Source organism: Erwinia sp. CGal63 (genome assembly GCF_037026505.1).
GTDB lineage: Bacteria > Pseudomonadota > Gammaproteobacteria > Enterobacterales > Enterobacteriaceae > Erwinia.
Genome location: NZ_JAKUMN010000001.1, coordinates 1,244,656 through 1,301,314 on the forward strand (window position 1 = coordinate 1,244,656; position 56,659 = coordinate 1,301,314).

General features: G+C 57.9%; 51 protein-coding genes and 2 pseudogenes (2 of these 53 running past the window's edge). 16 read left to right on the top strand and 37 right to left on the bottom strand.

Annotation, left to right across the window (positions count from 1 at the left end; all coding sequences use genetic code 11):
* Positions 1 to 860, top strand: the 3' portion of a protein-coding gene (locus tag MKZ79_RS05620; protein ID WP_336140646.1) for a substrate-binding domain-containing protein. The gene continues 145 nt to the left of window position 1, outside the view; 860 of the gene's 1,005 nt are visible here — the last part of the coding sequence; its start codon lies off the left edge, out of view; its stop codon occupies positions 858 to 860.
* 2 nt (positions 861 to 862) lie between these two features.
* Here MKZ79_RS05620 and MKZ79_RS05625 read toward each other — a convergent pair whose 3' ends face one another.
* Complete coding sequence (locus MKZ79_RS05625; RefSeq protein WP_336140647.1) at positions 863 to 1,642, bottom strand: DeoR/GlpR family DNA-binding transcription regulator; 780 nt, start codon at positions 1,640 to 1,642, stop codon at positions 863 to 865.
* Positions 1,643 to 1,741: 99 nt separating this feature from the next.
* Between MKZ79_RS05625 and hisN the strand changes: the two genes are divergently transcribed.
* Positions 1,742 to 2,533, top strand: a complete 792-nt coding sequence (gene hisN, locus MKZ79_RS05630; RefSeq protein WP_336140648.1) for a histidinol-phosphatase — start codon at positions 1,742 to 1,744, stop codon at positions 2,531 to 2,533.
* 27 nt (positions 2,534 to 2,560) lie between these two features.
* Entirely contained in the window at positions 2,561 to 3,724 is a 1,164-nt protein-coding gene (locus MKZ79_RS05635; protein WP_336140649.1) for an MFS transporter, read from the top strand.
* A gap of 51 nt (positions 3,725 to 3,775) precedes the next feature.
* Here MKZ79_RS05635 and MKZ79_RS05640 read toward each other — a convergent pair whose 3' ends face one another.
* The 12 genes from MKZ79_RS05640 to ssuD form a co-directional block, all read right to left on the bottom strand.
* Positions 3,776 to 4,426: a methionine ABC transporter permease gene (locus MKZ79_RS05640; RefSeq protein ID WP_336140650.1), complete on the bottom strand. Its 651-nt coding sequence runs from the start codon at positions 4,424 to 4,426 to the stop codon at positions 3,776 to 3,778.
* A complete protein-coding gene (locus MKZ79_RS05645; RefSeq protein ID WP_336140651.1) occupies positions 4,410 to 5,483 on the bottom strand; it encodes a methionine ABC transporter ATP-binding protein in 1,074 nt (357 codons plus the stop codon). Before MKZ79_RS05645 ends, MKZ79_RS05640 begins: the two co-directional genes overlap by 17 nt.
* A complete protein-coding gene (locus MKZ79_RS05650; protein WP_336140652.1) occupies positions 5,483 to 6,277 on the bottom strand; it encodes a MetQ/NlpA family ABC transporter substrate-binding protein in 795 nt (264 codons plus the stop codon). Before MKZ79_RS05650 ends, MKZ79_RS05645 begins: the two co-directional genes overlap by 1 nt.
* Entirely contained in the window at positions 6,274 to 7,650 is a 1,377-nt protein-coding gene (locus tag MKZ79_RS05655; protein WP_336140653.1) for an LLM class flavin-dependent oxidoreductase, read from the bottom strand. The genes MKZ79_RS05650 and MKZ79_RS05655 overlap by 4 nt, the downstream gene beginning before the upstream one ends.
* Positions 7,647 to 8,849: an SfnB family sulfur acquisition oxidoreductase gene (locus MKZ79_RS05660; protein WP_336140654.1), complete on the bottom strand. Its 1,203-nt coding sequence runs from the start codon at positions 8,847 to 8,849 to the stop codon at positions 7,647 to 7,649. Before MKZ79_RS05660 ends, MKZ79_RS05655 begins: the two co-directional genes overlap by 4 nt.
* 10 nt (positions 8,850 to 8,859) lie before the next feature.
* The gene (locus MKZ79_RS05665) at positions 8,860 to 10,059 is read right to left on the bottom strand and encodes an SfnB family sulfur acquisition oxidoreductase (protein ID WP_336140655.1); all 1,200 of its coding nucleotides are present in this window, start codon (positions 10,057 to 10,059) and stop codon (positions 8,860 to 8,862) included.
* 22 nt (positions 10,060 to 10,081) lie between these two features.
* Complete coding sequence (locus MKZ79_RS05670) at positions 10,082 to 11,293, bottom strand: acyl-CoA dehydrogenase family protein (protein WP_336140656.1); 1,212 nt, start codon at positions 11,291 to 11,293, stop codon at positions 10,082 to 10,084.
* Positions 11,286 to 12,719 (bottom strand): MFS transporter, encoded by a 1,434-nt coding sequence (locus tag MKZ79_RS05675; protein WP_336140657.1) that lies wholly within the window; start codon positions 12,717 to 12,719, stop codon positions 11,286 to 11,288. The genes MKZ79_RS05670 and MKZ79_RS05675 overlap by 8 nt, the downstream gene beginning before the upstream one ends.
* 195 nt (positions 12,720 to 12,914) lie before the next feature.
* On the bottom strand, positions 12,915 to 14,321 hold the full coding sequence (locus tag MKZ79_RS05680; protein ID WP_336140658.1) for an LLM class flavin-dependent oxidoreductase: 1,407 nt from the start codon (positions 14,319 to 14,321) through the stop codon (positions 12,915 to 12,917).
* A gap of 76 nt (positions 14,322 to 14,397) precedes the next feature.
* Positions 14,398 to 15,801 (bottom strand): FAD/NAD(P)-binding protein, encoded by a 1,404-nt coding sequence (locus MKZ79_RS05685; protein ID WP_336140659.1) that lies wholly within the window; start codon positions 15,799 to 15,801, stop codon positions 14,398 to 14,400.
* Entirely contained in the window at positions 15,794 to 16,876 is a 1,083-nt protein-coding gene (gene sfnG, locus MKZ79_RS05690; protein WP_336140660.1) for a dimethylsulfone monooxygenase SfnG, read from the bottom strand. Before sfnG ends, MKZ79_RS05685 begins: the two co-directional genes overlap by 8 nt.
* Positions 16,877 to 16,886: 10 nt before the next feature.
* Positions 16,887 to 18,041 (bottom strand): FMNH2-dependent alkanesulfonate monooxygenase, encoded by a 1,155-nt coding sequence (gene ssuD, locus MKZ79_RS05695; RefSeq protein WP_336140661.1) that lies wholly within the window; start codon positions 18,039 to 18,041, stop codon positions 16,887 to 16,889.
* 273 nt (positions 18,042 to 18,314) lie between these two features.
* Between ssuD and MKZ79_RS05700 the strand changes: the two genes are divergently transcribed.
* Positions 18,315 to 20,222, top strand: a complete 1,908-nt coding sequence (locus MKZ79_RS05700) for a sigma-54-dependent Fis family transcriptional regulator (protein ID WP_336140662.1) — start codon at positions 18,315 to 18,317, stop codon at positions 20,220 to 20,222.
* A gap of 74 nt (positions 20,223 to 20,296) precedes the next feature.
* Here the strand turns inward: MKZ79_RS05700 and MKZ79_RS05705 are convergent, their stop codons facing one another.
* The gene (locus MKZ79_RS05705) at positions 20,297 to 21,730 is read right to left on the bottom strand and encodes an MFS transporter (RefSeq protein ID WP_336140663.1); all 1,434 of its coding nucleotides are present in this window, start codon (positions 21,728 to 21,730) and stop codon (positions 20,297 to 20,299) included.
* A gap of 136 nt (positions 21,731 to 21,866) precedes the next feature.
* Between MKZ79_RS05705 and MKZ79_RS05710 the strand changes: the two genes are divergently transcribed.
* A complete protein-coding gene (locus MKZ79_RS05710; RefSeq protein ID WP_336141358.1) occupies positions 21,867 to 22,223 on the top strand; it encodes an ArsR/SmtB family transcription factor in 357 nt (118 codons plus the stop codon).
* Positions 22,224 to 22,444: 221 nt separating this feature from the next.
* On the opposite strand, the gene MKZ79_RS05715 is transcribed toward MKZ79_RS05710, so the two are convergent.
* Positions 22,445 to 23,557 carry an FAD-dependent monooxygenase gene (locus MKZ79_RS05715; RefSeq protein WP_336140664.1) on the bottom strand — a complete coding sequence of 371 codons (1,113 nt, stop codon included), beginning with the start codon at positions 23,555 to 23,557 and terminating at the stop codon, positions 22,445 to 22,447.
* A gap of 103 nt (positions 23,558 to 23,660) precedes the next feature.
* On the opposite strand from MKZ79_RS05715, the gene MKZ79_RS05720 reads away from it, so the two are divergent.
* A complete protein-coding gene (locus MKZ79_RS05720; protein ID WP_336140665.1) occupies positions 23,661 to 24,569 on the top strand; it encodes a LysR family transcriptional regulator in 909 nt (302 codons plus the stop codon).
* Positions 24,570 to 24,696: 127 nt separating this feature from the next.
* On the opposite strand, the gene MKZ79_RS05725 is transcribed toward MKZ79_RS05720, so the two are convergent.
* From MKZ79_RS05725 to MKZ79_RS05765, 8 genes and pseudogenes are all read right to left on the bottom strand, one after another.
* Positions 24,697 to 26,223, bottom strand: coding sequence for a sensor domain-containing diguanylate cyclase (locus MKZ79_RS05725; protein WP_336141359.1), 1,527 nt, complete (start codon positions 26,221 to 26,223; stop codon positions 24,697 to 24,699).
* A 118-nt stretch (positions 26,224 to 26,341) separates the two neighbouring features.
* On the bottom strand, positions 26,342 to 27,886 hold the full coding sequence (locus tag MKZ79_RS05730; RefSeq protein WP_336140666.1) for a methyl-accepting chemotaxis protein: 1,545 nt from the start codon (positions 27,884 to 27,886) through the stop codon (positions 26,342 to 26,344).
* Positions 27,887 to 28,157: 271 nt separating this feature from the next.
* Entirely contained in the window at positions 28,158 to 28,505 is a 348-nt protein-coding gene (gene yajD, locus MKZ79_RS05735) for an HNH nuclease YajD (protein WP_336140667.1), read from the bottom strand.
* Positions 28,506 to 28,643: 138 nt separating this feature from the next.
* A pseudogene (locus MKZ79_RS05740) lies at positions 28,644 to 28,978 on the bottom strand (cupin domain-containing protein).
* A gap of 186 nt (positions 28,979 to 29,164) precedes the next feature.
* On the bottom strand, positions 29,165 to 30,364 hold the full coding sequence (locus MKZ79_RS05745; RefSeq protein ID WP_336140668.1) for a macrolide family glycosyltransferase: 1,200 nt from the start codon (positions 30,362 to 30,364) through the stop codon (positions 29,165 to 29,167).
* Between the two features lie 253 nt (positions 30,365 to 30,617).
* Positions 30,618 to 30,926, bottom strand: coding sequence for a hypothetical protein (locus tag MKZ79_RS05750; RefSeq protein ID WP_336140669.1), 309 nt, complete (start codon positions 30,924 to 30,926; stop codon positions 30,618 to 30,620).
* 858 nt (positions 30,927 to 31,784) lie between these two features.
* The gene (locus tag MKZ79_RS05760) at positions 31,785 to 32,816 is read right to left on the bottom strand and encodes a methionine synthase (protein WP_336140670.1); all 1,032 of its coding nucleotides are present in this window, start codon (positions 32,814 to 32,816) and stop codon (positions 31,785 to 31,787) included.
* A 27-nt stretch (positions 32,817 to 32,843) separates the two neighbouring features.
* Entirely contained in the window at positions 32,844 to 33,827 is a 984-nt protein-coding gene (locus tag MKZ79_RS05765) for a DUF1852 domain-containing protein (RefSeq protein ID WP_336140671.1), read from the bottom strand.
* A gap of 426 nt (positions 33,828 to 34,253) precedes the next feature.
* Here MKZ79_RS05765 and MKZ79_RS05770 point away from each other — a divergent pair, with 426 nt between their 5' ends.
* The gene (locus tag MKZ79_RS05770; RefSeq protein ID WP_336140672.1) at positions 34,254 to 34,478 is read left to right on the top strand and encodes a hypothetical protein; all 225 of its coding nucleotides are present in this window, start codon (positions 34,254 to 34,256) and stop codon (positions 34,476 to 34,478) included.
* A 73-nt stretch (positions 34,479 to 34,551) separates the two neighbouring features.
* Here MKZ79_RS05770 and betA read toward each other — a convergent pair whose 3' ends face one another.
* The 4 genes from betA to MKZ79_RS05790 form a co-directional block, all read right to left on the bottom strand.
* On the bottom strand, positions 34,552 to 36,240 hold the full coding sequence (betA, locus tag MKZ79_RS05775; RefSeq protein ID WP_336140673.1) for a choline dehydrogenase: 1,689 nt from the start codon (positions 36,238 to 36,240) through the stop codon (positions 34,552 to 34,554).
* A gap of 60 nt (positions 36,241 to 36,300) precedes the next feature.
* The gene (gene betB, locus MKZ79_RS05780; protein WP_336141360.1) at positions 36,301 to 37,758 is read right to left on the bottom strand and encodes a betaine-aldehyde dehydrogenase; all 1,458 of its coding nucleotides are present in this window, start codon (positions 37,756 to 37,758) and stop codon (positions 36,301 to 36,303) included.
* Between the two features lie 26 nt (positions 37,759 to 37,784).
* Entirely contained in the window at positions 37,785 to 38,381 is a 597-nt protein-coding gene (gene betI, locus MKZ79_RS05785) for a transcriptional regulator BetI (protein ID WP_336140674.1), read from the bottom strand.
* A gap of 280 nt (positions 38,382 to 38,661) precedes the next feature.
* Positions 38,662 to 40,110: a flagellin N-terminal helical domain-containing protein gene (locus MKZ79_RS05790; protein ID WP_336140675.1), complete on the bottom strand. Its 1,449-nt coding sequence runs from the start codon at positions 40,108 to 40,110 to the stop codon at positions 38,662 to 38,664.
* A 646-nt stretch (positions 40,111 to 40,756) separates the two neighbouring features.
* On the opposite strand from MKZ79_RS05790, the gene dtpA reads away from it, so the two are divergent.
* Positions 40,757 to 42,220, top strand: a complete 1,464-nt coding sequence (gene dtpA, locus MKZ79_RS05795) for a dipeptide/tripeptide permease DtpA (protein WP_336140676.1) — start codon at positions 40,757 to 40,759, stop codon at positions 42,218 to 42,220.
* Positions 42,221 to 42,383: 163 nt separating this feature from the next.
* On the opposite strand, the gene MKZ79_RS05800 is transcribed toward dtpA, so the two are convergent.
* The gene (locus MKZ79_RS05800; RefSeq protein WP_336140677.1) at positions 42,384 to 42,632 is read right to left on the bottom strand and encodes a hypothetical protein; all 249 of its coding nucleotides are present in this window, start codon (positions 42,630 to 42,632) and stop codon (positions 42,384 to 42,386) included.
* Positions 42,633 to 42,634: 2 nt separating this feature from the next.
* Positions 42,635 to 43,252, bottom strand: a pseudogene (locus tag MKZ79_RS05805) (glutathione S-transferase family protein).
* Between the two features lie 214 nt (positions 43,253 to 43,466).
* Between MKZ79_RS05805 and gstA the strand changes: the two are divergent.
* Together gstA and MKZ79_RS05815 are read left to right on the top strand one after the other, a co-directional pair.
* Positions 43,467 to 44,072 carry a glutathione transferase GstA gene (gstA, locus tag MKZ79_RS05810; RefSeq protein WP_336140678.1) on the top strand — a complete coding sequence of 202 codons (606 nt, stop codon included), beginning with the start codon at positions 43,467 to 43,469 and terminating at the stop codon, positions 44,070 to 44,072.
* 92 nt (positions 44,073 to 44,164) lie between these two features.
* Positions 44,165 to 44,905 carry a nitroreductase family protein gene (locus tag MKZ79_RS05815; RefSeq protein ID WP_336140679.1) on the top strand — a complete coding sequence of 247 codons (741 nt, stop codon included), beginning with the start codon at positions 44,165 to 44,167 and terminating at the stop codon, positions 44,903 to 44,905.
* Between the two features lie 37 nt (positions 44,906 to 44,942).
* Here the strand turns inward: MKZ79_RS05815 and pdxY are convergent, their stop codons facing one another.
* From pdxY to anmK, 5 genes are all read right to left on the bottom strand, one after another.
* Positions 44,943 to 45,803, bottom strand: a complete 861-nt coding sequence (pdxY, locus tag MKZ79_RS05820) for a pyridoxal kinase PdxY (protein ID WP_336140680.1) — start codon at positions 45,801 to 45,803, stop codon at positions 44,943 to 44,945.
* 85 nt (positions 45,804 to 45,888) lie between these two features.
* A complete protein-coding gene (gene tyrS, locus MKZ79_RS05825) occupies positions 45,889 to 47,163 on the bottom strand; it encodes a tyrosine--tRNA ligase (RefSeq protein WP_336140681.1) in 1,275 nt (424 codons plus the stop codon).
* Between the two features lie 135 nt (positions 47,164 to 47,298).
* Positions 47,299 to 47,952 carry a pyridoxamine 5'-phosphate oxidase gene (gene pdxH / locus MKZ79_RS05830; protein ID WP_442897128.1) on the bottom strand — a complete coding sequence of 218 codons (654 nt, stop codon included), beginning with the start codon at positions 47,950 to 47,952 and terminating at the stop codon, positions 47,299 to 47,301.
* Positions 47,953 to 48,014: 62 nt separating this feature from the next.
* Positions 48,015 to 48,323, bottom strand: coding sequence for an MliC family protein (locus MKZ79_RS05835; protein WP_336140682.1), 309 nt, complete (start codon positions 48,321 to 48,323; stop codon positions 48,015 to 48,017).
* 20 nt (positions 48,324 to 48,343) lie between these two features.
* Entirely contained in the window at positions 48,344 to 49,465 is a 1,122-nt protein-coding gene (gene anmK, locus MKZ79_RS05840) for an anhydro-N-acetylmuramic acid kinase (RefSeq protein ID WP_336140683.1), read from the bottom strand.
* A gap of 273 nt (positions 49,466 to 49,738) precedes the next feature.
* On the opposite strand from anmK, the gene MKZ79_RS05845 reads away from it, so the two are divergent.
* Positions 49,739 to 50,206 (top strand): glycine zipper 2TM domain-containing protein, encoded by a 468-nt coding sequence (locus MKZ79_RS05845; protein ID WP_336140684.1) that lies wholly within the window; start codon positions 49,739 to 49,741, stop codon positions 50,204 to 50,206.
* Between the two features lie 27 nt (positions 50,207 to 50,233).
* On the opposite strand, the gene slyA is transcribed toward MKZ79_RS05845, so the two are convergent.
* Entirely contained in the window at positions 50,234 to 50,671 is a 438-nt protein-coding gene (gene slyA, locus MKZ79_RS05850) for a transcriptional regulator SlyA (RefSeq protein WP_336140685.1), read from the bottom strand.
* Positions 50,672 to 50,821: 150 nt separating this feature from the next.
* On the opposite strand from slyA, the gene MKZ79_RS05855 reads away from it, so the two are divergent.
* The 4 genes from MKZ79_RS05855 (at position 50,822) to MKZ79_RS05870 (ending at position 54,318) form a co-directional block, all read left to right on the top strand.
* Positions 50,822 to 51,061 carry a DUF1656 domain-containing protein gene (locus MKZ79_RS05855; RefSeq protein WP_442897129.1) on the top strand — a complete coding sequence of 80 codons (240 nt, stop codon included), beginning with the start codon at positions 50,822 to 50,824 and terminating at the stop codon, positions 51,059 to 51,061.
* Entirely contained in the window at positions 51,058 to 51,915 is an 858-nt protein-coding gene (locus MKZ79_RS05860) for an HlyD family secretion protein (RefSeq protein WP_336140687.1), read from the top strand. The genes MKZ79_RS05855 and MKZ79_RS05860 overlap by 4 nt, the downstream gene beginning before the upstream one ends.
* Positions 51,912 to 53,915 (top strand): FUSC family protein, encoded by a 2,004-nt coding sequence (locus MKZ79_RS05865; RefSeq protein WP_336140688.1) that lies wholly within the window; start codon positions 51,912 to 51,914, stop codon positions 53,913 to 53,915. Before MKZ79_RS05860 ends, MKZ79_RS05865 begins: the two co-directional genes overlap by 4 nt.
* Positions 53,916 to 53,985: 70 nt before the next feature.
* Positions 53,986 to 54,318 (top strand): NirD/YgiW/YdeI family stress tolerance protein, encoded by a 333-nt coding sequence (locus MKZ79_RS05870; RefSeq protein WP_336140689.1) that lies wholly within the window; start codon positions 53,986 to 53,988, stop codon positions 54,316 to 54,318.
* A 34-nt stretch (positions 54,319 to 54,352) separates the two neighbouring features.
* Here MKZ79_RS05870 and sodC read toward each other — a convergent pair whose 3' ends face one another.
* Positions 54,353 to 54,871 (bottom strand): superoxide dismutase [Cu-Zn] SodC, encoded by a 519-nt coding sequence (sodC, locus tag MKZ79_RS05875; protein WP_336140690.1) that lies wholly within the window; start codon positions 54,869 to 54,871, stop codon positions 54,353 to 54,355.
* A 77-nt stretch (positions 54,872 to 54,948) separates the two neighbouring features.
* Positions 54,949 to 55,188 carry a DUF1289 domain-containing protein gene (locus MKZ79_RS05880; RefSeq protein ID WP_336140691.1) on the bottom strand — a complete coding sequence of 80 codons (240 nt, stop codon included), beginning with the start codon at positions 55,186 to 55,188 and terminating at the stop codon, positions 54,949 to 54,951.
* A 134-nt stretch (positions 55,189 to 55,322) separates the two neighbouring features.
* Here MKZ79_RS05880 and eptA point away from each other — a divergent pair, with 134 nt between their 5' ends.
* A protein-coding gene (gene eptA / locus MKZ79_RS05885) for a phosphoethanolamine transferase EptA (RefSeq protein WP_336140692.1) crosses the window boundary here: on the top strand, positions 55,323 to 56,659 show its 5' portion. It continues 334 nt past the right edge of the window; the window shows 1,337 of its 1,671 coding nt (coding positions 1-1,337); it begins with the start codon at positions 55,323 to 55,325; the stop codon falls past the right edge of the window.

Consider the following 56,659-nt stretch of genomic DNA (forward strand, 5'->3'; position numbering starts at 1 on the left):
GGATGGCGCACTATCAGCCCAGCATCCACGCGCGGGCGCTGAATGCTACGCGCAGCCATACTATCGGGCTGGTGGTGCCGGAGATGACTAACCACGGCTTTGCGACTTTTTCTCACGCGCTGGAGACGCTGTGCCGCGACGCCGGTTTGCAGCTGCTGATCGCCTGTACCGACGAAAACAGCAGTCAGGAGACGCTGGCGGTTAATAACCTGATCCAGCGCCAGGTCGACGGCCTGATCGTCGCCTCCAGCCAGCTTAACGACAGCGAGTATCAGCAGCTCAGCCGCCAGCTGCCGGTGCTGTTGTTCGACCGCCATCTGGGCGAATCGACGCTGCCGCTGGTGATTTCGGAATCGACAGATTCCACGGCGGAGCTGGTGGCGCCGATAGCCAGCGAAGTCGCAGAGTTCTATTTCTTTGGCGGCCAGCCACGCATCTCGCCGACGCGCGATCGCCTGACGGGCTTTCGCAAAGGACTGGAACGCGCGGGTCTGGAGGTAAAACCGGAGTGGATCGTGCACGGCCACTACAATGCCAGTTCGGGCTACGAGATGTTTGCCGAGCTGGTGATGCGCCTGGGCCGCGTGCCGCAGGCGCTCTACTGCGCCGCCTGTGGTTTGCAGGAAGGCGTGCTGCGCTACCTCAGCCAGCATAACTTGCTGTCGGAAGCGATGCGGCTGTGCAGCTTCGACGACCATTACCTTTACGACGCGCTGTCGGTAAAAATCGATACCGTGATGCAGGACAATCGCCAGCTGGCCTGGCACTGTTTCGAAACGCTCACCGGGCTGATTGACGGCAAAGTCACGGAGGCGCCGCAAATCTACCTGCCCGCGCTGGTAAAAAGGCGCGCTAAGTAGGCTCAGGCGGAGTCGGGATGCGTCAGCCGGAGATGTTTTTCCCGAAATGCCGCCAGCAGCTCCGCCGACAGGGTCTTCTCCACCACCAGCTGGGTAAGCTCCTCGCAGGCTGCCACGGTATAACGTGCCACGCCGGGGATTTTTTCTCTGGTCATCGCCACGATGATCTCGTCGCTGCGGCTTATTAAGGCTTTTTTAAACTCCACGTCCTCGTAATCAAAGCCGGTCAAGCCCGCTTCGCTGTCCAGCGCACAGCCGCCAAGAAAAAGCTGATCGAAGCGGATATCGCGGATCTGCGAAAAAGCGGTGATGCCCAGACTGCCGCCCGATGATTTATGCAGCCGGCCACCGATCATAATCACCTCGCAGCGCGGCAGCCGCATCAGCTCGGCAGCAATCACGGGCGAATGCGTTACCGCCGTCAGCGCCGTTTCCCTGGACAGCGCGCTGGCGAAGGCCAGATTAGTGGAGCCGGCATCAATAAAGATGACGCTCTCCGCTTTGACCAGATGGGCGCAGGCCAGCCCCAGCCGCGCTTTCTCCTCGCTGTTTTGCGCGGTGCGGGCCAGTAAATCGCCCTGAGAAACCAGCACGCTAACCGCGCCGCCGTAAACTTTTTTGCAGACGCCTTCGCGCGCCAGCTCCTGCAGATCCCGCCGCACGGTATGTTCGGATACGCCCAGCTCTGCCGCCAGAACAGCGCAGATCACTCTGCCCTTAAGCTGTAGCTGCTGGCGGATAAAAGCCTGACGCTGCTGCGGAAAAGCTGCATAATCGAGCATGAATTACCTTAAATTATCTTGAAATGTACAATACAGAGCATACACTATCAGCAGATTAACGGTTGTCAACTTTCGTCCCTGCGCTAAGGAACCAATCTGATGAATCATCCCGAACTCGCTTTTCTGCATCAGCTGGCTGACGTCGCCGACCAGCAAACGCTGCCGCGCTTTCGTAGCGACGAGGATCTGGCCATTGGCAGCAAGCCAAAAGAGGGTTTTCGTTTCGATCCGGTCACTCAGGCCGATCGAGAGGCGGAAAAAGCGATGCGGGCGCTAATCGATCGGGACTATCCCGACCACGCAATAATGGGCGAGGAATATGGCATTAAGCCCGGCACGGGCGGCAACGCCTTTCGCTGGGTGCTGGACCCCGTTGACGGTACGCGTCCTTTTCTCTGCGGCCTGCCGGTTTGGGGCACGCTGATCGGCCTGCTGCATCACGATCGCGCGGTAATGGGTATGATGAGTCAGCCGTTCACCGGCGAGCGTTTTTATGCCGACGGCTCGCAGGCCTGGGCGGAAGGCGCTTACGGCAAGGTGCGCCTGCAAACCCGCCAGGCTATCCCGCTGGAACAGGCTATTCTGCATACCACCTCGCCGGAATCTCTGCGGCAAACGTCGCTGAATTTCGCCGCGCTGGGCGAGGCCGTGCTAATGACGCGCTACGGCGGCGAATGCTACGCGATGGCGATGCTGGCCGCCGGGAAAATCGATATTTGCGTGGAGTTCGCCCTGCAGCCCTACGATATCGTGGCGCTAATCCCGCTGATTGAGCAGGCTGGCGGCGTCGTGACCACGCCGGATGGCGGTCGCGCGGAAGCGGGCGGCGCGGTCATCGCCAGCGGCTGCCCTCACCTGCACCAGCAAATTTTGTCTATCTTAAACTCATAATTCATCGCTACCGGAGTCTACCTGCCCATGCCCGATCACGCCGAAACGCTGCAACAAACGGCCACAGAAACGCCTGCCAGACGCGAACAGCACGCCACGCGGGCGATGTTTTTCGTCGCGGGTTTCGCCACCGCTGGCTGGTCAGCGCTGGTGCCTTTCGCCAAAATGAACACCGGCGTCAACGACGGCACGCTGGGCATGCTGCTGCTCTGCCTGGGCGTCGGCGCGCTGGTGGCGATGCCGCTGACCGGCCATCTCACCACGCGCTTCGGCTGCCGCGCAGTCATGACTGTCGCCACGCTCGCCTTCTGTCTGATGCTGCCGTTGCTCTCGGTGATCCCGAGCCCTGTGCTGCTGGCGCTGGCGCTGCTGATCTTCGGCATGGGCGTCGGCACCACCGACTGCGCGATGAACGTGCAGGCGATCCTGGTGGAGAAAGCCGCGCCTAAGCCGATGATGTCCGGCTTTCACGGCTTCTACAGCCTGGGCGGCATCGCGGGCGCGGGTGCGGTCAGCGGTATGATGGCGGGCGGCCTGTCGCCCTTCGCCGCCAGCCTGGTTGCCGCCGTGTTTTCGCTGCTGCTGCTGATCTACAGCTATCGCGGCCTGCTGCCCTGGGCCAACCCGCCGGAAGGCCCGGCCTTCGCCCTGCCGCACGGCGCAGTGCTGACCATCGGCGCCATCTGTTTCGCCTCCTTTCTGGCGGAAGGCACGGTGCTGGACTGGAGCGCGGTGTTCCTGACTGAGCATCGCGCCATGCCGGAAACCCTGGGCGGTTTGGGCTTTGCCTGTTTCGCTACGGCTATGACCATCGGCAGGCTGACCGGCGACCGCATCGTGGCGCGCTTTGGCCGTGAAAAAGTGGTGATCCTGGGCGCGTTGACCGCCGCCGCAGGCCTGGCGCTGCCGGTGATTATTCCTTCCTGGCACGTGGCGCTGGCGGGCTATCTGCTGATCGGTATCGGCTGCGCCAATATCGTGCCGGTGATGTTTACCGCCATCGGCAGGCAAACCAGCATGCCGCAGGCCGCCGCCGTTCCTGCCGTCACCACGCTGGGCTATATCGGCGTGCTGGCCGGGCCAGCCAGCATCGGCTTTGTCGCCCATCTCAGCTCGCTGCCGCTGGCCTTTATTATGGTCACGGCGCTCATGCTGGCGGTGGTCGCGCTTTCCCGTAAGGTAAAAATGTAGCGCCGATCCGCCGCTGGCGAGATTAATCGCCCGCGGCGTTATCGCTTGCTTTTAACGGCGATTCAGCCTTCGCGAGAGGCGATCGCCGAAAAATTGCAGCAGCGTCACCAGCGCCACCAGTACGACTATCACCGTCAGCATCACCTGAGTATCAAACCGCTGATAGCCGTAGCGATAGGCCAGATCCCCCAGCCCGCCCGCGCCGATAGCGCCCGCCATCGCCGAGGCGTTAATCATCGTTACCAGCGTAATGGTAAAGCCGCTAACGATGCCCGGCCGGGCCTCCGGCAGCAGCACGTGCCAGACGATATGCCAGCGGTGGAAGCCCATCGCCTGCGCCGCCTCCACCAGCCCTTTATCCACCTCGCGCAGGCTGACCTCCGCGATGCGGGCAAAAAACGGCGTCGCCGCCAGCGTCAACGGCACCACGGCGGCCCAGACGCCGTAGCTGGTACCGACGATCAGCCGGGTAAACGGAATGAGCGCCACCATCAGGATCAGAAAAGGCACCGAGCGAAACAGGTTAACCAGCCAGCCCAGCAGACGATTCAGCAACGGGCTGGCGAACAGGCTTTTGCGATCGGTAATCACCAGCACTATTGCCAGCGGCAGCCCCAGCAGCAGCGCCGCCAGCGACGAAATGCCGACCATGGTCAGCGTTTCCTGCACGCCCTGCCACAGGCGCTCAATTTGCAGCGACATAGCCCAGCACCTCCACGCGATCGGCCAGCTGCGCCGGGATAGTCTCTGCGCGGAATGCGCCGCGCCCGGCCGCCGTCAGCAGCAGCAGGCGCCCGATTTGCCGCCCCTGAATCCACTCAAGCGCGCTCTCCAGCAGCAGCAGATCTTCACCCAGCAGCGCGCTCAGCCTCGCCAGCTGTGGCGTTGCGCCCTGGCCGCTGTAGCGCAGGCGGAGCAGCGTGCGACACAGGCCGGAAAGCGGCCGCTCGCTCAGCTTTCCGGGCAGCACGGCCGTTTCTCCGGCGGGAGCGAGCAGCTGGCGCGTGGTGGCGTGCTGCGGATCGCCATAGACTTGCCACACCGGCCCCTGCTCCACGATTTCGCCGCGATCCAGCACTGCTACCTGATGGCAGAGGTCGTGGATCACTTCCATCTCATGCGTAATCAGCACTATGGTGATCCCCTTGCGCTGGTTAATATCCCGCAGCAGCGCCAGCACCGAGCGGGTCGTTTCCGGGTCGAGCGCCGAGGTCGCCTCGTCGCACAGCAGCAGCTCAGGATCGTGCACCAGCGCGCGGGCGATGCCGACGCGCTGCTTTTGTCCGCCGGAGAGCTGCGCCGGATAGACCTCCGCCTTGTCGCTCAGGCCCACCAGCGCCAGCAGCTCCTCCGCCTTTTGCCGCCGTGCCGCTTTGGACACGCCCGCCACGCGCATCGGCAGCTCGACGTTTTCGCGCACCGTTTTCGCCGACATCAGATTAAAGTGCTGGAAAATCATGCCGGTGCCACGCCGCCACTGCACCAGTTCGCGCGCCGTCAGCTCGCCAATCGCCACGCCGTTGATGGTGATGCGCCCCGCGCTGGGTTCTTCCAGCCGGTTCAGGCAGCGGATCAGCGAGGATTTTCCCGCGCCGCTGCGCCCAATCACGCCGAAGATCGCGCCGCGTTCAATCTCAAGCGTCACCTCGCGCAGCGCATCGCCCGGCTGGCCCGGATAGCGTTTGCTCAGCGCCTCGATCTGAATATGCGGATCGGCGGGCTGAGGTTCCGGCAGCGTCGGCCAGTTCAGCATCGCCATCACTGCGTCCAGCCTGGCTGATAAAGCTTGCCGTAAAATTGATCCAGGCTGGCGCGCACCGCAGGCGAATGCTGATAGATAGCGACAAATTTCTTTAGCCGCGGATCGGCCTGATGCCCGTCGCGAATGACAAACTGAATGACATATTCCGGATGCTCAAGACCGTCGAACAGCAGCGCGTTATTGGGATCGATAACGCCCGATGCGCGCAGATAGTGCGGATAGCCCTGCGCCAGGTCGACTTCTTCCAGCGAGCGCGCCAGCTGCACAGCTTCTACCTCGATGATTTTCAGGTGTTTCGGGTTAGCCGTAATATCATCCACCGTGGACTTCAGGCCCGCGCCGGGCTTCAGCGTTATCAGCTTCGCCTTTTGCAGCAGCAGCAGGCCGCGCCCGCCGTTGATCGGATCGTTGGCGATCGCCACCGTGCCGCCGTCCGGGATCTGCGCCAGGCTGGCGTGCTTCAGCGAATAGAGGCCGACATTATTGATAATGGCGGGCGCGTACTTCACCAGGTGAAAGCCGCCCTGCTGGTTAGCGTTGTCGAGAAAAGGCTGATGCTGGAACAGATTGACGTCGATATCGCCGTTTTCCAGACTGACATTGGGCGCAGTCCAGTCGCTAAACTCCACCAGCTCTACCGCCAGCCCCTGTTTTTTCGCTTCCGCCACGGCAGTTTCCAGCGGCGGCGCAAAGGCTGAAGTGGTGCCCACCTTCAGCGGGCCGCTGTAGTCGGCCGCCGTGGCGGTTAATGCGGTCATGCCGAACAACGCGGCCAGAATCAGTGTCTTCATAAATTATCCTTAAGGTCAGAGGATGCGCCCACGCGCCAGCGCGCCGCCGGATGACGCGGCGACAGTCGGGCGTGGCCGAACAGTTTCTGGCGAAGCGGGCCAGGCTGATAGGCCGTTTTATAGCGGCCGCGCTGCTGCAGCTCCGGCACCACCAGATCGATAAAGTCGCTATAGCTTTGCGGATTCAGGATGCGGGTAAGATTGAAGCCGTCGATGCCCGCCTCGTCCACCCAGCGAATCAGCTCATCCGCCACCTGGGACGGGCTGCCGATAATTACCGCATAGCGACCGCCCAGCGCGTGCTGCTCCAGGAGCTGGCGCCGCGTCCAGCCCGCATACGCTTTGCTGACCGATTCGATGGCGCGAGTCGGGCCGCCGCCGATCGGCTCGTCCAGGCCGAACTGCGCCAGATCGACGCCGATCGAACTCGAAAAATGGGCGATGCCCGCTTCAGGACTGGCGTAGCGCAGATAGTCACGATATTTCTCCTGCGCCTCCTGCTCCGTCGGCGCGACGATGACCGAAATGCCCATAAATATCTTCAGATCGTCCACTGCCCGACCCGCCTCAATGGCCGCCAGCCGCAGCCGATCCGACTGCGCCCGCATCGCCTGCGGCGTGCTGCCGTTGACGAAGGTGCACTCCGCGTGACGGGCCGCAAAGCGCAAGCCGCGATCGGAGCTGCCCGCCTGAAACAGCAGCGGCGTGCGCTGGGGCGAAGGCTGCGACAGATGGTAGCCGTCCAGCTGATAGAATTCGCCGCGATGGCGGATCGGGTGAATGCGCGCCGCGTCCGCATAAATGCGCCGCTCGCGGTCGGCCAGCACCGCCTGCTCTTCCCAGCTCCCTTCCCACAGCTGATAGCTGACGTCGAGAAACTCGTCCGCCTGGTCGTAGCGGCGATCGTGGCCGCCCAGCTCGCGCTGGCCCATCGCTCTGGCGGCGCTGTCGAGATAGCCGGTGACGATATTCCAGCCGAGGCGGCCTTTAGTCAGATGATCCAGCGTGGAGAAGCGGCGCGCGAAAGCGTAAGGCGTCTCGTAGCTGAGGTTGGCGGTCACGCCGAAGCCAAGGTGTTCCGTGACGCTGGCCATCCCCGACACCAGCATCAGCGGATCGTTGACCGGCAGCTGGATAGCCTCGCTGGCAGTCAGCGCGATACCCTGCCGATAGACGTCGTAAACGCCGAGAATATCGGCGATAAACAGCCCGTCGAACAGCCCTTTTTCCAGCGTTTTCGCCAGTTCCAGCCAGTAGCTCAGGTCGTTGAACTCGGTAGAACGATCGGCAGGATGCGTCCACATGCCGTGATGAATATGGCCGACGCAGTTCATATTGAAAGCGTTCAGCAGGATCTCTTTTGCGGCGCTCATAGCGTGCCTCTGCGCGGCGGTAGCGTGCCGTTTAGCACGTAATCGCCGATAATCGGGTATTTCCAGCGCACCGGATCGTGCAGCGTATGGGTGCGCGCGTTGCGCCAGTGGCGGTCAAGGTTGTGTTCGCTCAGGGCTGCGCGGGTGCCGGAAAGCTCAAACAGCAGGTTAGCGGCCGCCAGCGAGCTTTCGGTGGTCCAGCCCCGGGCGGCGGCAACCTGAATGGACGCTTCGGCGACGCTCTGCGCATCGGGCTGCCGCTGCGCCATGTCCACCGCCTCGCTCGCCGCTTCCAGCAGCGCGTCGCCCGCTTCCAGACGCACGGCCATCTGCCCAACGCGATCGATCAGCAGCGGATCTTCATGAGCGTTCTCCACGCCGGAGTCGGGCCAGGGCCTGGCCAGCCGCTTGATAAAATCGAGCATGTCGCCAAACGCCGCGCGCGCAATGCCCTGATCGATAGCGGCGTGCATGATCTGCGCGAAAGGCCCGACGGCGGTCGGCCGCTCAAAGGCGCTCTGGAAGGCAACGATATCCTCTTCCTGTACCGCGACCTCCTCGAATATCACCGTGCCGCTGCCGGTGGTGCGCTGGCCAAAGCCCGACCAGTCGTCGATAACCGTCACGCCAGGCTGATGGCGCGGCACGAATACCAGCTGCTCTTTGCCTTCGGCGTCGCGGGCGGCGGTGGGAATGCGGTCGGCATAGAGCGCGCCGGTGGCGTAAAATTTCCTGCCGTTCAGCCGCCAGCCCTGTTTATCGGGCAAAACGGTGGTGTTGCGCTGATGGGCGGCCTGCGAGCCGAACTCCGCCAGCGCGTTGCCCAGATGGACGCCGCTCAGCGCTTCCCGATACAGGCGCTGCTGCTGGGGTTCCGAGCCGTTAACGCGCAGCACCTCCAGCGCGTAAAAGTGATTTTGCGGCACCTGGCCGAGAGCCGCGTCCGCCTCGCTGAGAATAGCGATGACCTGCGTCAGCGCCCACGTCGACAGTCCGGCGCCGCCAAAGCGGGCGGGCACGGTCATCGCGCCCAGGCCGGAGGCGAACAGCATGGCAAGCTCCGCATGCGGCAGCTCGCGGTCACGGTCTCGTCGTGAGGCATACTGGCGAAAGCCTGCGGCCAGCTCGCGGGCGACGGCCAGCGCCTGCGCCTCGGAAGCGATAAAAGCGGCGGGCCGTTTTGGGTGTACCTGACTCATTCTCTGTTCCTTAAATCCAGGCATGCCGCGCCGGAAAAACGGCGTTCAGGGCGTAGTTGCCGATGGCGTGATATTTCCAGCGCACCGGATCGTGCAGCGTATGGGTGCGGGCGTTGCGCCAGTGGCGATCGAGATTGTGCTCGCCCAGCGTGGCGCGGCTGCCGCCCCACTCCAGCAGCTTTTCGCTCACCTTCAGCGCCGCTTCCGTGGTCAGCGCTTTCGCTTTCGCCACCGCGATAGAGGCGCGCGCGGCGGCCTCGGCATCCAGCGGCCGGGACGCTGTGTCGTCCAGCGTACTGGCGGCGCGGCGCAGCAGCGCTTCCGCCGCCGTCAGCTCTGTCCAGACACGTCCCACATCCGCCAGCAGCTGCGCGTCTTCGGCATTGCGCGCCACGCCAGCGTCGATCCACGGACGGGAATGGTCGCGGATAAAGCCGCAGGCCTGCTCAAATGCGCCCCGGGCGATTCCGGCGTCAATTGCGGCCTGAAGCAGCTGCGATACCGGGCCGCGCAGCGAAGGTTTGTTCGCTGAAGGCAGCGGCACCACCAGTGCGGGATCGACGGGCACTTTGGTTAAGCGCACCGTGCCGCTGGCCGTGGTGCGCTGGCCCATTCCCGACCAGTCGTCGACAATCGTCAGGCCGGACGCCTCGCGCGGCATGAAGGCCATCACCGCTTCGCCGCGATCGTTGAGCGCGGTGGTGACCACAATGTCGGCGAAAAGCGCGCCGGTGGAGTAGAACTTCTCACCGGTTAACCGTAGCCCGTCCGGCTGTTGCGTCAGACGAGCCTGCACGTCGCGAGTGTGGCGCGTGTTTTTTTCCGGGCCGCCGTTACCCAGCCGCTGGCCCGCCACAATCAGCGGAAACAGCGCCCGATGCTGCGCGGGCGTGCCCTCTTCGCGCAGAAACTGGATTAGCCCAAAATGGTTCTGCGGAATCTGCCCCAGCGAGGGATCGGCCGCCGAGATCAGGCGGAATACCTCCGCCACGGTGCGGTAAGGCAGACCGCCGCCGCCGTACTCTTTTGGCACGGAGAGGCTTCCCAGGCCGCTGCGGCTGAACAGCGAGAGCGCCTCTAAGGGATAAATCCGCTCGCTATCGCGCCAGGCGGCATCGGTTATCGCCAGTTCGGCTAAGCGTTTCGCCGCCGCTATCGCCTGCCGCTCGTCGATGATGACTTCCGCGCCGTCGCTGCCGGAAACGTTCATATTTCACTCCTTAAGGCCGGCTTTAGCCGCCGTTGCCGATTTGCCAGATAAAGGTCGGTTCGCTGCCGTTGACTTCCCAGTCGCCAACGTTGCGCGCTTTGTAAATCACGGGATTGTGCGAAGCGACGGTGCGCGCGTTGCGCCAGTGGCGATCCAGCGCTTTGCTGACGCGGGTATCCGAAGCGCCCAGCGCGTTGAACAGCTCGGTAGCGGCGCGCGGGATCAGATCGCTGGCGACAACCTGCGCCCTCGCCGCTTCCAGCTCCGCCTGGATATTGACCTTGCGCAACGCCGCTTCGCTATCGCCGCGCTGCTGCGCCTCGAAGGCCAGCTGTAAAGCCGTGCTGGCGCGCTGCGCCATCGCCTCTACCGCCCAGCTCCGGCTCGCTATCTCGCCGACGACCTGCAATACCTGCACGTCCTGCTTTACCAGCGGCGCGTTGCCGTGGCTATAGATTCTTTTGCGCTGCGCCACGCCTTGCGCCACATCCCGTACTACCGCGCGGCCAATGCCTGCCAGCACCGACAGCAATACATGCTGATAGAAAGCGGTCTGATAGCGGAAGCGCTCGCTGAAGTCGTAAACGTGCGCCTGCTCGACCTTCGCGTGACGGAAGCGCGTAGTGCCGCTGCCGGTCAGGCGCTGGCCGAAGCCGTCCCAGTCGTCGTCGCGTTCCACGCCCGGCTGATGGGTGTTGACCAGCGCAATCACATCGCGACCGTTGTCGGTGCGCTGTGCGTAGACGTCGATCCAGTCCGCATAAAGCGTGCCGGTGCTATAGAACTTCTCGCCCTCCAGCCGCCAGCCTTCTCCCTCCGGCGTCACCTTAGTCAGCACTTCGCCCAGCTTCAGGTTGCCGATTTCGCTCCAGCCGCTGCCTACCAGCTCGCCATCCGCAAAGCGACGGAACCAGCGACGGCGTAGCTCGCTCTCCGGCTGATTAAGCCGATCTTCTACAAAAGCGAAGTGCGCGCGCAGCGCCTGCGGCAAATTCGAGTCCGCTTCCGCCAGCTCGGTCAGCAGCTGAAACAGCTGCGGCAGCGAAGCGCCCAGTCCGCCATCTTCGCGCGGAATACGCAGCGTGCCGAAGCCGGCTTCCCTCAGCCAACGGATGGGTTCATGCGCCAACTGGCGCTGCTGTTCACGCTCGACCGCGCCTTCGGCGATGCGGGCAAATATCGGGCGGAAAGGCGCCGCCAGCGCTTCGTAATCGGGATGGGCAATATCAGTCATGCTGCTCTCCGGGTTGAGTAAAATCGTCGATATCCTGACGCGTCGGTTCAAATTTCACGACAAGCAGGAAGAAAATCGGGATCAGCGCCGCCAGCGAGACGATCCAGAACATATTGGTGCCGAAAGCGGCCTGGATAATCGGCAAAATAAATAGCGCCAGCGCGCTGCCAATGCCGGATAGCGAGCGGCCAAAGCCGACGCCGGTAGCGCGAATATGAGTGGGATAAGAGAGCGCCGGATAGATCATCATCTGCGCGCCCGGCCCGAAGCCTTCGGCAAACAGCCACAGGCCCAGCATCAAAACAGCGAAGAGTACGCCCAAAGCCGCCTGCGGATGGCCGATTAACGCCAGCGAGATTAGCGCGATAAACTGCAGCGCAAACCCGGCGATGGCCACGTGGCGCGACGGAAATTTCCACGCCAGCCGCATACCCAGCAGGCCGCCGGTAAAGGCAAACAGCGCGTTCAACCCCAGCGAGGCGGAGATGGTTTCAAAGACGCCCGCGCCCAGGAACTGCGCCAGTATGGATGGCAGGAAAAAGGCGATGGCGGTGTACTCAAAAGAGATACAGATATTCATTACCACCGTGACCAGCGTGCGCTCGCGATAAGGCTTTTGGAACAGCACGCGAAAGCTCACTTTCGGCGGCGCTGGCGGTTTTTCGGCGACTGGCGCTTCATGGGCGTTAATGCCATACGAGTCGCGCAGAATTCTCACCGCGCCGCTGAGATCGCCCTGATTGGCCGCCCAGAGCGGCGATTCGTTCATAAACCGGCTGCGTACCGCGATAATCAGCAGCGCAGGCACCGCGCCGAACAGCAGCGAAGCGCGCCACAGCCAGTCGCCGTGCTCTTTCGGCAGCAGAAAATAGAGCGCAAAGATAATAAAGAAGCAGGCGGAAGAGGCGGCGTACCACATCGGACACCAGGCAGCGAGCCGCGAAGCTTTATTGCCCTTGCCGCTGAATTTTGAAAATTCCGCCAGATAGGCCATCGCGACCGGCAGATCGATGCCGACGCCGATGCCCATCAAAAAGCGCGCGCCAATCAGCACCCAGACGTTGGGCGCCAGGCCCGCCGCGATTGCCGACACCACAAAGAAGAGCATATCGGCCATAAACACCGAGTAGCGGCCATATTTATCGGTAAGCCAGCCGCCGAGCAGGTTGCCCACGATGGTGCCAATCATGATCGACGAGGTGACCAGCCCGGTCAGCGTCGGCGTCAGGCCGAACTCTCTCACCACGTCATCAATGCCGTAAGAGAGCGTGGTGAGATCGTAAGCGTCGAGAAAGACGCCGCCCAGCGCCAGAAAAACTATCCAGCGTGCATAGCTGTTGTTGTTGCCACGGCTGTTGATCAGCTGCGCAACATCACTAACCGAGCCTACCGGTGCCGAAGGCGCGTCCAGGTTGATTGTGCTCATGGTTGCCTCACTATTTTTGCAGGTGAAGCTGTTATAAGCGTAAAAACAGCGGCGGCATAACAACAAAATATCAGCGATAAATGCGTTTTTATTCAATAGATTATACAAATTTCGGGCAAGCGAAATCACCGTAAAGGCAGCGACCTTTCCGGTGATTTAACGCACAGGGAAATCGTTACGGCTTTCGTGACGCTGTCACATAACCAGGCGGTTTTTTTCCGTTTCAGCAGGCTGCTTCTGCCAGCGGTAACCGGCGCCCGGATGCGGTTCGCTCAGGCGCGGCCCTTTGCCGAACAGCTTGTCGCGCAGCGTGCCGGGCTGATAGTCCTGCTTATAAACGCCGCGTTTTTGCAGCTCCGGGATCAACAGCTCTACTACATCGGTAAACGTCTCGTGTGTCACCGCATAGGCCAGGTTAAAACCGTCCACGTCTGTTTCCTCGACCCAGCTTTGCAGTTCGTCCGCTACCGTAGCGGCGCTGCCCACCAGCAGCGGCCCAAAGCCGCCAATGCCGACCCAGTCCGCCAGCGCCTGCACCGTCCACTGCTTATGGGGATCCGCCGTCGAGAAGGTTTCCACCGCCGACTGAATCGCATTGGTATGCAGATGCTTCAGCACCTGTTCCGGCTGATACTGGCCGAAGTCGATGCCCGTCCAGCCGGAGATTAGCGCCAGCGCGCCTTCATAGCTGACGTAGCTTTTGTACTCCCGCCATTTCTCCTGCGCGGCCTTGTCCGTTTCACCGACAATCACCGTTTGCAGATTAAAGATCAGCACGCTGCGCGGATCCCTGCCCGCTTCCGCCGCCCGACGGCGAATATCCGCGACCGTTTTCTTCAGCAGCACTTTCGATGGCGACGCGACAAAGACGCATTCCGCATGTTCTGCAGCGAACTGCTTGCCACGGCTGGAGGCTCCAGCCTGATAGAGCACCGGCGTGCGCTGTGGCGACGGCTCGCACAGATGGATGCCCGGTACCTGAAAGAAGGTTCCCTGATGATTGATGGGATGGATTTTGTGCGGTTCGCTGAAAATACGCCGCTCGCGATCGCGCACTACCGCGCCCTCTTCCCAGCTGCCTTCCAGCAGCTTATAAACCACCTGCAAATACTCATCGGCGTAGTCGTAGCGGGCATCGTGATCGGTTTGCGCCTGACCAATATTGCGCGCGCCGCTCTCCAGGTATGAAGTTACGATATTCCAGCCGACGCGCCCTTTGGTCAGATGATCCAGCGTGGAAAGCCGCCGGGCGAAAGGATAAGGATGCTCGAAAGACAGTGAAGCGGTCAGGCCGAAGCCTAAATGTTCGGTGACCAGCGCCATTGGGGTAATCAGCGCCAGCGGATCGTTGACCGGCACCTGAGCGGCATGGCGGATAGCGGCCTCGTTGCTACCGTTCAGCACATCGTAGACGCCCAGCACATCGGCGATAAACAACCCGTCGAATTTGCCACGTTCAAGGAGCCGCGCCAGATCCGTCCAGTAAGCGAGATCTTTATACTCCCGGGAACGGTCGCGTGGATGCGCCCACAGCCCCGGCGACTGATGACCGACACAGTTCATATCAAAAGCGTTCAGGCGGATTTCACGTTGCGATGACATAAGTTTGCTCCAGACGGATACGCGCAGGCCGCAGCCTGCCGGATCGGCAAAGTTAAAAGGTCAGACGAAGGTTAAGTCAGGAGAAGATTGAGACGGGACATCGCCGGGCTAAAGCATCTGGCATCAGCAGCTGTCGGGCAAGCTGCTCCGCATGTTCCGCCACCTGCGGCAGGCCCATCAACTCGCCAAAGCGACCGCGTGCCGCCGGCCCGACGACATGCAAATGGGAATTGGCCGCTCCGCTGCGGTTGATTGTGCGCGACTGCGCGTCCACAAGGATGCCCAGCGCCAGTGGATCGGCCTGGATAATCCCTTCATCGGCCAGCTGGCTGAGCAATAAATCACTGGCCAGCAGCGCATCATGCGCCGGACCGGTAGTCACGATCAGCTTATCGACGCTCAATGCCGTTTCGCCGCCCGCACGCGACTGAAGCGTCAGCGCTATGTCCTGGTCTTCGCCATGCGCGGCGCTAAGCCTGGCCGCCAGCACCTTTAGCTGACCGCTGCTCTGCCCGTTTTTCAGCGCCTGGCTGACCTGCGGCGCGATGCGGTAGCGGTGCGCATCCCACCAGGGACGCAGATGGCGTAGAAAACGCTGCTGCTCTCTCAGCGGCAGCCGCTGCCAGATCTGCTGGCCGTGAAAGCGGATATCGTCCAGCACCAGCTGCCACGGCTGCCCTTCTCTTGCCGCCTGCGCCACTTCCTGCCGGACGCGATGCAGCCAGCCGCGAAGCGTTTGCGGCGGTTGCCGATAGTCCAGCTCACGGCTTACGTAATCGCCGCTGAGGTTGTCGCGCGGCAGCTGGCCGCGCCGCGAAAAGGCGACGATCGGGCCGCGATGGCCCTGACGCTGCAGCGAAGCCACCACGTCGGACATTGTCAGCCCCGTACCGATAATCGCTACCCGATCCTCTGCCGTTACGGCCGCCAGCGCCCCGGGCCGCCACGGATTGGCAATCAGGCCGGAATGTTCGCTCAGCGGCTGCAGCAGGCGCGGCAGGCCTGGCGGAGGATGGCTGATCGCCAGCACAATCTCGTCCGCCTGAAAAGCTTTGCCGGCGGCGGTCAAAATCTTTCCGCTTTGCAACGCAATGGCGCGATCCCGTACGTGCGTCAGCGTCACTTTGCCGAGACAGGCAGCCTGGGTAAACTGCTCCGCGACATAGGCGCCAAACTGCGCGCGCTGCGGGTAAAGCTTGCCGTCATGCCAGCGGCTGGCGGGATCCTGTTTGTAACCCTGCGACTGGCGATACCAGCGCTCGAAATCGCCTTCCTCTGCGGCGGAAAGCTGCATACGGGAAGCGGGCACGTTGAGGCGGTGTGCCGGATCGCAGGTGCCGTAAGCCACGCCCTGCCCGAGCTGCTCGCGAGGTTCGATAACCGTCACTTTCAGTCCCGCTTCGCCCTGACGCGCCAGATGGATCGCCAGCGCCGTGCCGGTAAAACCGCCGCCCACAATCACGATATGCCGTTCAGCCATGATGCAGCTCCGGTTCGCTCTGCCGCTCCAGCTCTCGCACCAGCGGCATCACTTTGCGGCCAAAATAGTCCACCTCTTCCTGAAAGTGCAGAAAGCCCAGCAGCAGCAAATCGACGCCCGTTCGCTTCAGCGCCACGATCCTCTCCGCTATCTGCTGCGGCGTGCCAATCAGGTTGGTTTTAAAACCATCGTTGTACTGCACCAGATCCTCCAGTGTGGATTTCGCCCAGTTGCCTTCCCCTTCCGGCGAGGCGCTGCCGGCGTTTTTTACCTCGTGCTGAAAACCTTTTACCGCCGCCGGATTGGCATGGTCGAGGATATCCCGCAGCACCTGCTGCGCTTCCTCTTCCGTATCACGGGCAATCACAAAAGCGTTGACGCCGATTTTAATGCGGCGCGCGGCGGCTTTCTGCCGGATATCCTCCACCTGCTGGCGAATGCCCTCAGCGCTGTTGCCGTTGGTGAAATACCAGTCGGAGACGCGCGCGGCCATATCCCTTGCGGCGCGAGAGCTGCCGCCCTGAAAGATTTCCGGCAGCGGCGCCAGCGGCTTCGGCTTCAGCGCATAGTCGCGGTAGCGGTAGAAGTCGCCGGAGAAGCTGAAGCTTTCCTCGCGCCAGATGCCCTGCAGGCAGCGAATAAACTCTTCCGAGCGCAGATAGCGCTCTTCGTGATCCAGCCACGGCTCGCCTATCGCCTTGAACTCGCCGCGAAACCAGCCGCTGACGATATTGACCGCGATACGAGCATTGCTGAGATGGCTGACGGTGGCGATCTGTTTGGCGGCCAGCGTCGGGTTCCACGGGCCGGGAAGAATAGCGGCGATCACCTTAAGCTTTTCGGTCGCGCCCAGCAGCGCCTGGGAGAAGGTCACCGACTCGTGCTGGTTGTCCGCGCCATAGCCTGCGGTAAAGCGGATTTGCGTCAGCGCGTACTCAAAACCGGCTCGCTCGGCTATCTGCGCCAGTTTGCGGTTGTAGTCAAAATCCCAGCCGGTGCGCTGCGGGATCTGGCTGATCACCAGGCCGCCCGACACGTTGGGCACCCAATAGGCAAACTTAATCTGTTCCGCCATGCTGCGCTCCTTAGCTTTCGCGTTTGGTCGGACGACGATCGCCGCCGATGGTTTCGCCGAACGGCCCGGTATTGATGGTTTGCTGGCGCTTGCCGCCGGTTTGCAGCAGCGGCATCACCAGCTCAGCGAAGCGGTGCGCCTCTTCCAGATGGGGATAGCCGGAGAAGATAAAGTTCTCAATGCCCAGCGCCTGGTATTCACGGATCCGCTCTGCCACCTGCTGCGGACTGCCCACCAGCGCCGTGCCGGCTCCGCCGCGTACCAGCCCAACGCCTGCCCATAAGTTTGGCGCAATGCGCAATCCTTCGCGAGAACCGCCGTGCAGCGCGCTCATACGAGCCTGGCCTGCGGAATCCATGCGCGCAAAGATTTTCTGCGCGCTGGCGATGGTTTCGTCATCCAGATGGGCAATCAGCCGGTCGGCCGCCGCCCAGGCTTCCTCTTCCGTTTCGCGTACGATTACGTGCAGGCGAATGCCGTAGCTCAGCTTGCGGCCCTGCTCTTCCGCACGTTGGCGCACCACGGCTAATTTTTCCGCTACCTGCTCCACGGGTTCGCCCCAGGTGAGATAGCTATCGATCTGGCTGGCCGCCACATCGATCGCCTCTGGCGAAGAGCCGCCGAAGTAGAGCGGCGGGCCGTTTTCCTGTACTGGCGGAAACAGCACTTCCGCGCCCTCGACGTGAATATGCTCGCCGTTGAAATCGACTTTTTCGCCTTTCAGCAGGCGGGAATAAACTTCTAAAAACTCGCGCGTGACCTGATAGCGCTGCGCATGGCTGAGAAAAATGCCGTCGCCTTTGTTCTCAACCGGATCGCCGCCCGTTACCACGTTGATCAGCAACCGTCCTTCGGAAAGTCTGTCCAGCGTGGCGGCCATGCGCGCGGCCAGCGTCGGCGGCTGTAAGCCGGGACGCACCGCCACCAGATAGCGCAGCCGTTTGGTAATGGGCGCCAGCGCCGAAGCCACCAGCCAGGAATCCTCGCAGCTTTTGCCCGTCGGGATCAGCACGCCGTAGTAGCCAAGATTATCTGCGGCCAGCGCCACCTGTTGTAAATAAGGCAGATCGACCGCGCGACCGCCCTCCGCCGTTCCCAGATAACGCCCGTCGCCGTGGGTAGGTAAAAACCAGAACAGCTTTAGATTATCCTGCGATGCGCTCATTATCTTTTATCCTTATAACGATATATGAATTAATTCAATAGATTGATTCGCTTTGGTTATATCTGCCGTTGCAGGAAGCGTGCCAGCACGCCTTTATTTTTATTTACTTTATATTCAGTAACTTAATCTTTTCATCGCGGCGGCTTTTCTGCTGCAAATGCAACAACGGCTGTTTCCCTGCTGCTGCATTTGCAGCAAACCCGCTTTTTGCCCTGTCGCCAGCTTCCGCCGCTGAAGGTATGGTGTCGGCTTGTCGCTAATAAGGAGCTCGCCATGCCTAATCCGGTTGCTGATTTGATCGATCCCGCCTCGGTGGCGTTTAAAAACGTGTTGGATCGCCTTGCGCCAGGCGACGCCACGGTGCTGATCGTCGGCGAAACCGGCACAGGTAAAGAGGTGGTGGCGCGCTATCTCCACCAGCACAGCCCGCGTCGCGATCGTCCTTTTCTGGCGGTTAACTGCGGCGCGCTGACAGAGAGCCTGGCGGAGTCGGAGCTGTTCGGCCATGAGAAAGGCGCCTTTACCGGCGCGAACGAGCGGCATCAGGGCTGGTTCGAGGCGGCCGAGGGCGGCACGCTGCTGCTGGATGAGATTGGCGAGCTGAGCCTGCCGCTTCAGGTTAAGCTGCTGCGGGTGCTGCAGGAGCGCGAGATTACCCGCGTCGGCTCCCGCCGTCCCGTCAGCGTCGATGTGCGGGTTATCGCCGCGACGCACGTTAATCTTGCCAGCGCGATGCGTGAGAAGCGTTTCCGCGAAGATCTCTACTACCGCCTGAACGTCGCCGAAGTGACGCTGCCGCCGCTGCGTCAGCGCAGCCAGGATATTCCGCTGCTGGCAGAGCATTTTCTGGCGCTGTACGCCCGTCGTTTGGGTCGCCCGCAGCTGCGCCTGAGTAAAGAGGCAATGCAGGCGCTGGTGGATTACAGCTGGCCGGGCAATATCCGCGAGCTGGAAAACACGCTGCACAATGCGGTGCTGCTGAGCAAAGAGCCGCTGATTATGCCGCAGCAGCTGCGCATCCGTTCAGTCGTCGATCCGCTGGCGCCGCAGGAAAACTCGCTGGACAGTTTTCTGCGCCAGCAGTTAACTCAGGCCGACGGCCCGGTTTATCAGCGCGTGATGGAGTCCCTGGTGCGCAACGCCTTTGAGCTGAGCCAGAACAATCAGCTGCAGGCGGCGGCGCTGCTCGGCGTCAGCCGCAATACGTTGCGCACGCACCTTAGCCATCTGGGCCTGATTAAGCCGCGCCGCGAGGCAAAAAAAGCGCAGCCTGAACGCTCGGTAATACCGTTTCGGGAACGTGAACTGAAGATCGGTTATCAAAAGTTCGGCAATCTGGGCGTGTTGAAAGCGCGACAGACGCTGGAAACGCAGTTTGCCCGGCTGGGCGTCAGCGTAGTGTGGAGCGAGTTCCCCGCCGGGCCGCAGCTGCTGCACGCGCTGGGTAATCACGAAATCGATTTTGGCACCACTGGCGAAGTGCCGCCGCTGTTTGCCCAGGCGACCCATTCGCCGCTGCGCTACGTCGCATTTGAACCCGCCGCGCCGCAAAGCGTGGCGCTGGTGGTCACGCAGGAGAGCGATATCCACAGCCTGGCGGATTTGCGCGGCAGGCGTATCGCGGTAAATAAAGGCTCCAACGTACATTATCTGCTGTTGCAGCTGCTGGACGAGGCGGGTTTAACGCTGGACGATGTGCGCATTGTCTATGCACCGCCAAAATATCCGTTAACGCCGAGCGATCGCCAGGCTGTTGATGCCTGGATGATGTGGGATCCGCTGCTTAGCGAGGCGGAACAGCACGGACTGCGCCTGGTGGCGAACGGCGCGGGCCGCGTTAACAACCATCAGTTCTATCTGGCCCATCGTGATTTCGCCGATCGCAACGGCGATCTGTTGCAGATTTTGCTGACTTCGCTGGAACAGACCGGTCGCTATATCGACGCGCATCGCGAAGAAGCGGCGACGCTGCTAGCTGCCGAGCTTGGCCTTACGCCTGTTTCACTAACGCTTGCTCTGAAAAGGCGCAGCCATCAGACCCGGAGAATGGATTTAGCGATTATCCGCCAGCAGCAGGCTATCGCCGATCGCTTTTACGCGCTGGGGCTGCTGCCGCGTGCGATAAAGGTGCGGGAAGCGGTCTGGGGGGATGAGATTAAAATCGGGGCCTTTGCGGGTTAAAAGAGGTGCTTATTTACATAAAAATTAGCCCGGTTGACCGGGCTTTAGGTTGACGGGAAACCTCGTGGTCACGGTTACGTTGTTTTTGCTGATACAACAGTCGCAGCTTTAAAGGGCACCAGACGGGAAACAACCAGTCCCACTATCTGTCCGGCCGCAGCGAGATAAAAAGCGAGTTGTAGGGCATTTTCAAAACTGCTCACGGACGTTTCCCGCTGCAGATTTTCAACCCCGCTTCCGGAGAAAGCTATCAGCAAAGCGATACCAATAGCGTTACCCACGTTCAGCGTTGTAGAAGCCATACCTGAAGCGATTCCCTGTTCGGTATGACCGATGCCAGAACCGGAAGCTATCCACATTGCCGTCCACACAATTCCCTGCCCTGCACCTGAAACGATCAGACCAGGCAGTATTTCCACATAATACGCGCCTGAAAAGGCTGCCGGCACCAGCGCCAGCGTTCCCGCAATCCCGGTTAAAAAACCGATCGGTAATATTGTGCGCACCGGCAGCCAGTTTGTCAGTCGGGCTCCGAGCTGCGTTCCGGCAAAAATGGCCAGCGAAGGGATAATAAATGCCAGACCAGTTTGCAGGGCGCTGTATCCCATAACGTTTTGAAACAGAATCGTCAGAAAGTAAGGCAGAGCACCAAAGGTTCCCATATAAATAAATGTAATCACCATACCTGTGACCAGACTGCGGTTTTTGAATAAACGAACCGGCATCAGTGGATCGTGGCTGCGCGACTCAATGGCGGCAAACAGCAACAGAGCTATAGCTGCCAGAATCAGTGATAAAAGAATGTGTGCTGAAAACCAGCCGTCTTCCGGTCCCTGAACCAGGGCATAAACCAGCAGAGTTGCCCCCATGGTTACTGTCAAAGCACCCGGAAAATCGAAATTACGACTTTCGTTGCGGAAACTGTCTTTCGGTAAGACGTAATAAGCAGCAGCAACCGCGATTGCTGCCAGTACCACGTTGACGAAAAATACTGCTGGCCAGCCATAAAAACTGGTAAGTATACCTCCAGCCAGCGATCCCAGCGTCAGGCCGCTTGCTCCGGCGCCGCCCCAAATAGCCAGTGCTCTGTTGCGTGAAGGGCCTTCCTGAAAAATTCTGTTTATCAGCGAAAGCGTGGATGGAAACAGCATTGCAGCGCCTATGCCCTGTACGGCCCGCGCAATTATGATGACAGCCGGACTCCACGCTAATCCTCCGGCAAGCGAAGAGAGCGCATACAACCATAAAGCACCAATAAATACGCGGCGCTGTCCCAGAAGATCCGCAGCCCGGCCACCGAGCAGTAAACATCCTCCGCAGCATACTGTGTAAGCACTGACCACCCACTGAAGCGCATGCTCTGAAAATCCCAGCCCTGCGCCAATTTCTGGCAAAGCCACAAACACAATATTGATATCCAAAGAGTAGATAAGCTGGGCGAACGCAAGCAGCGCAAGGCTCCAGTGCTGTAAACGAGGGCTGTCTGAAACCGATGAGGCAATAGTCATTAAGCAATCTCCATGCAAGGAAAAACCAATGTACGAGTACATACGTACAATTAATGTATGTATGTACTCGTACATTAGTCAACTGATAAAAATTCAGTTAAAATGTCGCTACATGGATAACCTGATGAGAAACCAGATGATTGCTAATCATCCTGACACAGAAGAAATACGTCTTGAAAACGTGCTGACCGCGTTGGGAAATCCGCTACGTCTGACTGTGGTACGTGTCCTGGCTAGCGGAGGTGAGCACGCCTGCAGCGCCGTGCTGAGCGGTATCCCTAAATCAACGCTGACCCATCACTGGCGTGTATTGCGGGACAGCGGCATCATCCGCCAGCGTCCCTTTGGGCGCGAAAATTTACTGTCGCTGCGTCGGGAAGACCTGGATACCCGCTTTCCCGGCCTTCTCGATGCCCTGCTGGGCGCGGTAGAAAACGATGCTTTAACTCAGGAGTCGACAACAAGGAATCTGCCGCCTCTTCCTCCGGAATAGCAGGCACAGGAAAAATGAACTGCACGTAAAAGTCCGCTTTTCGCTTATAGCGTACACAGGCCTACGTGTCAGTCCGCTCCGTGCAAGAAGCGGACATGGCCAGATCTGCACTACATCATTACCGGTAAACAAGGCTGTACTTATCAAAGAACATCGCACCGATTACTATTCATCTGACATACAGGCACACCGAATCAAGATGATTTGGTTTAAAAGGCTAACTACGTTAAACCTTGCATCCAAAACCGACTGAGTTCTGCAGCGGAAATAGTGGATGCAGGCAGCAGTGGCTCAGCCCGTTCAGAAAAAATTTTCTTAGCGAATTGTCTTCCAACCATCTGTGCTGCTGAGGTCTTGATATGCCTCTGTTGGTAAAATTCTTGCAGAACAATCTCAAGATTATCGTTCTCCTTCAGTAAGCGAGTAAGGTGCCATGCATCTTCCAGCGCCTGACAGGCTCCTTGTCCAGATGTCGGCAAGGAAGCATGAGCCGCATCTCCGATCATTAAGACATTATCGTGATGCCAAAAAGGAAGAGGATCAATGTCATGAACAAAAATGCCATTTACTGACGTACTATCACATGACAGCAGCATATCCTGCACAGGGTCAGGCCAGTCCCGAAAACGCCGGTGCAACTCTTCGTACCAATGCGCCTGATGATGTTCATTGTCAGCAGGAGCGTTCCACGCTCCTGCCCAATAGCACCACCCATTATTCACTGGAACGATTCCAAAACGCTCACCCTGGCCGCGAAAGTCATCAATAGCGTTATTCAGGATGCCCTTTCGCTGTCTCCCTACACCTATTACGTTCACAAAACCATGATAATGGGGAGTGACTTTCTCTTTATATAATGCGTGGCGGACGACTGAATTCATACGCCCGTCAGCTCCGACTACCAGATCAAACTCCTGGCTCAACTTCTTCACGTTCGTTGCAGTGATTTCACAATTGAACGAGATCTCCCTACCCAGTCTCTTTAACGCACCGGCCAGTAAGCTCATCAGCTCACGCCGTAAAACTGTCACACTGGGAAAACCGCAAAGTGAATTTACCGTTAAAATATTGAACTCAGTCTGAAGAAGACCATGCTGATCAAACTGGCGCATCATGCATGGTGCACCACCTGCTTGCATGACCTTTTTATCCAGCCCCATCTTCTGCATGACGAACATGGCATTGGGCCATAATGTTACACCCGCTCCCATAGAAAATACGTTGCTGCCACGCTCAAACAGGCTGACCTGATGGCCCTGTCTGGCTGCGAGTATGGCCAGTGCCATTCCAGCGACCCCGGCACCTACAATGGCAATTGTTTTAGTTCTGGTCATCACTTCCTTCCTGTTACGAAATTTAATGGAAATTGTAATGGCCGCCCGATTAGTGATAAATATGGAGTTATAGTTTTGTTAATCTCATTTTTTGGGATAATTCATGCTCGAAAAACTCGAAATGCAGTGGCTGATCTGTTTTCAGGCTGTCTATGAAAAGTTGAGCTTTAAGCTCGCGGCAGAGCAGCTGCAGTTGCCATCCTCCAATGTCAGTCGGCATGTCGCTTTACTTGAACAACAACTTCATGTGCGGCTGCTGGAGCGTACGACGCGTAAGATAATTCCAACTGCAGCCGGTAAACTGCTGTATCAATCCATTACGCCGCTCACGCATGCTTTGGATCATGCCCTGGAAAAAGTCTCACTGTTTGGTGATTCATTATCAGGCCATCTGAAGATCATTACTCCAGACCTTCCCTTCATGGCAGACATTCTGGCTGACTTCTGCATTCGGCATCCACAAATACAGCTAAGTTGTGACACACAGCTGGACCCAACAGAGGGACTACTGGATGGATTCGATCTGGTATTACGCTTTGGGCGTGGGCCACTGGAGGATTCTTGCTGGGTCGCCAGGGAAATTCTCCGCTGGCCGAGCTGTATAGTAGCCGCACCAGCACTTCTGGAACGTCACCCACCACCACAATCGGTTGATGAACTAACCAAAACCCCCTGCATTACCAGCATGTCGGTATTGCAGGGAATGCCGTGGAGGTTTAAACAAAATCAAACCGTTCAGGTACAGTCCAGCTATAAAGTGAACAGTGGACAGATGGCCAGAGCCGCTGCACTTAAAGGACTGGGTTTCGCCATTTTGCCTCTGCATGCCTGTGAATCAGAATTGAACAGCGGCTCCCTTGTGAAAATTAACTGTAACCGCGAACCAGAAGATCTGGTGCTATACGCGCTCTATTCCGGCAGCAAATACCTACAGGTCAAAGTGAAGGCATTTCTGGAACACCTGCAATCGGCTATTGCCCATTTAGGTTTACACGGTAAGGAAGGAACATGATTGACCGGGCAATCCAGTAACCAGGGCCACATGAAAAGAAAGATTGATCCTGGTTACTGCGATGACGTGTCAGGTGAAGATAAAAGCGTCAAAAGGAGGTGTTCGCTTCTTATCTATCGGGTCAGCGTTATTCAGGCTGACTGCCGCCGCTAACAGCACGGTTCCTTCCGTTTCGCTTGGCGTGATAAAGTGCGTTATCCGCCAGCTCTTTAAGCTCTTCCGCCTCACTGGCATCGCCTTTGGCGACGAGCGTGCCGCAGCCTGCGCTGATGGTCACTACCTCACCTGCTACAGACGTTGCCTTATGTGCCAGCCCGGCATTCAACACGGCCTGCACCGCTCGTTGCGCCACTTTTAATGCGTCGGTCGGGCCGGTGTTTGGCAGGATGATAGCGAACTCTTCTCCACCGTAACGAGCCACGATATCGTCGCTGCGATGGATAACATTCTTCAGAACAGCCCCTACATTTTTCAGGCACTGATCGCCTGCCACATGGCCATAGGTATCGTTGTAGCGCTTAAAGTAGTCGATATCGACCATAATCAGCGACAGCGGTTCACCAGACTTAGCTGAGCGCTCCAGGTTTTTTTCCAGCAGCACGTCAAACTGTCTGCGGTTGGCGAGTCCGGTCAGACCATCCACCAGAGCCAGTGACTGCAGCGTATGGTTGATGCTGGTAAGCTCATCCCTGACCAGCGTCAGCTCCAGCTGGTTTCTTACGTTGACCTTGACCTGCCTCAACATAAAGCAGCCCATCCCGGTGATGATAAACAGCAGCACGACATTGAGTGCCAGATCCACCAGGTTTTCAGACACCCATTCGGCACGGGCTGCGTCCCGGTCATAGCCTGCTGTCACAATCAGCGGATACCGCTCCAGCCGGGCGTAACCGAAAACCCGATCCACGCCGTCAAGTGCCGAGCGCCACGTCGCGCTGCCGCTGTCAGAGACTTTGAGCACGCTTTTGAACAGCGGGCTGGAAGAGAGGCTGCGGTTAATATAGGAGTCCGGCAAAGGACGAATGTAGAGTACGGAGGTGTCGGCAAGAATAAGTGCCAGCATATCCCGCTCGCCCAGACTGTAATAGCTGTAAAACTGCCGGAAATAGTCCACCTTAACCGTCGCCAGCGCGACGCCGGCAAAGTTGCCGAAGGCATCGTTGAGCCGCATTGATACAGGTATGACCAGGTCGCCCGTCGAGCGGCTTCGTATCACGCGACCGATATGGACGTTCATATCATCATGCGTGCGGTGCCAGATAAAATAGTCCCGGTCAGCGTTGCTGGCCTTTGCCGGCACGTAGTTGCCTGAGGTGGCGACCCAGTTACCCTGTTTGTCATAGATAAACAGGCCATGCAGTTGAGGAAGCTTTCCCTGCTGCTCAAGAATTTGCGTTTTGAAGGCTGTCGTTGAGGCATACGTCGGCCCGTTCTGCTTAAGCTGCCTGACCTCATCGGTAAGAATGATATCCACCTGCAGAAAGGCATCCTCCGCCTGTTTAGCAAGGGATACGGAAAGATTCCGCGCTTCTCTCTCCCGCTCGCTAAGCTTGAGATGCCAGTCATTCCAGAGTGACCAGGCGTTAATACCGACAACCGCCAGTGCGATGACAAACAAAAATGCCGCCAGGCTCCGACCCAGTGATGTCCGCATCAGCGGTGACGAGAAGTTATCTGATGATGAATTCAAGAAGCCGTCACTCCGGATCGTAAGGGTTAAGTCAAAATATAGCAGACGGCAGGTTTTCCCCGTCATCCTGACGGGGCGACCATCAAACCTTAAAGGTTTCTACCATGCCACGCAGCGCATGTACCTGCTCAGCCAGTGATTGCGAGGCCGTGGAGGATTCTTCCACCAGCGCGGCGTTGCTCTGCGTCACGCCATCCATCTGGCCGACGGCTACGGTCACCTGAGAAATACCCTGCATCTGCTCATTTGAAGCCAGCGCGATTTCGTCCATAGCGCCCGCCAGCTCGCTGACACGGGCGTTAACGCTCATAATATTTTCCGCCGTTCCATCGGCTACCGTTACGCCGTTTTTGACCAGCGCTGAAGCGTTTTCGATCAGGCTTTTGATATCCCGGGCAGCCGTCGCGCTGCGCTGTGCCAGCGTGCGTACTTCGCTGGCGACTACGGCAAAGCCACGACCATGCTCGCCGGCGCGTGCGGCCTCAACAGCCGCGTTGAGGGCCAGGATGTTGGTCTGGAAAGCAATGCCTTCGATGGTGGCGGTAATTTCCCCGACCCTGGCCGCGCTGGCGGAGATGTCAGCCATGGTTTTGGTCATCGTCCGGACGTTCTCTTCACCGCTCTTAACCAGACGAACGGTTTCTCGCGCCGCACCCGCCGTATGCGTCGCGCCCGCCGTGTTGCTGCGTACCGTGGCCGTCAGCTGTTCCATACTGGCTGCGGTTTCCTGCAGAGCCGCCGCCTGCTGCTCGGTTCGTGCGGAAAGTTCGGTGTTTCCGCGGGCAATTTCATCAGATGCCAGCGCCACCGAAGCCGACGCATCTTTAATCTGTGAAACCATCTCACCCAGCCCTTTCTGCATCCGCACAAGCGACGCCAGCATGCTGGAACTGTCGCCCTGGCGAAGCGTAACCCGAGAGGTGAGATCGCCGCCCGCGATGGCGGCCGCCAGCGCCTGCGCCTCAGCAGGCTCGCCGCCCAGCTGACGCATCAGCACCCGCACCGTCAGATAACCGGTAGCTGCGGCCAGCAGGATGGAAACAGCCAGAAGGATAAAGAGCGTTACTGACGCTCTCTGGCTTTCATCGCTGCTCTCCGCCATAGCACTGCTGGCATTACGCATCTGAATATCCGTCATGGTACCCAGCGCATCCAGCAACGCGCGCTGCGCCGGGCGCGTCACGTTCATCAGATAAGGAACGGCTTCATTCTGAATATTCTGCATACCAAGCTGAGCAGCCTTATCAAACTTAGGCATCGCCTCTTTCTCGCGCTCAAGGATCAGCTTCATGGCTTCACGTCCGGCCGGGGTAGAATTCACCTGCATAAGCTGTAACAGCTCATCGCGACTGTTAGCAAACTGCGCCTTCTGCTTCTGCACGCGCTCCCATTCCGGCTGCATCTCTTTAGGATCGGTCAGCAACGCAAGGTTACGTACCGCAATGGCCAGGTCGCGAACGTTACCGCGCATATCAAGCGCAAGCTTATACTTCTTCATCTTGATGTTAACGACTTCGTTCATCCCTTCCCGGGCATGCCCTAACGCGTTAATCGCAACACCGGTACAGATAGAGAGTAACAGCACCATCAGGCTGAAGCCGATAGCAAGGCGGACGGAAACTTTCATAACAATTAACCCATGAGGTAGAGGAATATACCTACTATCGGCATTTTGAAAGTTTCATTTAGAATACGTTTATTGATTTTTTTTAGGACACATGCAATGGAAGCTATTGCCACTGAGGCTTTTAAGAAGCCAACGGGTCAGAAAGGCAGCTTTGTAGCGTGACGGGAAGAGGAAGAAGTGCCGCTTGCAGACGGGCCCAAGTCTGTTTGTTGCTCACAGCGGGCTTTCCATTTCACCAGTCAGCCCGCCCTGCTGCAAAATTTTCCGCAGCCTACTTCTTCTTGTTCAGCATCGCCTGCAAATCAGCAAAAGGATTATAGGTAGCCGCAGCGACATCTTTCTGTGCATCCTCACCCGCCACCACGCTGGTGCCGTACTGGTCGGCCTCGGTGTATTTGGAATGTTCGTGATCGTGGCAGTAGAGGCACAATAGCTCCCAGTTGCTGCCATCTTCCGGGTTATTAGTGTGATCGTGATCGATATGATGCACGGTTAACTCACGCAAGTTTGAGTAAACAAACTCGCGCGCGCAGCGTCCGCATACCCAGGGATAGATTTTCAGTGCTTTTTCACGGTAGCCGCTTTCCAGCCGCGCATAGTTTTTTGGGATCAAAGCCATTATTGCCGTTACCTTAAAAAGTTTAGCCTTACTGGCGCAGGCCAGTTTGCCCAATAAGATAAAGGAAGTTGCCTGCTGCGTCAGCTTTTCCTCATCGCGCCGTCCAGCCTTTGTTTTATAGCCAGCGCTGGCAATACCTTAAAGATCGGTACGATCTCCGCGAGTCGTTGGATGTGAAATGACAATAAACTCTACGGGCGACGCAGTATCGTTGCTGGCCTGGTGTTTTGCTTCGGGAGGAATTTCCAGCCCCTGCTGGCTGCTGAGGGTATGGACTTCACCTTCCAGCTCCATAGTAAGCACGCCCTCCAGCACAAAGAAAAACTGCCGGGCAGCGGAGTGAAAGTGACGGGTTTCAGCAGTGCAGGCGGCATTTTCTCGTGTATCACCAGCATATCTTTGCGATTTACCAGGTACCAGCCGTCACACTTATCGCCCCAGAAGTAATGGTCAGCATTCTCTTTTGAAATCATCAGTGCTTTCCCGTTCGTTTATCTCTGCCTTGCAGAACGCCCGGCTGCGCAGCCTACTCAAGCTGGCTGGCAATCCGCCGCAGCTGTTCAGCAAGCTTTTTTAAATCCTGTTGCTGGCCAGCTAGTGGGAGCCATTTTATAGCGCGCAGCGCGGTTAGCCTGCCGCTAGTTTTTTATTTGACCCTGTTATACTGCCTGGTCGCGAAGCCGGGTGCCGCTCAAAACGCGATCGAACAGATCGGCTGCCGCGTCGGCACCGCCAGCCGCTTTCAGCTGCTGCTGAAATTTTGCAATCTGCGCCCGGCAAATTTCGCTGCCATGAAGCGCGCGTGCGGCGGCGAGCAACCCTTCCGCATCGACCGTTTCCCGGGGTAAATAAAGGCCCAGCCCCAGTTGCTGAAGACGTCTGGCATTAAGCCGCTGTTCCGCCTGCTGAGGAACGGCAATAACCGGAACGCCAAAATGCGCGGCTTCCATCAGGCTATTCATGCCAGCGTGCGTGATAAACAGGCTGGCAGTTTGCAGCACTTCAAGCTGAGGGATCTGCGCGTGAACTTCGATATTGGCCGTTATCGGCAGCAGTTCCTCAGGCGTTACGTAGTGGCCAATGGACAAAATCAGATGAAATTCAGTGTCAGCGAACGCCGCGATACAGGCGTTGAAAAAATCGCGCTGGTTAGTATAAACAGAGCCTAAAGACGCCACTACCACAGGACGCGGCTGTCGTGTCGCCACCCATTTGTTCTCCGTGGGCCGCTCGACAATTTCAGGCCCGACGAAGATCACGCTGGGATCGACCGTCTCCGCCTTCTCCTGAAAGCCGCGTGGAATAAAGGCAACGACGTTATCATGACGGGACAACAGAGCAGGAAGATCGAGCATTACCCCTTTTTTATGCAACAGGGAATTGAGGATCGGCAAACAGGGCCACGCGTTTCCCGTTATTCCCAGCCACTCTTCAGACTGTCCCTGATAGCTTACATGAGTAGGATTAAGCGCGATGGAAGGGATTTGCCACAGGCTGGCGAATATTTTCCCCAGCCAGCTTAACGGCCCGTAAGCGATAATATCCGGGCGATCGTTAACAAAGGCGTTAAACAGCGTGTCATAGGTTAGCGTCGCCTCTGTCGCCAGCTCGACCACTACGTGACCCATATCTTCCGGGCGAGGTTTCTCTTTGCTAAACGTAGGCTGATAGAGTATCGGCGTTGCGCCGCAGGCAGTCAGTAAAGGCGCAAATTCGGCCGATGTGGTATAGCTGACCCGGTATCCCCGCGCCACCAGCTCTTTGACCAGGCCCAGCGTGGGATTGACATGACCATGTTCGGCGCAATTAAAAATCGCCACGTGCGGCCTGCTGCTTTTTACCTCAACACGTAATTCCATACTCGCTCCGATAACATGCCTGACAGGCAGGGACAATCCCTGCCAGCCGTTATAAGCAGCATGCCATCATTCCTTTAAAGGCGTATTACAGCAATAAAGGAAAGCAGATATCGGATTAATTGGATAATGCCCTATCGTTATTTTTCCCCGGCGTTAGTTTAATCGCGCGTCAGTCTGAGCTTTTACAGCAAATAAACCGTATAAAACAGGTGAGACTGCTGTTACAGAAACAAAGAGAACGATTCGGGACGGATCAGAGGTTCTCGGGTAAATGCTTTCTGGGCACGCGATTGACATAGCCTTTTGCTTTCGGCACCGGCGCTGGCGTAAGGCATTCCCCGCTTTTCTGACGCTTTTTTGCCGTTCCGGCGCTGGCTTTAGCGGGCAGCGCCGCACAGGCTCGCGGCCTGGCGCTGGCGGCTTTTGGCTTCACAGCTTTAGCGCTGGCCTCCTGCCGGAAGCCGCTTTGCTGTGCGCCAGAGCAGAGCTGGCACGGTTTAATAGCGGCGTAACGGCCTTTAGCCACGGTCATCGCCTGATGATAATAATAAAACGAACCCAAAAAGGCCTGTCCTTCCTGCTGCAGCCTGCGGCAATTTTTGCCATGCAAGGTTATCTCTGAGTCGGGATGAGCACAAACATAGTAATAAGAGGAATTTAACACTGTGACTTCCTTGAAATGCTGTGTATAGCCTTAAATTTTCAAAGGCTAAATTAAGTAACCCCTGAACCCAGGGATAAAATAAAATTTTTTATTTTGAGTTGGCCGATGCAGCGCCCGGGCTGTAACGTCCCCGTTCAGCGACGTTACGGCATAAAGTAAGCGGCTCAGCGCAGCCCATTATTAACGCCGTTCGAATCAATAAATTATAGAATTTTTGATTATTTTATCGGCCAACTTACGCCTGAATAACACTGGCGCCGATTGAATGTAGTTCACTTTCAGCAGAATGCAAGGAAGCGTGGCAAAAAAATTATGCGCTGATTCTGATCTTTTCCGACAGGCTCACCCCGGAAAGCTTTATAAAGGAAAATGCCCCCACCTGCTTAAGCAGCAACTGGCAGGAACTTATTGCAGGCGTCGCGGTATGGGGCGTTCACAGGGGCATGACACAGGGGCTTCTTGATGCCATGATCGCCCGTCCGGCGCCAGTCGATCTGGGCGGCACGGCGTTTGGCTTTTTAGCTTGCTGAGCGGAGCGGGTTTGCTCCGCGATATTTGAGGGGCGGCATCAACTTTCTTCGTTGATGCGGCGATTTGCGTGTTAACGCAGCTGCTCACCCGTTTTGCGCCGGATAAAGCACCGCCACTACGGCCATGGTGAATTTAAACGCCAGGCGTCAGGTCGCGCTATGGTATCCGCTTTTTACTCAGCCCGGTGATTAACCGCATCCTTAACCCGGACTGAGTAGTCAGGCTTTATTTTGCCAGCAGCTCTCTGCGCACGATTTCGGCGCCTGCGCTCAGCGCATTCAGCTTGCCGTTGGCCACGCGACGAGAAAGCGGCGTCATCCCGCAGTTGGTGCAGGGATAGAGTTTATCCGCATCCACAAACTGCAGCGCTTTGCGCAGCGTTTCGGCCACTTCTTCCGGCGTCTCGATAGTGTTGGTCGCCACATCGATAGCGCCGACCATCACTTTTTTGCCACGGATCAGTTCAATCAATTCCATTGGCACGTGAGAGTTCTGGCACTCCAGCGAAACGATGTCGATGCTGGATTTCTGCAGCTTCGGGAAAACCTCTTCATACTGACGCCATTCGGTACCCAGCGTTTTTTTCCAGTCCGTATTGGCTTTGATGCCGTAGCCATAGCAGATATGCACGGCGGTTTCGCATTTCAGCCCTTCCGCCGCCCTTTCCAGCGCGGCGATGCCCCAGTCATTGACCTCATCAAAAAAGACGTTAAAAGCTGGCTCGTCGAACTGGATAATATCCACGCCCGCCGCTTCTAGCTCTTTCGCTTCCTGATTCAGGATTTTGGCGAATTCCCAGGCCAGTTTCTCACGGCTTTTATAGTGGCCGTCATACAGCGTATCGATCATGGTCATCGGGCCAGGCAGCGCCCATTTGATCGGCTGGCTGGTTTGCTGACGCAGGAATTTGGCATCATCAACAAACACCGGTTTGCGGCGGGCAACTTCGCCTACCACCGACGGCACGCTCGCCTCATAGCGGTTACGAATTTTCATGATTTCGCGCTTCGCAAAATCAACGCCGTCGAGATGCTCGATAAAGGTGGTAACAAAATGCTGGCGCGTCTGTTCGCCGTCGCTGACGATATCAATGCCCGCTTTTAGCTGGTCGTCCAGGCACAAACGCAGCGCGTCCAGTTTACCGTCGACGAGATCCTGACCCTCTGGTTTCCAGGGCGACCAGAGCGTTTCCGGCTGCGCAAGCCATGAAGGTTTCGGCAGGCTGCCGGCGGTAGAAGTCGGTAATAATTTTTTCATCACAGGTGACCTTATAATTTTAATGAATCAAAGCGCGAAACCAGCAGACCATTGCTCAAGCACCGTTTGGTAAGGCTTGATGAAGTGCTCTTCCGTAAATTTACCTTGCTCAATAGCCAGTCGGCTGCGCTCTTCGCGATCGTAAACAATTTGCGTTAAAGAGTAGTCCTGATAGTTCAGGCTGGGCTGATAGCAACTTCCTGCCGGAGAGTTGGCGTTATAGATCTCCGGGCGATAAATCTTCTGGAAAGTCTCCATGGTACTGATGGTGGCAATCAGCTCCAGGTTGCTGTAGTCGTTAACCAAATCACCAACAAAATAGAAGGCCAAAGGCGCGACGCTGTTTGGCGGCATAAAGTAGCGAGCCTTCAGCCCCATTTTTGCAAAGTAGTCATCGGTCAGCGAAGACTCATGCTGCTCGTATTCAATGCCCAGTACGGGATGCTGATTGCCGGTACGATGGTAAGTATTTTTGCTGGAAACGCTTAAGCAGATGACCGGCGGCTTGCTAAAGTTCTCTTTATAAGTTTCTGAGTTAATAAAAGCCTTGAAGATGTTGCCGTGCAGATCGCCAAAGTTAGCTGGCGTACTGAAGCTTTTTTTCTCTTTGTTATGGTCTAACAGCACTACGCTGAAATCATAATCGCGTACGTAAGATGAGAAGTTATTGCCGACAATACCTTCAATGCGCTGATTGGTTTTTTTATCAACAATATTGGTTTTCAATATTTCAATCACCGGAAAGGTTTTGCCTTCGCCAGCCGCATCCACATTCATCCCAACGGAAATAATATCCAGCTCCACGGCGTAGCGATCGCTTTTTGGGTTGTCCCAGTGCGCCAGAGAATTAAAACGGTTGTCGATCATCACCAGCGCGTTATGCAGGTTTTCCTGGCGCTTGTGGCCTCTGGCCAGGTTAGCGAAGTTGGTGGTGATACGCGTATTCTCGGAAGGATTATAATTTTCGTCAAAACGCAGGCTTTTTACGGTAAAGGCAAACTCGTTATTCATCTTTCTGTCCCGATTTTATTTCCGACCTATGAGGGTTTTGTAATTTTGCTGTTTCATTTAAGGCCCTCATATCAGCGATGGTTATAAGCAATGTCTACTTTATGCCTTAGTCGCTGGTTGAAGAAAAGTGATATGTTTTCAACGAACATGAAGGAATTTCATGATCATTCGGGCTTTCTCAATGCGCTTTGAGGCTCTGAAACCAAATGGCCGTACAGGATATGACGGAATTCACCACGCCAGGCCGCTTATGCCTGCGCTGTAGCGCAAGTTTGCTTAACGAATTCCGCCAGACGTTAGCGCATTTAAAGCGTAACGGCAGGTAAACAAGTTTTAAATTTATAACGGCTGGAAAGTTAACTGGCGCAGCCAGGCTATAGTGACTAAGGATGATCTGATACTTATTAAAATTAAGGAAGCAAGACTATGAAAAACCTGCCAATTATCGCTCTTACCGCCGGACTGCTGCTGGCAATGAGTTCTCAGGCCGAAGCAAAAGGCTGCCTTAAAGGCGCGGCCGTAGGCGGCGTGGCGGGCCATGTCGTTCATCACGGCGTGGCCGGAGCGGCCGCCGGCTGCGCGGTAGGCCATCACAAGGCCAATAAGAAAGAGAAGGAAAAAGAAGCCGACAAGCAGCAGGAGCAGAAATAAAACGAAAATCGCCCGCAGAGCGCGGGCGACTTTGTTTCTATGTCCGGCTGCTTTCAGCAAGCCGGATTGGCTATCAGGCCAGGCCTTCTTCCTGCACCCGCTCCGCTTCCGCTTTTTCACGCTGCAGCTTGTAATAGTCTGCTTTCGAAGCGGACAGCGGCGTACGGCCGCGAATGACATCCGCCATTTTCTCGGCAATCATCACCGTAGGGGCGTTCAGGTTGCCGGTCGTGATCTGCGGCATGATAGACGCATCCACTACGCGCAGACGCTGCATACCATGCACGCGCCCTTCCGCATCCACTACTGCCATTTCGTCGTTGCCCATCGCGCAGCTACCGCAAGGATGGTAGGCCGTTTCCGCATGGTCGCGAATAAAGGCGTCGATCTGCTCGTCGGTCTGTACCGACGCGCCTGGCTGGATCTCTTCACCGCAGTACTCCGCCAGAGCGGGCTGGCGCATGATTTCACGCGTGTGGCGCACTGCGCTACGGAACTCTTCCCAGTCGCGTTGTTCCGACATGTAGTTAAAGAAGATCGACGGCGCGGCGTACGGATGTTTCGACGTTAGCTTGACGCGACCGCGGCTCATCGAGCGCATCGGGCCGACGTGCGCCTGGAAACCGTGCTCTTTCACCGGGCTGCTGCCGTTGTAATTGATGGCGACCGGCAGGAAGTGATACTGCAGATCCGGCCAGTCCGGCTTATCATCGCTGCGGATAAAGCCGCCCGCTTCGAACTGGTTGCTGGCGCCGATACCGGTACCGCTGAAGAGCCATTCCGCGCCGATCGCAGGCTGGTTCCACCACTGCAGCGACGGATAAAGGCTGACCGGCTTTTTGCAGCGGAACTGCATATAGACTTCCAGGTGATCCTGCAGATTGCGGCCAACGCCCGGCAGCGCGTGCACAACCGGGATATCCAGCTCGCGCAGCCACTCTTCCGGGCCGACGCCGGAACGCTGCAGGATTTGCGGCGAGGCGATAGCGCCAGCGCACAGCAGCACTTCACGCGCGGCCGTCGCCTGCTCCTCTTTGCCGTTGCGCAGCCAGCAAACGCCGGTGGCGGTTTTCCCCTCGAACAGAATACGATCGGTCTGCGCGTGGGTAATAATAGTCAGGTTCGGACGCTGCTTCGCCACGTCCAGATAGCCGCGCGCGGTGCTGGAGCGACGGCCCTGCGGCGTCACGGTGCGATCCATCGGGCCAAAGCCATCCTGACGGTAGCCGTTCATATCGTCGGTTTCATGATGACCAGCCTGCACCGCCGCGTCGATAAAGGCGCGGAACAGCGGGTTATTGCCTTTTTTCGGCGTGGTGACGCTCAGATAGCCGTCGCCGCCGTGGTAGTCGTTTTCACCGATATCGCGCTTTTCCGCCTTGCGGAAGTAAGGCAGGCAATTGAGATAAGACCAGTTTTCCAGGCCTGGCTTGCTGGCCCAGTTATCGTAGTCCATCGCGTTGCCGCGCACGTAGCACATGCCGTTAATCAGCGACGAGCCGCCCAAGCCTTTGCCGCGCCCGCACTCCATGCGGCGGTTATTCATCATCGGCTCCGGATCGGTCTCAAAAGCCCAGTTATAGCGTTTCCCCTGCAGCGGATAAGCCAAAGCGGCTGGCATTTGGGTACGGAAGTCCCAGCGGTGATCCTTGCCGCCTGCTTCCAGTAAAAGTACCGATACGTCAGCATCCTCAGTCAGTCGCGTCGCCAGCACGTTGCCGGCCGAGCCGGCGCCAATAATGATATAGTCAAATTTCTGCATTAAACCTCCGGAAAGCTGCGGCCTGCGCCGCAGCAAAAGTATGTTGTAACGAAACGACGTTCAGAACGCGGACGGATAGTCGCCCATTTCAATCAGCACGGATTTGGTGCGCGTATAGTGGTGCAGGGTTTCCAGACCGTTTTCGCGGCCAACGCCGGACTGCTTATAGCCGCCGACCGGCATTGGCGCAGGCGATTCACCCCAGCTGTTTACCCAGCAAATTCCCGCCTCAAGCTGATGAATTACGCGGTGCGCGCGGTTCAGCGAGGTGGTGAAGACGCCAGCCGCCAGGCCATATTCGGTGTTGTTGGCACGTTCGATCACTTCCTGCTCGTCATCGAACACCAGCACGCTCATCACCGGCCCGAAGATCTCTTCCTGCACGATGCGCATCTCGTCGGTGCAGTCGGTGAAGACGGTTGGTTCAACGTAGCAGCCTTTTGCCATCTCGCCTTCGGTAATACGCGAACCGCCAGCCAGCACGCGAGCGCCTTCCTGCTTGCCGATCTCCAGATAGGAAACCACTTTCCGGCAGTGCTCTTCGCTGACCAGCGGGCCGAAGTTGGTTTGCGGATCGGTCGGGTCGCCGCATTTGATACCGGCCATTTTTTCCAGCAGGCGCTTTTCAAACGCTTCTTTCATCGAGCGATGAACAAACACTCGCGTGCCGTTGGTACAGACCTGACCGGTGCTGTAGAAGTTAGCCATCATCGCGCCGTCCACGGCACGTTCCAGCTCGGCATCTTCAAACACGATCAGCGGAGATTTGCCGCCCAGCTCCATTGTGACCGACTTCAGGTTTGCCAGCGCCGCATCCGCCATCACGCGTTTGCCGGTGCCGACTTCGCCAGTAAAGGAAACCTTGGCGATTTTCGGATGCTGGCTCAGACCCTGGCCAACCTGGCCCGCGCCCTGCACCACGTTGAATACGCCGTCCGGCAGACCCGCTTCGGTAAAGATCTTCGCCAGCTCCAGCGCGCTCAGCGGCGTGACTTCGCTCGGTTTAAAGATCATCGCATTGCCAGTCGCCAGCGCGGGCGCGCTTTTCCACATGGCGATCTGGATTGGGTAGTTCCAGGCGCCGATACCGGCGCAAACGCCCAGCGGCTCGCGGCGGGTATAGACCAGCGCGCTGTCGCGCAGCGGAATAGATTCGCCTTCCACCGCTACCGCCAGACCGGCGTAATATTCCAGCACGTCCGCGCCGGTAACGATATCCACCGCTTCGGTTTCGCTCAGCGGTTTACCGGTGTCCGCGGTTTCCAGTGCGGCCAGCTGCTGGTTGCGCTCGCGCAGAATAGCCACGGCTTTCAACAGTACGCGGCTGCGCTCAACCGGCGTATAGCTGCGCCAGATGCGCTGGCCAGCTTCGGCCGTAGCGACAGCCCGGTCGATATCCTGCTGGCTCGCCGAGGTGATTTCGGCCAACACTTCGCCATTGGCGGGATTGATGGTGGTGAATGTTTCGCCATGACCCGCTTCTTCGCGGCCATTGATGTAAAGTCCACGGCGTTGCATATCGGCCATGTCTCCTCCTTTGGGGGTTAAGTTGCCGGGCGTGAAAGCCACAGCGCGAGATTCTGGTAACAAAGCTGACGGGCTTCGATTAGCCCCTGCGCCATCGGCTGCGGCGCCAGCGTCATGCGCAACCACAGGCCATCGATTAGCGCTGCCATGCTGGCTCCCGCCGAGCGTGCCATCTCGTTCGGCAGAGCGCGAGTGAACTGCGCCGTCAGGTTGGAATAGAGACGGCGATCGTTGATGCGCTGCAGTCGCTGCAGATCCGGCTGGTGCAGGCTACTGCTCCAGAACGCCAGCCAGGTTTTCAACACCGGCCCGGCAATCTGCGACACATCGAAGTTGCCGTCGATTATCGCCCGGATCTGCGCCTGCGGCTCATCTGCCGCGTTGCTGCGGTGATGCTGTACCGCCTGATAAAGATCCAGCAGGATCTGGCGCATACAGGCATCCAGCAGCCCGTTTTTATCGCCGAAATAGTGGCTGACGATCCCCGTAGAGACGCCTGCCTCTTTCGCTATCAGCGCCAGGCTGGCATCGGCCAGGCCGACCCGGTCAATCACCGTCAGCGTCGCGTGGATCAGCTGCGCCTGACGGATCGCTTTCATTCCAACTTTTGGCATCGCTTCATCGGTTTCAGCTATTGAATAACGAAGATTATAGACTTTTTATATTGAACGTTCAATCAAGAAAAACCCGCGACCGCTTTTTGTAGCGGTTTCAGAAGGTAGGATTGTTAAAAAAGACAGAGTGCCGAAGCGCTTTATCTGTTTGATATAAAAAAGAATAGAGACAAAGACACGTGTTGCCAGTAAAGGAAATTTAAAAATAAATATTGAGGATTGTTACTAACTAAGGAGGGAGTGTAATGACGGTTTATTTAGCCGTCCGTGGCCGTAATTTTTAATCGCGCAGCAGCGTCAGGACGTTTTGCGCCGACTGATTCGCCATTTTCATCACGGCGTTTTGCCCCTGATCTTTAATCTGCGCTTTTGCCAGCTGACTGGCTTCCTGGGCGTAATCCGCGTCCTGAATGCGGCTCTGCGCCGCCTGGGTAGCGATGCTCTGCTGCGACAGCACCGACTTGTTCGATTCGTAGCGGTTGATCTTCGAGCCGTAGTCGGAACGGTAGCCGTTAACCTTGTTCAGCGCCGCATCCAGCGCGGTCATTGAGGTGCGGATCGCGCCGTCAGTCAGCAGGCTGGTGTTGTTCAGCCCCAGCGTTTTGGTGTCGGACGGCGTCGGCCCCAGCGTATCCGACTGCACCGGCTGGCCATAATTGGCGCTGGTGATCACCTCCAGCGGCTGGCTCTGCTTCGGCGGCACCGCTGGCGTAGTGGTCGGCTGCGGCAGCGAACCCCAGGTCAGATTGCTGTTAAAGGAGCCGTTGCCGACCACCACCACGATAAGATCTTCCGTGACGTTATCGATACTGATCCGTTCCAGCGGATTGCTGGTTACCGTGCCGTCATTGGCCGCGCCGGTGGAGGCATCCTCATAGCGATCGCCGTCGCCGCTGTAGGTGATGCTCATCCCGTTATAGCTGGTGGTTTCGCTGCCGTTCAGCGCCCACGAAGAGCCGCCTTCGTTCAAATCAGAGGCGTCATAGCTGGCGCCGCTGGTAAAGCCGTTGCTGACGCTCATCAGCTTGCTGGTGGCGGAAGCATCATCGGTGATGTTTTTACTGGCCCAGGTGAAGTCGGTCGCGCCGTCAACGGGCGTGCCGGCCAGATGTTTGCCGTCCCGCGTGAAGAGCTGCAGATCGTCATCCATACTTAATGAATCGATGGTGATCGAAATATTGGTGGTACCGGCCGGAATATAGGCCAGCGAGATCACGCCCGAGCTGAAGGAGTAGTTTTGTCCCTGCACCGGAAATTTGGTGCCGATCGGCGCAACGTCGCCCAGCAGTACCGGCGGCAGCTCCGGCGTGTCGGTCGCCAGCGGGAACTGACCGAAAATTTCGGTACCGTTGGCGATGCCGTTGATGCCCGCCAACAGCTGCTGATATTCGTCGTTATAGCTCTGTCGGTCGGAAGCCGACATGGTGCCGTTGGCGGCGCGTACCGCCAGACTTTTCGCTTTGATTAGCATATCGCTGATATTGCCCAGCGCGCTCTCCGCCGTCTGCGCATAGCTGATGGCGTCGTTAAGGCCGCGCGTCACCGCGCTGTCGGCGTTGACGTTAGCCTGCATACGGTTGGCGATAGCCTGGCCCGCCGCGTCGTCATGGGCGCCGTTAATGCGTAAACCGGAGGAAAGTCGCTCAATAGATTGCGCCAGCAGCGAGCTGTTCGCCGTACGAGCGTTGCCGGTGGCCAGGGCAGTTTCATTATTATTTATCGTTAACATTGTCACTCTGCACAATTATTGAGGTACGTGAGTTATCGGCCTGCGGCAAAGGGGCTTTAGCGGCAGGGGCAATCTTTACACTACTGTTTAACCATCCAGAGGTCAGGGTCTTCTCTTTGCTCAGCTCTGGTGCGAGGTGCTTTTCGCGCGGAGCCGCAGCAAGCAAAATTTTGCCGAAAAGTTTTTTTTTATTAATTAATAAGCACCCTGGCAGCCCGCAGGCCGCGTCATCGTTCTGGTCATAAAGATCGACCTGTCAGTAACGTGATTTATCTCTGTTTTTTATCAAAAAATATGCATAAACCAAGCATAATATTGCTTAACTTTGCTACTACAACAGATTTATCCGCGCCAAAGGGGCTTTGCTTTAGTTTCACCTGCAGGGCAATTCTTGCGCAGCTGGCAGCTCAATATGTTTCATAACCTGCTTACAATGGATATTTAAACCATTCGATGGCTCTTCACCTGAAATAAACACTAATAAAACAGCCCTTGACCTCATTTCAAAAAAGGCTTGCCTGACAGCAAACAATCGGCGAAATTAACCGCCGATTTTCCGAATTTATAACTATGCGGCTAAAGCCCGTCCTGATTTAAAGCGACTTAATTTTCGCCATGAATCAGGCGATTGACTCCAGAGGTATCCGTGTCAACTGCAAACAAACAACCCGAGACCACCAGTCTCAACGCTTTTAAACAGCCCCGATCTTTTTATCTGATTTTCTCGATTGAGCTCTGGGAACGCTTCGGCTACTACGGCCTGCAGGGCATCATGGCGGTCTATCTTGTCAAGATGCTGGGCATGTCCGAAGAGCAATCCATTACGCTGTTTGCCTCGTTCAGTGCGCTGGTTTACGGTTTGATCGCCGTCGGCGGCTGGCTGGGCGACAAGGTGCTGGGCACCAAGCGCGTGATCGTGCTCGGCACGCTGGTGCTGGCGCTGGGCTACGCGCTGGTGGCCTGGTCAGGTCACGACGTCGCGATGGTCTATATCGGCATGGCGACCATCGCCGTGGGTAACGGCCTGTTTAAGGCGAACCCCTCCTCGCTGCTCTCAACCTGCTACGAAAAAGACGATCCTCGTCTGGACGGCGCTTTCACCATGTATTACATGGCGATTAATATCGGCTCCTTCTTCTCGATGCTGGCTACGCCGTGGCTGGCCGCGCACTATGGCTGGAGCGTTGCCTTTTCGCTCTCGTTCGTGGGGATGCTGATTACGCTGGTCAACTTTATGTTCTGCCGCAAGTGGGTGAAAGATCACGGTTCCAAACCTGACTTTCAGCCGCTGCATATGGGCAAACTGCTGGCGACGCTGGTAGGTATCGCGGTGCTGGTCGTGGTGGCGACCTGGATGCTGCACAACCAGGATATCGCGCGGCTGCTGCTGGGCGTAGTGGCAGTAGGCATCGTGGTGCTGTTCGCTAAAGAGACTTTCGCACTACAGGGCGCGGCGCGTCGCAAGATGATGGTCGCCTTTCTGCTGATGGTGGAAGCGATTGTGTTCTTCGTGCTCTATATGCAGATGCCAACCTCACTGAACTTTTTTGCTATCCGCAACGTTGAGCACAGCATCCTGGGCCTGACTTTCCAGCCGGAACAGTATCAGGCGCTGAACCCGTTCTGGATCATGATTTTCAGCCCGCTGCTGGCGGCGATCTATAACAAGATGGGCGACCGTCTGCCGATGCCGCACAAGTTCGCGCTGGGTATGGTGCTCTGCTCTGTCGCCTTCCTGGTGCTGCCGCTGGGCGCGAAGTTCGCTAACGAGCTGGGCATCGTTTCCGTGAGCTGGCTGATCCTGAGCTACGCGCTGCAGAGCGTGGGCGAGCTGATGATCTCTGGCCTGGGTCTGGCGATGGTGGCGCAGCTGGTGCCTCAGCGCCTGATGGGCTTTATCATGGGCTCCTGGTTCCTGACCACCGCCGGCGCGGCGATGGTCGCGGGTAAAGTGGCGAACATGATGGCGGTACCGGAAAACATCACCGATCCGCTGCAGTCGCTGCACGTTTACGGCGACGTTTTCCTGCAGATCGGTATCGTCACCGGCGTGATTGCGGTGCTGATGATGCTGACCGCGCCTAAGCTGAACCGTATGACTCAGGATTAACCTGACAAGCTGACTAAAAAAGGGTGACGCGACGTCACCCTTTTTTTATTGATGGCGAGCGTGAAAGGCGCATACTCCACCGCCAGTCCGGCAGCGGGCAGCAGATGGCCCGAGATGTTGTAGCGATTGCCGGCGTAATCGACAATCTTTCACTTTCCCTGCTTCAGTTTGATAAATCGCGGCGGCCCGCCGCGATGCGCAAATGCGTTTCGTCTGTCGCCTGCACAAAGCCCTGCGCGCCCTGCAACAGGGCCGCGACCGGAAAGCCGTCAGCATCGGCCACGTTAAAGTAAAACTGGCTCAGTCCGGCATAAAACAGGCGATGCTGCTGCGGCATCGCCGTATAGGTTGCCGCAGCCGACGGCGCAAACCCCGCTTTTCGCTGCGCCATAAGTTCGCCGTGGTGAAACATAATTACGCCTCCGGCGGATGCGGCAAGGCGGGCAAAGCGATAAAGCCCGGCAGCGAGGCGACGTTCTGCAGCCACTGACGAATCGCGGGATAGTCGCGCAGTGAGATACCGCCTTCCGGCGCGCAGGCAACGTAAGCGTAACAGGCCAGATCGGCAAGCGTGGCATCGCTGCCAACCAGCCATTTTCTGCCGTGCAGATGCGTCTCCATCTGCGGCAGGAATTTGCGCGCCGTAGCCAGCGCCGCCTCATAATTTTCCGGCGTGTTGAACTGTTTAATCAGTCGTGCTGAGGCGACGCCGTAGCGGATTTCGCCCGCTGCCTTGCCGAGCCACTGCTGCACCTGCGCCTGAAGATAGAGATCCTGAGGCAACTACTGGCTGTCGGGCGCGTAGCGTTTAGTCAGCCAGATCAGGATCGCGATGCTATCGCCGATCACCCGGTCGCCGTCCACCAGCACCGGCACCTGACCCAGCGGGTTCAGCGCCAGAAATTCGGCGCTTTTTCTGACCTCGGCGTCCGCCTCTTTCCACTCTGCCGAAAGGTTGAGCATTGACAGCAGCAGCCGGACGCGGTGTGCGTGGCCAGAAAGTTCCGTACCGTAAAGCGTTAATGAAGTCATCAGCGTTCTCCTGTGGGTTTACGCCAGCATACTCTTGCTGAAAACAGCGTAAACGGGCAAAAATAACAATTCATACCCTGAACTCGCCTGTTTCCGTCAGGATTTATTGCGCCAGGATAAAAAAGCGGCGGATTTGCGTACGCGCAGGCGCTGACTTTTTAACCAGACGCCGCTAAGCTGAAATATTATTTGCCTTCGAGTCTGGGAGAACGCCATGAAACTGTTTTTTAAACCCGGCGCCTGTTCGCTTTCGCCGCATATCGTCATGCTGGAAACGGGTCTGGATTTTACGCTGGTGAGGGTCGATACCGCCGCCGGCCTTACGGAACAGCAGGAGGATTATCGTCAGATCAACCCTAAAGGCAAAGTGCCCGCGCTACAGTTTGACGACGGCACCGTGCTGACCGAAGGCGTGGCGATTGTGCAGTACCTGGCCGACCAGAAGCCCGATCGCCAGCTGCTGGCGCCGCTCAATACGCTGGCGCGCTACCAGACGCTCGCCTGGCTGAACTATATCTCGGCGGAGCTGCATAAAAGCTTTTCGCCGCTGTTTGGCGACGCCGCGCCTAAGGCGTACAAAACGGCTTTACGCCAGCAGATCGTGGAAAAGCTGGCCTGGGTCGACAGCGAGCTGCACGATAACCAGTGGCTGCTGGGCCTGCACTTTACGGTGGCTGACGCGTATCTGTTTACCGTTATGCGCTGGGCTAAGTCGCTTCAGCTGGACATCCACAGTTTTGCCTCGCTGGAAGCCTGGTTTCAGCGGGTCGCGGCGCGGCCGCACGTCGCGGCGGCCCTGGCGGCAGAGGGACTCAGCTAAGATGCACACGCCTCCTGACCGTTCAGCGCATAAGGTGTTAAACCGCCGTTTGGCGATCCCTTATACTCAGCGGCTTACTATCAGGAGGCACTATGAGTTCTGTTATTGATATTCTTACCGCTCATAAAAGCGAACGCAGCTTTACCGATCGTCCGATTGACGATGCTATTATCGATCGCCTGGTCGAGGTCGCTTATCGTGCGCCGACCTCGGTCAACTCACAGCAGGTTTCGCTGGTGATTACCCGCAGCGCCGCAGCGCGTCAGCAGATCTCGGAAATCGCCGGCGGCCAGCCGTGGATCGCCAAAGCCCCGCTGTTTATCACCTTTGTGCTGGATATGCATAAAAGCCAGCAGGCGATGGCGGCGATTGATAAAGAGCAGATCGCGCAGCAAAGTATCGAGAGCGTGGTTTCCGGCGCCACCGATGTCGGCATCGCGCTGGGTGCGGTGATGGCTGCCGCGCGCGCTGAAGGTCTGGGCATTGTCCCCATCGGCGGCATCCGTCGCGATCCGCAGGCGATGATCGATCTGCTGAAGCTGCCAGAGCTGACCTTCCCGGTCGCCGGGCTGACTATTGGCTATGTCGATGAGCATGCGCACCAGAAACCGCGTCTGCCGATCGGCACTTTCCGTCACGAAGAGGCCTACAGCTCAGCTGGCCTGCAGGAAAACATCGCGGCTTATAATCAGGAGATGGTGCAGCACTGGCAGGCTATCGGCCGTGAGGACGGCGAAAGCTGGAGCGACAGCGTGTCCGGCTATTACGAAAATATCTACTTCCCGGACGTGCTGCCTGCGCTGCTTAAGCAGGGTTTCGGCAAGGATAAGTAATGCTGGCGCCGGGCTGGTTCTCAGCCCGGCGCAGTGATTAAAGTTTTACCGCGTCAAAGTGCTGTTGCGGGCTGGCGATACGATCCTGCGCCGCCACCAGCTGCAGCTCATACTCGCCCATCTCGTGGGTTTTCAGCATCACTTCGTACACTGCCGCCGTAATATGCTCCAGCGCTGCCTTCAGCGACATACCGTGCAGCAGATCCACCAGCAGCAGCCCGCTGGTCAGGTCGCCTGCGCCTACCGGCTGACGCACGCCGAAATCCACCAGCGGACGGCTGATATGCCAGGCTTCCTCCGCCGTCACCAGCAGCATTTCAAAACGATCGCTGCGCTGGCCGGCGCGCGCCAGATGCTTAACCAGCACAATTTTCGGCCCTTTAGCGATCAGCTCGCGCGCGGTAGCGATGGCCTGCTCTACGCTGCTGACCTCATGGCCGCTTAACAGTTCCAGCTCCAGCAGATTCGGCGCGATGATATCGCTGGCCGGCAGCGCGCTGCTGGCGTGAAACTCCGCCACGCCTGGCGCGACGATGCAGCCTTTCTCAGGATGGCCCATTACCGGATCGCAGAAGTACCAGGCGTTGGGATTGGCCGCTTTCACCTGGCGAACGATCTCCAGGATCTGCTCGCCCTGCTCTGCCGAACCCAGATAGCCGCTCAGCACCGCGTCGCAGGTTTTCAGGCGGTCGATGGCCGCAATACCGCTGACGATATCGGTCAGATGGCTGGCCGGCATCACCACGCCCGTCCACTGACCGTACTGGGTGTGATTGGAGAACTGCACGGTGTTGAGAGGCCAAACGTTTGCGCCCATGCGACGCATCGGAAATTCAGCGGCGCTGTTGCCGGCATGACCGAAAACGGTGTGCGACTGAACGGAGAGAATGTTTTTCATGAAGACCTTGCCGGAACAAAAGAGATGAGCTGTAAAGGCGTCCGCGCGCGCTGGCGCGGATCGCCTGTTTTACCTGACGGGAGCGTTATTTCCAGACAACCAGGCAGTAGTTCTTTTTACCGCGACGCAGCAGCGTAAAGCGGCCGAACAGGCGGTCTTCCGCGGTGAAAGCGTACTCCGCGCTGAGCTGCGCTTCGCCGTTGATGCTGACCGCTTTCGATTCAATCAGTTTGCGTGCCTGGCCGCGCGACGGCGCCAGATCGCCATCTACCATCGCCTGCTGCAGATCCTGACCCTGCTCCAGCTCAACAAACGGCATGCCGTCCTGCGCCAGCTGTTCGAAGTCCGCCTCGGTCATTTCGGTCAGGCTGCCGGAGAACAGGCTTTTGGTAATACGCTGCGCGGCGGTCAGCCCTTCTTCGCCGTGTACCAGCCTGGTGACCTGCTCCGCCAGCACATACTGCGCGCGAGGCGCTTTGCCGCTGTTCTTGTCCTCTTCTTCCAGCGCATTGATCTCTTCAATGCTCATAAAGGTGAAGAACTTCAGGAAGCGGTATACGTCGGCGTCCGCCGTATTGATCCAGAACTGGTAGAATTTGTACGGGCTGGTTTTCTTTGCGTCCAGCCAGACCGCGCCGCCTTCGGTTTTGCCGAACTTGGTGCCGTCGGATTTGGTGATCAGCGGTACGGTCAGGCCGAACACCTGATTCTGATGCAGACGACGGGTCAGATCGATACCGGAGGTGATGTTACCCCACTGATCGGAGCCGCCAATCTGCAGCGCCACGCCGTAGCGCTCGTTCAGACAGGCGAAGTCGTAGCCCTGCAGCAGGTTGTAGGAGAACTCGGTAAATGAGATGCCCTGATCGTCGCGGTTCAGGCGCTGCTTCACCGCTTCCTTGTTGATCATCTGATTCACGGAGAAGTGCTTGCCGATATCGCGCAGGAAGGTCAGCACGTTCATGCCGCCAAACCAGTCATAGTTGTTGGCCGCCACGGCGCTGTTGTCGCCGCAGTCGAAATTCAGGAAAGGCGCGACCTGACCGCGGATCTTTTCCACCCACTCGTTAACGGTCTCTTCAGTGTTCAGCTTGCGCTCGGCTGCTTTAAAGCTCGGATCGCCGATCAGACCGGTTGCCCCGCCTACCAGCGCCACTGGACGATGTCCAGCATCCTGGAAGCGCTTCAGGCAGAGAAGCGGGACCAGATGGCCCAAATGCAAGCTGTCCGCGGTCGGATCGAAGCCGCAATAGAGCGCGATTGGCCCTTGCGCCAGCCGCTCTGCTAACGCTTCCTCATCCGTTACCTGGGCGACCAGGCCACGCTCTTGCAATTGTTTAATCAGGTTACTGCTGCCCATCTGTGACTCCGTGTAAAAAAAGTCTGCACCTTTGCTGGTACACAGCTATCCGCCGGTTAGCGGATGAAAAAAAGGGGTATAGAATAAAGCGCCGGCGTGCTCTGTGCCAGCGCTTAACGGGATTATTTCGCGCGATCAGGGAGCCAGGCGGTCGATTTTCCACGCGTCGTTGTCGCGCTGGTAAAAAAAGCGGTCGTGCAGGCGATGCTCGCCGCCCTGCCAGAACTCCATAGAGTCGATAACGATGCGATAGCCGCCCCAAAAACTCGGCAGCGGCACCTCGCCCTGCTGGAATTTTTGCTTCAGCTCCAGAAACTTGCTCTCCAGCACGCCGCGCGCCGAGATGCGGCTCGACTGTTTTGATACCCATGCGCCGATCTGGCTTTCGCGCGGACGACTGTGAAAATATTTTACCACGTCGATCATCGACAGTTTTTCAACGCGACCCAGCACCATGACCTGGCGCTCCAGCATATGCCAGGGAAACAGCAGGCTGATACGCGGATTTTTCTCCAGATGATGCGCTTTACGGCTGCCCAGGTTGGTGTAGAACACCATGCCGCGCGCGTCAAAATGCTTCAGCAGCACAATACGCTGGTAGGGCTGACCCTGCTCGTCTACCGTCGCCACGCTCATTGCGGTGGAATCGGGCAGCTGCGCGGCGACCGCCTGACCAAGCCACTGTTCAAACAGCGCCAGCGGATCCGCTGGCAGATCCTTGCGGCGCAGGCCGCCACGGGTATATTCACGGCGCAGATGCGCAATCTGCTGCAGGCTGTCGTCATTCATGATGGGTTTTCCGCTGTCAGAGTTGAGGCATTGTGCGCCTCATCATAATCAATTTCAATGAGTTAAGGCTTTTCCAGCCGACAGTCGTTGATGATGAGTTTGCCGTTGCGCTCAATAAATGCCTCATCGCCTTTCGACCAGAAAACATAGTGTTGGTCAGCGTAGCGCGTGCCGGATGCGGCAGGCTGCTGTTCCAGCGTCAGCGGGTTGCCGTCCAGAATAAGGTTAACCTGCTGGCGCTGGCGATCAAGCTGTACCGTCAGCGGCAGCGTGCCGCAGCGGTAATGCAGCATGCTGATCTTTTCGGGCTGAGAATGCTGGCAGCCGCTCAGCCACAGCGAGGCAAAAACTAGTGCGAGAAGTTTTTTCATCAAGGCTCCGTTTTAGTTGATTAGCGGTAGCGCTGAATATTGGCGGGAAAAATCGCGCCCAGCACCGAGGCTTCGCGCGCGCCGGTAACCGAAGGTAGATTGCCCGGCTGGGAGGAGAGCGTGCGGTATGCCAGCCAGGCGAACGCCAGTGCCTCCATGTCGTCGCCGCTGATGCCGGCTTCGTCAGTGGCATTGATTTCGGTACCTGCCAGCAGCGCCTTCAGCCGCGCCATCAGCTGCGGGTTTTTACCGCCGCCGCCGCAGACCAGCAGCCGCTCGCAGCCGCCGCTGAGCATTACCTGCTGCGCGATGGTGGCGGCGGTCAGTTCAACCAGCGTGGCCTGCACGTCCTGCGGCGCCAGGCCGGGAAAGTTAACCAGCTGCTGATCGATCCAGGCCAGATTGAAATATTCTCTGCCGGTAGACTTGGGCGCGGGCAGCGCGAACCAGGGATCCGCCAACATCTGCTGCAGCAGCGGCCAGATAACCTGGCCGCCGCCGCCCCACTCGCCATTTTTATCGTAAGGCTGTCGCCGGTGGCGCCAGATCCATGCGTCCAGCAGCATATTGCCCGGCCCGGTATCGTAGCCACCGACCGGCTGGCCCGGCAACAGCAGCGAGAGGTTAGCGATGCCGCCGATATTCAGCACCATGCGCCGTTCTTCCGGATGCATCAGGATCGCCTGGTGAAAAGCGGGCACCAGCGGCGCGCCCTGGCCGCCCAGCGCCATATCGCGACGGCGAAAATCGCCGACCACGGTAATACCGGTCAGCGCCGCAATCTGATTATTGTCGCCGATTTGTAGCGTATTGGGCGCTTCGCCCAGCGGTTCGTGCCAGACGGTCTGCCCGTGACAGCCGATAGCGGCGATATCCTCTTTTTCCAGTCCTTCACGTTGGATCAGCACCTGCACCGCTTCGGCAAACAGTCGCCCCAACCGCGTGTCCAGCTGACCCAGTTGAGAAAGCGTCAGCGGCTGTCCCTGGCTCACCGCCAGAATGGCCTGACGCAGCGCCAGCGGCATGGGATGACAGTAGCTGGCCTGCTGCGCCACCATCTGCTGGTCGATAGCGGCCAGTACCACATCCACGCCGTCCAGGCTGGTGCCCGACATTACGCCTATATAGCGTCCCGATCTCATCAAAGTCCCTTACCCGCAGTGGGAGTGTCAAAATGGCCTACAGCGTCGCAAAAACAGTGCGGCAATTCTATGATTAACTGTGCATTTTTACATGATGAAAGACTTTTTATCTCGCTTAGTGCACAGGGATTGATTCCAGGTTTAGTCGCGCCAGGCTATGCTTAAAACAATTTTTTGGCGTAATCAGACAACAGGCATTGCCTGTACCATATAATTAGGTTATTGGTTGCTGCGCAATTGACTGCAGCACATGGAAAAATAAGGAGTTTGATAATGTTGAAGCGCGTAATGATCGTAGCACTGGCCGGCGTAACCTTAGCGGGCTGCTCCAATACCAGTACGCTTTCTGGCGACGTATACAGCGCCTCGGAAGCCAAGCAGGTGCAGAGCGTGACTTATGGCACGCTGGTAGGCGTGAAGCCGGTGCAAATCCAGGCTGGCGATGATGAGAACATTATCGGCGCGCTTGGCGGCGCAGTGCTGGGTGGCTTCCTGGGGAACACCGTCGGCGGCGGTTCTGGCCGCAGCCTGGCGACGGCGGCAGGCGCGATTGCCGGCGGCCTGGCCGGTCAGGGCGTACAGGGCACGATGAATAAAACTCAGGGCGTGCAGCTGGAGATCCGTAAGGATGACGGCAGCACCATTATGGTGGTGCAGAAACAGGGCAACAGCCAGTTTGCGGTGGGGCAACGCGTTGCGATGGCGTCCAACGGCAGTCAAATCACCGTATCACCTCGCTAAAAAAGGAACCGGCATCCGCCGGTTCCTTTACTCATCCCGGTTCTGCAGCGCCAGGATGTTCTTTTCCAGTTTTGCAATCAGCGTCACCAGCTTATCGACCTCCTGCTGCGAGATGCCCGCCAGAATATCATCCCGCGTGGCGTCAATCACATGTTCGACTTCGCGGATAATCGGCGCGGCCTCTTCGGTCAGCTTGATACGCTTGGCGCGACGGTCGCTGGCGCAGGTAGTGCGGGTGATCAGCCCTTTCTCCTCCAGCTGATCCAGCGTACGAACCAGAGAAGGTTGCTCGATACCGATCGCTTTCGCCAGCTGAATCTGAGACTGCTCCGGCGGCAGCTGATGGATATTGTGCAGCGTGACCCAGTGCGTCTGCGTCAGCTCCAGCGGTTTCAGGCGCTGATCGATCAGCGATCGCCAGATGCGCACTAATCTTGCGAGGTCCGTTCCTAATGGGGTATCCAATTTCCTCTCCTTAATAATTAGCATGCTAGCTATCAAGCCATCTTCCAGGCTATTCTGCGAGTTTATGGGCCATATTACAAATCTCATTCACCTTAAGCGTAACGCCTGGTCGCTGCTATGCTGTGATGAAGGTAACAAGGAGTGCTTTTAGTGAACAATGCTTTTACCGCAGCGCTGTCGCCGCTAACCGATCTGGTTTTTGGCGCCTCGCTCTTTTTTCCGCCGCTGTTTAAAGCCGTGCTGGCGGGGTTTTTCCTCTGGCTGCTGATCCATCCGCTGCTGCGCGGCTGGATCTATTCCGGCGAGATCTGGCATCCCACCTTACTCGACCTTTCTCTGTTTATCCTTTGCGTCAGCGCGTCGCTGTGGCTGCTTATGGCATTCGTATGAAATTCAGCTCATTTAAATATTTTTCAACGCTACTCTTCTTCGCCGCCGCGCTTTGCGCGGGCTGGTGGCTGTGGAACTTCTATATGCAGGCGCCGTGGACGCGAGACGGCAAGGTTCGCGCCGAGCTGGTCAATATCACGCCGCAGGTGTCCGGGCGAATTGAGACGCTGCTGGTAAAAGATAACCAGTTTGTCGCCAAAGGCGCGCCGCTGATGACGCTGGATGCGGAACCTTACCGCATCGCGGTGCTGAACGCTGAATCGCAGCTGGCGAAGGCGCAGGCCGATCTACAGAAGGCGCAGCATGAGTCGGGACGACGCCAGAGTCTGCCGCGCAACGTGATTTCCGCCGAGGATCTGGACGCGGCGGAACTGAATGCCAAATCGCTGGCGGCGGCGGCCAAAGCGGCGCAGGCGCAGCTGGATCAGGCGCGCTGGAATCTGTCCCAGACACAGATCGCCGCGCCGACCGACGGCTGGATCAGCAACCTGACGGTGCGGCCAGGCAATTATGCCACCAGCGGCACGCCGCTGTTCGCGCTGGTCGACAGCCGCTCGTTCTATGTAATGGGCTATTTCGAAGAGACTAAGCTGCGCCATATCCGGCCCGGCTATAAGGCCAGGGTACGCCTCTACAGCGACAATCGCGTGCTGCAGGGCGAAGTGGAAAGTATTGGCCGCGCCATCTATGACCAGAGCGTGGAGAGCGACAGCTCGCTGATCCCCGATATTAAACCCAACGTGCCCTGGGTGCGCCTTGCGCAGCGCGTGCCGGTACGTATCCGCTTAACCTCAGTGCCTGAAGATTTGCCGCTGGTAGCGGGCACGACCTGCACTATCTCCATCACGCCATGAACCTGCAGTGGCTGGAGTGGCAAAATCTGCCCTGGGTGAAAGCGACCGGCGGCCAGTGGCGCTACGCCTTGCGCAACGCTATCGCCATGTGTCTGGCGCTAAGTCTCGCCTACGCGCTGGCGCTGGACGAACCCTATTGGGCGATGACCTCCGCCGCCGTGGTCAGCTTTCCCACCGTCGGCGGCGTGATCAGCAAGAGCCTGGGCAGGATTGCGGGCAGCCTGCTCGGCGCGGGCGCGGCGCTGCTGATCGCCGGACACACGCTGAACGAGCCGTGGCTATTTGCGCTGGCCATCGCCAGCTGGCTGGCGCTCTGCACCTGGATTCAGAATCACTATCAGAATAACGTCGCCTACGCCTTTTCGCTGGCTGGCTATACCGTCGCCATCATCGTTTTCTCCACGGTCAACGTTACTGAAATCAACGATCTCTGGGAGATTACCCAGGCGCGCGTCTGCGAGGTCATCACCGGCATTTTGTGCGGCGGCCTGATGATGATGATCCTGCCCAGCACCTCAGACGGGGACACGCTGATCACCTCGCTGAAGGAGATGCATACGCGCCTGCTCGATCACGGTCGGCTGCTGTTACAGCGTGAGAGCACCGATAACGTGCGTAGCGCCCACGAGAACGTCATTGGCCAGATCCTGACCCTGAACCTGTTGCGGATTCAGGCCTTCTGGAGCCATTACCGCTTCCGTCGCCAGAACAACGTGCTGAACTACGTGCTGCATCAGCAGCTGCGCCTGACCAGCGTCATCTCCAGCCTGCGGCGAATGCTGCTCAACTGGCCCGACGCGCCGGACAGACTGTATAACGTAGTGCGGCAGCTGCTCGACGAGCTTGAGCGCGGCGACAGCGATAAATATCGTCTGGCGCGCCTGCTGGCAGATGCGGCGCCGCAGCGGTCAGACGATTACCGCTACCAGGCTTTCTGGCACCGCCTGCGCTATTTCTGCTGGCTTTATCTGAATATCAGCCGCTGGCTGCGGCTGTTTGAGCAGGCCGACGCCGACGCGCGCCTTACTCCGCCCGCCGTTCCGGCGCTGGCGCGACGCAGCGACAGTGCCGAAGCCAGCTGGAGCGCGCTGCGTACCTTCAGCGTCATTATTCTGGGTTGCGCATTTACTCTCGCCACGCAGTGGGATTCCGGCGCGGCGGCGCTGACGCTGGCCGCCATCAGCTGCGTGCTCTATTCGTCTGTGCCTTCGCCGGTCAGCAGCGTCTCGCTGCTGCTGAAAACCCTGCTGCTGCTTTCGGTGTTCAGCTTTATTATCAAGTTCGGCCTGATGGTGCAGGTCAGCGTGCTGTGGCAGTTTCTGCTCTTTCTTTTCCCGTTATTGATCACCCTGCAGCTTTTTAAGGTGCAGCAAAAGAAACGCGCGGCGCTGTGGGGTCAGCTGATTGTCTTCGGCGGATCTTTTCTCGCCGTCACCAATCCGCCCACTTACGATTACCAAAGCTTCCTTAACGACAATATCGCCAAAGTGTGTGGCGTGCTGCTGGCATGGCTGGCCTTTCTTATTCTGCGTCCCGGTTCAGACAAGCTGCGCAGTCGACGCCATATTCGGGCCCTGCGGCAGGAATTTCTCGATCAGCTCAGCCGCAGGCCGCGGCTGAGTCAGAGCCGCTTTGAGTCACTGATCTATCACCGTATCCACCAGCTCAACGCCAGCCGTGACGAACCGGCGCGGCTCTGGCTGCTGCGCTGGGGCGTGGTGCTGCTGAACTGCTCGCATATCGTCTGGCAGCTGCGCGACTGGCAAAGCGATTCGCCCGCGCTGCTGGCAATGCGCGAGGCCATGCTGAAAAATCTTCATCGTATTATCAGCGGTAAAGGCGTGCAGCAGCGCGCGCTGGAGGAAACGCTGACGGAACTGCAGGAGAGCGTAGCGACGCTGGCGGCAGGAGGGAGCCAAAACGAAATCGAACTGGCCGGCATCGCGTGGCGGCTTTTCTGTTCGCTTTCACAGTTGCAACAGGCGCCCGCTTCTGCATAACACTATATTCACTAAGGTTAATCATTTATACTCGGCAACGCTCACAGGAAGTCTTAATCTCAAGGAATTCATGATGAAAAAAATCCTGGCTACCGCCCTTCTGCTGGCCTGTTCTTTACCGCTCTCTGCGCTTGCCGCAACCAAAACCGTTACCGTTAAAGAGGCGAAAACGCTGCGTGACGATACGCGCGTCGTATTGACGGGCAAGATTGTTAGCCGCGCTGGCGATGACGACCATTACTGGCTGCAGGACAGTACGGGGAAAATACGTATCGATGTCGACGATGACGACTGGGAAGATAACCATGTGGCGATCGGCAAAAAGGTGCGCGTGGTGGGCGACGTGGATAAAAACGACAGACGTACTGAAATCGAGGTCGATCATATTCGCGTAGTACACTAAAAAAATGCCGCCGTCGCTATCGGCGGCGATTTCACTAAATAACGCCGCAGGCTAAACGTCCGCCACCGCCGCCCAGCGGCGCAGGATGATCGGCGTGGTTGTCGCCGCCCGCGTGTACCATCAGCGCTTTGCCTTTGATCGCCGAAAGCTTCTTGATGCGCGGCGCCAGCACCGGATAAGTGGCCGTGCCGTCAGCGCCGACATAGAGCGCTGGCAGATCGCCCAGATGCCCATCCTGCCACGGCCCCAGATGCTTGCCGCTATTTTGCGGATCGAGATGGCCGCCCGCCGCGCCCGCCGCTACGGCTTTGCCGTCGGTGGTTTTCGGTTCACAGCTACCATTGGCATGCACGTGGAAACCATGTACGCCCGGCGGCAACGCCTTGAGCTCTGGCGTAAAGGTCAAGCCATAGGCCGTCTCGGCGATCGTCACCTGACCAATGCTTTCTCCGGCGCCCTCCGGCGAGGCAAGTTTCAGTTCGACCTTCTCGCTGGCAGCCTGCGCCAGGCCACAAAAGGCCAGCGATACCATTAGCAAATTCATACGTCTCATTACACTTCCTCACATTTTGCAGCGGAAGCTATAAGCCTGGCCGCAATTTCAGGAAGTGCATAATAATCCGCGGAAAACTAGAATAGCGAAGGTTGCTCTGGCTCTTCCGGCGCGGCGGATTTAGCGGCGCGCTGCTGCCTTTGCCAGCGCAGACGACAGAGCCGCAGCACCTCGCGCTTTTGCGCATCGCTGAACTTCATCCAGTTGAAACGCTCGTCGCGACTGCGCAGGCAGCCGCGGCAGTAGCCGCGCTCGTCGCTCTGGCAGATTCCCCGGCATGGGCTGGGGACGGGAAAAAACTCTAATTGTTCAGCCAACGTCGCTCCTTATGCAGGGAAAAGTGAATTGGGTAATATTAATGTTAGTCTCTTTGGATTGTTGAGTATCGGTTAAAGTTTCAAATCGTTAACAGGGCTATGCTGATTGCTCTGTTTATCTTTGACTAACCGCCATGAAGCTGACCGCCCTGCGCTGCAACGAAATCGCCTTTAACTTTTATGCCGCGCTCTTTTTCACTTTCGTTCTTAACGCCGTGTTTCTGTTTCACGCCTGGAAGATAATCCCCTATGTGTCGGGCAAAGATTATCTTTTCGCCGCCACGCTGCCGCTGGTACTTTTCTGCGCCTTTCTGTTTATTTTCAGCGTCACCGCGCTGCCGTGGATAAGAAAACCGCTGCTGACGGCGCTGGTGGTGGTCAGCGCTGCAGCCAACTACTTTATCTACAGCTTCGGCACCGTAATCGACAGCAATATGATACAGAACGTGTTTGAAACCGATCTGCAGGAGGCCAGGGCGCTGTTTAGCCTGCGTTACGCGCTCTGGCTGACGCTGTGCGGTATTCTGCCCGCGCTGCTCATCGGGCTGGTGACCATCAATAGTAAATGTCCGTGGTGGATGAACCTGGCTTTTCGTACCAGCTCCGCGCTTGCCGCCCTGCTGGTTGTTCTGCTGGTGGCCGCGCTTTTCTACAAGGATTACGCTTCGCTGGTACGCAATAACAAAGGGCTGATTAAGATGGTTACGCCTGCGAACGTTATCAGCGGTCTCGGGCACTATGCGAACGACCGCTGGTTCGCCGGCGATCGGTCGCTGATTGCCATCGGTCAGGACGCGCATAAAGGCCCGCAGATGCTGGCGGAGAAGAAAAAAACGCTGGTGGTCTTTGTGCTGGGCGAAACCGCCCGCGCGGAGAACTTCTCTCTCGGCGGCTATGCGCACAACACCAATCCGCAACTGGCGCAGGATGACGTTATCTATTACCCGCACGCCACCTCCTGCGGCACCGAAACCGCAATTTCCGTGCCCTGTATGTTCTCCAATATGCCGCGCGAGCACTATGACGCCAGCCTCGCGCATCATCAGGAAGGGCTTCTGGACGTGATGGCGCACGCGGGCGTCAGCGTGCTGTGGCGGGAAAACGACGGCGGCTGTAAAGGCGCCTGCGACCGCGTACCGCACACGGATATGACGAAGTGGCAGCTGAACAACTTGTGCCAGCAAGGCTCCTGCCTGGACGACGTGCTGCTCTGGCGGCTGGATCGCTATCTTGACGGCATAAAAAACGACACGGTGATCGTCCTGCATCAGATGGGCAGCCACGGCCCGGCTTACTATCGGCGCTATCCGGCCGACCAGCGCGCTTTTACGCCGACCTGCGACAGCAATCAGATTCAGGACTGCGCCAGCCAGGCGCTGGTCAATACCTACGACAACTCTATTGTCTATACGGATGCCATGCTGGATCGCACCCTCAGCCTGCTGAAAAACTACAGCGATCGCTTTAACGT

Excerpts from the sequence above, each read along its gene's own strand:
- MKZ79_RS05625 (WP_336140647.1), bottom strand. The coding sequence starts at position 1,642 with ATGCTCGATTATGCAGCTTTTCCGCAGCAGCGTCAGGCTTTTATCCGC.
- hisN (WP_336140648.1), top strand. The coding sequence starts at position 1,742 with ATGAATCATCCCGAACTCGCTTTTCTGCATCAGCTGGCTGACGTCGCC.
- MKZ79_RS05635 (WP_336140649.1), top strand. The coding sequence starts at position 2,561 with ATGCCCGATCACGCCGAAACGCTGCAACAAACGGCCACAGAAACGCCT.
- MKZ79_RS05640 (WP_336140650.1), bottom strand. The coding sequence starts at position 4,426 with ATGTCGCTGCAAATTGAGCGCCTGTGGCAGGGCGTGCAGGAAACGCTG.
- MKZ79_RS05645 (WP_336140651.1), bottom strand. The coding sequence starts at position 5,483 with ATGGCGATGCTGAACTGGCCGACGCTGCCGGAACCTCAGCCCGCCGAT.
- MKZ79_RS05650 (WP_336140652.1), bottom strand. The coding sequence starts at position 6,277 with ATGAAGACACTGATTCTGGCCGCGTTGTTCGGCATGACCGCATTAACC.
- MKZ79_RS05655 (WP_336140653.1), bottom strand. The coding sequence starts at position 7,650 with ATGAGCGCCGCAAAAGAGATCCTGCTGAACGCTTTCAATATGAACTGC.
- MKZ79_RS05660 (WP_336140654.1), bottom strand. The coding sequence starts at position 8,849 with ATGAGTCAGGTACACCCAAAACGGCCCGCCGCTTTTATCGCTTCCGAG.
- MKZ79_RS05665 (WP_336140655.1), bottom strand. The coding sequence starts at position 10,059 with ATGAACGTTTCCGGCAGCGACGGCGCGGAAGTCATCATCGACGAGCGG.
- MKZ79_RS05670 (WP_336140656.1), bottom strand. The coding sequence starts at position 11,293 with ATGACTGATATTGCCCATCCCGATTACGAAGCGCTGGCGGCGCCTTTC.
- MKZ79_RS05675 (WP_336140657.1), bottom strand. The coding sequence starts at position 12,719 with ATGAGCACAATCAACCTGGACGCGCCTTCGGCACCGGTAGGCTCGGTT.
- MKZ79_RS05680 (WP_336140658.1), bottom strand. The coding sequence starts at position 14,321 with ATGTCATCGCAACGTGAAATCCGCCTGAACGCTTTTGATATGAACTGT.
- MKZ79_RS05685 (WP_336140659.1), bottom strand. The coding sequence starts at position 15,801 with ATGGCTGAACGGCATATCGTGATTGTGGGCGGCGGTTTTACCGGCACG.
- sfnG (WP_336140660.1), bottom strand. The coding sequence starts at position 16,876 with ATGGCGGAACAGATTAAGTTTGCCTATTGGGTGCCCAACGTGTCGGGC.
- ssuD (WP_336140661.1), bottom strand. The coding sequence starts at position 18,041 with ATGAGCGCATCGCAGGATAATCTAAAGCTGTTCTGGTTTTTACCTACC.
- MKZ79_RS05700 (WP_336140662.1), top strand. The coding sequence starts at position 18,315 with ATGCCTAATCCGGTTGCTGATTTGATCGATCCCGCCTCGGTGGCGTTT.
- MKZ79_RS05705 (WP_336140663.1), bottom strand. The coding sequence starts at position 21,730 with ATGACTATTGCCTCATCGGTTTCAGACAGCCCTCGTTTACAGCACTGG.
- MKZ79_RS05710 (WP_336141358.1), top strand. The coding sequence starts at position 21,867 with ATGATTGCTAATCATCCTGACACAGAAGAAATACGTCTTGAAAACGTG.
- MKZ79_RS05715 (WP_336140664.1), bottom strand. The coding sequence starts at position 23,557 with ATGACCAGAACTAAAACAATTGCCATTGTAGGTGCCGGGGTCGCTGGA.
- MKZ79_RS05720 (WP_336140665.1), top strand. The coding sequence starts at position 23,661 with ATGCTCGAAAAACTCGAAATGCAGTGGCTGATCTGTTTTCAGGCTGTC.
- MKZ79_RS05725 (WP_336141359.1), bottom strand. The coding sequence starts at position 26,223 with ATGCGGACATCACTGGGTCGGAGCCTGGCGGCATTTTTGTTTGTCATC.
- MKZ79_RS05730 (WP_336140666.1), bottom strand. The coding sequence starts at position 27,886 with ATGAAAGTTTCCGTCCGCCTTGCTATCGGCTTCAGCCTGATGGTGCTG.
- yajD (WP_336140667.1), bottom strand. The coding sequence starts at position 28,505 with ATGGCTTTGATCCCAAAAAACTATGCGCGGCTGGAAAGCGGCTACCGT.
- MKZ79_RS05745 (WP_336140668.1), bottom strand. The coding sequence starts at position 30,364 with ATGGAATTACGTGTTGAGGTAAAAAGCAGCAGGCCGCACGTGGCGATT.
- MKZ79_RS05760 (WP_336140670.1), bottom strand. The coding sequence starts at position 32,816 with ATGAAAAAATTATTACCGACTTCTACCGCCGGCAGCCTGCCGAAACCT.
- MKZ79_RS05765 (WP_336140671.1), bottom strand. The coding sequence starts at position 33,827 with ATGAATAACGAGTTTGCCTTTACCGTAAAAAGCCTGCGTTTTGACGAA.
- MKZ79_RS05770 (WP_336140672.1), top strand. The coding sequence starts at position 34,254 with ATGAAAAACCTGCCAATTATCGCTCTTACCGCCGGACTGCTGCTGGCA.
- betA (WP_336140673.1), bottom strand. The coding sequence starts at position 36,240 with ATGCAGAAATTTGACTATATCATTATTGGCGCCGGCTCGGCCGGCAAC.
- betB (WP_336141360.1), bottom strand. The coding sequence starts at position 37,758 with ATGCAACGCCGTGGACTTTACATCAATGGCCGCGAAGAAGCGGGTCAT.
- betI (WP_336140674.1), bottom strand. The coding sequence starts at position 38,381 with ATGCCAAAAGTTGGAATGAAAGCGATCCGTCAGGCGCAGCTGATCCAC.
- MKZ79_RS05790 (WP_336140675.1), bottom strand. The coding sequence starts at position 40,110 with ATGTTAACGATAAATAATAATGAAACTGCCCTGGCCACCGGCAACGCT.
- MKZ79_RS05800 (WP_336140677.1), bottom strand. The coding sequence starts at position 42,632 with ATGTTTCACCACGGCGAACTTATGGCGCAGCGAAAAGCGGGGTTTGCG.
- gstA (WP_336140678.1), top strand. The coding sequence starts at position 43,467 with ATGAAACTGTTTTTTAAACCCGGCGCCTGTTCGCTTTCGCCGCATATC.
- MKZ79_RS05815 (WP_336140679.1), top strand. The coding sequence starts at position 44,165 with ATGAGTTCTGTTATTGATATTCTTACCGCTCATAAAAGCGAACGCAGC.
- pdxY (WP_336140680.1), bottom strand. The coding sequence starts at position 45,803 with ATGAAAAACATTCTCTCCGTTCAGTCGCACACCGTTTTCGGTCATGCC.
- tyrS (WP_336140681.1), bottom strand. The coding sequence starts at position 47,163 with ATGGGCAGCAGTAACCTGATTAAACAATTGCAAGAGCGTGGCCTGGTC.
- pdxH (WP_442897128.1), bottom strand. The coding sequence starts at position 47,952 with ATGAATGACGACAGCCTGCAGCAGATTGCGCATCTGCGCCGTGAATAT.
- MKZ79_RS05835 (WP_336140682.1), bottom strand. The coding sequence starts at position 48,323 with ATGAAAAAACTTCTCGCACTAGTTTTTGCCTCGCTGTGGCTGAGCGGC.
- anmK (WP_336140683.1), bottom strand. The coding sequence starts at position 49,465 with ATGAGATCGGGACGCTATATAGGCGTAATGTCGGGCACCAGCCTGGAC.
- MKZ79_RS05845 (WP_336140684.1), top strand. The coding sequence starts at position 49,739 with ATGTTGAAGCGCGTAATGATCGTAGCACTGGCCGGCGTAACCTTAGCG.
- MKZ79_RS05860 (WP_336140687.1), top strand. The coding sequence starts at position 51,058 with ATGAAATTCAGCTCATTTAAATATTTTTCAACGCTACTCTTCTTCGCC.
- MKZ79_RS05865 (WP_336140688.1), top strand. The coding sequence starts at position 51,912 with ATGAACCTGCAGTGGCTGGAGTGGCAAAATCTGCCCTGGGTGAAAGCG.
- MKZ79_RS05870 (WP_336140689.1), top strand. The coding sequence starts at position 53,986 with ATGATGAAAAAAATCCTGGCTACCGCCCTTCTGCTGGCCTGTTCTTTA.
- sodC (WP_336140690.1), bottom strand. The coding sequence starts at position 54,871 with ATGAGACGTATGAATTTGCTAATGGTATCGCTGGCCTTTTGTGGCCTG.